54 protein-coding genes and 1 tRNA gene (2 of these 55 running past the window's edge) are annotated in these 57,671 nt (G+C 38.2%); 33 read left to right on the top strand and 22 right to left on the bottom strand.

Going from position 1 to position 57,671, the window contains the following annotated elements:
* Positions 1–610: the 5' portion of a YagK/YfjJ domain-containing protein gene (locus AC1M84_RS00810; protein WP_481594204.1), read on the bottom strand. Its footprint begins 269 nt before the window's first position; the window shows 610 of its 879 coding nt (coding positions 1–610); its start codon is at positions 608–610; its stop codon lies off the left edge, out of view.
* Positions 611–1,078: 468 nt separating this feature from the next.
* Here AC1M84_RS00810 and AC1M84_RS00805 point away from each other — a divergent pair, with 468 nt between their 5' ends.
* Complete coding sequence (locus AC1M84_RS00805) at positions 1,079–1,975, top strand: hypothetical protein (RefSeq protein WP_481594203.1); 897 nt, start codon at positions 1,079–1,081, stop codon at positions 1,973–1,975.
* Here AC1M84_RS00805 and AC1M84_RS00800 read toward each other — a convergent pair.
* The 3 genes from AC1M84_RS00800 to AC1M84_RS00790 all read right to left on the bottom strand — a co-directional run bounded on the left by AC1M84_RS00800 (position 1,969) and on the right by AC1M84_RS00790 (position 4,815).
* Entirely contained in the window at positions 1,969–3,108 is a 1,140-nt protein-coding gene (locus AC1M84_RS00800; RefSeq protein WP_481594202.1) for a tyrosine-type recombinase/integrase, read from the bottom strand. The two genes, AC1M84_RS00805 and AC1M84_RS00800, sit on opposite strands and share 7 nt — an antisense overlap.
* A gap of 235 nt (positions 3,109–3,343) precedes the next feature.
* On the bottom strand, positions 3,344–4,576 hold the full coding sequence (locus AC1M84_RS00795) for a tyrosine-type recombinase/integrase (protein ID WP_481594346.1): 1,233 nt from the start codon (positions 4,574–4,576) through the stop codon (positions 3,344–3,346).
* Between the two features lie 163 nt (positions 4,577–4,739).
* Positions 4,740–4,815 (bottom strand) — tRNA-Arg (locus AC1M84_RS00790).
* A 187-nt stretch (positions 4,816–5,002) separates the two neighbouring features.
* Here AC1M84_RS00790 and AC1M84_RS00785 point away from each other — a divergent pair.
* The 7 genes from AC1M84_RS00785 to AC1M84_RS00755 all read left to right on the top strand — a co-directional run bounded on the left by AC1M84_RS00785 (position 5,003) and on the right by AC1M84_RS00755 (position 10,967).
* On the top strand, positions 5,003–5,938 hold the full coding sequence (locus tag AC1M84_RS00785) for an ABC transporter ATP-binding protein (protein ID WP_481594201.1): 936 nt from the start codon (positions 5,003–5,005) through the stop codon (positions 5,936–5,938).
* A complete protein-coding gene (locus AC1M84_RS00780; RefSeq protein WP_035265695.1) occupies positions 5,935–6,708 on the top strand; it encodes an ABC transporter permease in 774 nt (257 codons plus the stop codon). The genes AC1M84_RS00785 and AC1M84_RS00780 overlap by 4 nt, the downstream gene beginning before the upstream one ends.
* Positions 6,708–7,526, top strand: a complete 819-nt coding sequence (gene queF / locus AC1M84_RS00775) for an NADPH-dependent 7-cyano-7-deazaguanine reductase QueF (RefSeq protein ID WP_035265693.1) — start codon at positions 6,708–6,710, stop codon at positions 7,524–7,526. The genes AC1M84_RS00780 and queF overlap by 1 nt, the downstream gene beginning before the upstream one ends.
* Before the next feature lie 25 nt (positions 7,527–7,551).
* Positions 7,552–8,205, top strand: coding sequence for a hypothetical protein (locus tag AC1M84_RS00770; RefSeq protein WP_035265692.1), 654 nt, complete (start codon positions 7,552–7,554; stop codon positions 8,203–8,205).
* 309 nt (positions 8,206–8,514) lie between these two features.
* Positions 8,515–9,456, top strand: coding sequence for a lytic murein transglycosylase B (gene mltB / locus AC1M84_RS00765; protein WP_481594345.1), 942 nt, complete (start codon positions 8,515–8,517; stop codon positions 9,454–9,456).
* A 283-nt stretch (positions 9,457–9,739) separates the two neighbouring features.
* Positions 9,740–10,351 (top strand): septal ring lytic transglycosylase RlpA family protein, encoded by a 612-nt coding sequence (locus AC1M84_RS00760; protein WP_035265690.1) that lies wholly within the window; start codon positions 9,740–9,742, stop codon positions 10,349–10,351.
* A 172-nt stretch (positions 10,352–10,523) separates the two neighbouring features.
* On the top strand, positions 10,524–10,967 hold the full coding sequence (locus tag AC1M84_RS00755) for an Mpo1 family 2-hydroxy fatty acid dioxygenase (RefSeq protein WP_481594200.1): 444 nt from the start codon (positions 10,524–10,526) through the stop codon (positions 10,965–10,967).
* A 66-nt stretch (positions 10,968–11,033) separates the two neighbouring features.
* Here AC1M84_RS00755 and AC1M84_RS00750 read toward each other — a convergent pair whose 3' ends face one another.
* From AC1M84_RS00750 to rpsB, 3 genes are all read right to left on the bottom strand, one after another.
* Positions 11,034–11,534, bottom strand: a complete 501-nt coding sequence (locus AC1M84_RS00750; RefSeq protein ID WP_481594199.1) for a DUF3465 domain-containing protein — start codon at positions 11,532–11,534, stop codon at positions 11,034–11,036.
* A gap of 113 nt (positions 11,535–11,647) precedes the next feature.
* Positions 11,648–12,523, bottom strand: coding sequence for a translation elongation factor Ts (gene tsf / locus AC1M84_RS00745; RefSeq protein WP_035265686.1), 876 nt, complete (start codon positions 12,521–12,523; stop codon positions 11,648–11,650).
* Between the two features lie 140 nt (positions 12,524–12,663).
* Positions 12,664–13,416: a 30S ribosomal protein S2 gene (gene rpsB / locus AC1M84_RS00740; RefSeq protein ID WP_035265684.1), complete on the bottom strand. Its 753-nt coding sequence runs from the start codon at positions 13,414–13,416 to the stop codon at positions 12,664–12,666.
* Positions 13,417–13,625: 209 nt separating this feature from the next.
* Here rpsB and map point away from each other — a divergent pair, with 209 nt between their 5' ends.
* From map to AC1M84_RS00715, 5 genes are all read left to right on the top strand, one after another.
* Complete coding sequence (map, locus tag AC1M84_RS00735; RefSeq protein WP_481594198.1) at positions 13,626–14,450, top strand: type I methionyl aminopeptidase; 825 nt, start codon at positions 13,626–13,628, stop codon at positions 14,448–14,450.
* Positions 14,451–14,713: 263 nt separating this feature from the next.
* Entirely contained in the window at positions 14,714–15,802 is a 1,089-nt protein-coding gene (locus AC1M84_RS00730; RefSeq protein ID WP_481593124.1) for an OmpW/AlkL family protein, read from the top strand.
* A gap of 233 nt (positions 15,803–16,035) precedes the next feature.
* Positions 16,036–17,106 (top strand): OmpW/AlkL family protein, encoded by a 1,071-nt coding sequence (locus AC1M84_RS00725; RefSeq protein WP_481594197.1) that lies wholly within the window; start codon positions 16,036–16,038, stop codon positions 17,104–17,106.
* Positions 17,107–17,266: 160 nt separating this feature from the next.
* A complete protein-coding gene (locus AC1M84_RS00720) occupies positions 17,267–18,367 on the top strand; it encodes an OmpW/AlkL family protein (protein WP_481594344.1) in 1,101 nt (366 codons plus the stop codon).
* A 140-nt stretch (positions 18,368–18,507) separates the two neighbouring features.
* On the top strand, positions 18,508–19,722 hold the full coding sequence (locus tag AC1M84_RS00715; protein WP_481594196.1) for an MFS transporter: 1,215 nt from the start codon (positions 18,508–18,510) through the stop codon (positions 19,720–19,722).
* Positions 19,723–19,850: 128 nt separating this feature from the next.
* On the opposite strand, the gene AC1M84_RS00710 is transcribed toward AC1M84_RS00715, so the two are convergent.
* On the bottom strand, positions 19,851–20,777 hold the full coding sequence (locus tag AC1M84_RS00710; RefSeq protein WP_481594195.1) for a LysR substrate-binding domain-containing protein: 927 nt from the start codon (positions 20,775–20,777) through the stop codon (positions 19,851–19,853).
* A gap of 100 nt (positions 20,778–20,877) precedes the next feature.
* On the opposite strand from AC1M84_RS00710, the gene AC1M84_RS00705 reads away from it, so the two are divergent.
* Positions 20,878–21,741 carry a pirin family protein gene (locus AC1M84_RS00705; RefSeq protein ID WP_481594194.1) on the top strand — a complete coding sequence of 288 codons (864 nt, stop codon included), beginning with the start codon at positions 20,878–20,880 and terminating at the stop codon, positions 21,739–21,741.
* A 123-nt stretch (positions 21,742–21,864) separates the two neighbouring features.
* Positions 21,865–23,070 (top strand): chromate efflux transporter, encoded by a 1,206-nt coding sequence (gene chrA / locus AC1M84_RS00700; RefSeq protein WP_481594193.1) that lies wholly within the window; start codon positions 21,865–21,867, stop codon positions 23,068–23,070.
* A 72-nt stretch (positions 23,071–23,142) separates the two neighbouring features.
* Here chrA and sthA read toward each other — a convergent pair whose 3' ends face one another.
* The gene (gene sthA, locus AC1M84_RS00695; protein ID WP_035265673.1) at positions 23,143–24,558 is read right to left on the bottom strand and encodes a Si-specific NAD(P)(+) transhydrogenase; all 1,416 of its coding nucleotides are present in this window, start codon (positions 24,556–24,558) and stop codon (positions 23,143–23,145) included.
* Positions 24,559–24,768: 210 nt separating this feature from the next.
* Here sthA and lipA point away from each other — a divergent pair, with 210 nt between their 5' ends.
* From lipA to AC1M84_RS00675, 4 genes are all read left to right on the top strand, one after another.
* Complete coding sequence (gene lipA, locus AC1M84_RS00690) at positions 24,769–25,782, top strand: lipoyl synthase (protein WP_035265671.1); 1,014 nt, start codon at positions 24,769–24,771, stop codon at positions 25,780–25,782.
* Between the two features lie 282 nt (positions 25,783–26,064).
* On the top strand, positions 26,065–28,539 hold the full coding sequence (locus tag AC1M84_RS00685; RefSeq protein WP_481594192.1) for an acyl-CoA dehydrogenase: 2,475 nt from the start codon (positions 26,065–26,067) through the stop codon (positions 28,537–28,539).
* A 259-nt stretch (positions 28,540–28,798) separates the two neighbouring features.
* On the top strand, positions 28,799–29,980 hold the full coding sequence (locus AC1M84_RS00680; RefSeq protein WP_481594191.1) for a thiolase family protein: 1,182 nt from the start codon (positions 28,799–28,801) through the stop codon (positions 29,978–29,980).
* Positions 29,981–30,030: 50 nt separating this feature from the next.
* Entirely contained in the window at positions 30,031–30,414 is a 384-nt protein-coding gene (locus tag AC1M84_RS00675) for a carboxymuconolactone decarboxylase family protein (protein ID WP_179998434.1), read from the top strand.
* A 71-nt stretch (positions 30,415–30,485) separates the two neighbouring features.
* Here the strand turns inward: AC1M84_RS00675 and AC1M84_RS00670 are convergent, their stop codons facing one another.
* From AC1M84_RS00670 to rutD, 7 genes are all read right to left on the bottom strand, one after another.
* Positions 30,486–31,352 carry an NAD(P)-dependent oxidoreductase gene (locus AC1M84_RS00670; protein ID WP_481594190.1) on the bottom strand — a complete coding sequence of 289 codons (867 nt, stop codon included), beginning with the start codon at positions 31,350–31,352 and terminating at the stop codon, positions 30,486–30,488.
* Between the two features lie 13 nt (positions 31,353–31,365).
* Positions 31,366–32,736, bottom strand: a complete 1,371-nt coding sequence (gene rutG, locus AC1M84_RS00665) for a pyrimidine utilization transport protein G (RefSeq protein WP_481594189.1) — start codon at positions 32,734–32,736, stop codon at positions 31,366–31,368.
* Between the two features lie 28 nt (positions 32,737–32,764).
* The gene (gene rutF, locus AC1M84_RS00660) at positions 32,765–33,304 is read right to left on the bottom strand and encodes an NADH-dependent FMN reductase RutF (protein WP_481594188.1); all 540 of its coding nucleotides are present in this window, start codon (positions 33,302–33,304) and stop codon (positions 32,765–32,767) included.
* A 70-nt stretch (positions 33,305–33,374) separates the two neighbouring features.
* Positions 33,375–33,755, bottom strand: coding sequence for a pyrimidine utilization protein C (gene rutC, locus AC1M84_RS00655; protein WP_035265663.1), 381 nt, complete (start codon positions 33,753–33,755; stop codon positions 33,375–33,377).
* A gap of 33 nt (positions 33,756–33,788) precedes the next feature.
* Positions 33,789–34,538, bottom strand: a complete 750-nt coding sequence (gene rutB / locus AC1M84_RS00650; protein WP_481594187.1) for a pyrimidine utilization protein B — start codon at positions 34,536–34,538, stop codon at positions 33,789–33,791.
* Complete coding sequence (gene rutA / locus AC1M84_RS00645; protein ID WP_481594186.1) at positions 34,535–35,647, bottom strand: pyrimidine utilization protein A; 1,113 nt, start codon at positions 35,645–35,647, stop codon at positions 34,535–34,537. The genes rutB and rutA overlap by 4 nt, the downstream gene beginning before the upstream one ends.
* A 299-nt stretch (positions 35,648–35,946) precedes the next feature.
* A complete protein-coding gene (gene rutD, locus AC1M84_RS00640; protein WP_481594185.1) occupies positions 35,947–36,741 on the bottom strand; it encodes a pyrimidine utilization protein D in 795 nt (264 codons plus the stop codon).
* A 163-nt stretch (positions 36,742–36,904) separates the two neighbouring features.
* Between rutD and AC1M84_RS00635 the strand changes: the two genes are divergently transcribed.
* The 4 genes from AC1M84_RS00635 to AC1M84_RS00620 all read left to right on the top strand — a co-directional run bounded on the left by AC1M84_RS00635 (position 36,905) and on the right by AC1M84_RS00620 (position 40,434).
* Positions 36,905–37,258, top strand: coding sequence for a hypothetical protein (locus AC1M84_RS00635; protein WP_481594184.1), 354 nt, complete (start codon positions 36,905–36,907; stop codon positions 37,256–37,258).
* Between the two features lie 3 nt (positions 37,259–37,261).
* On the top strand, positions 37,262–39,040 hold the full coding sequence (locus tag AC1M84_RS00630; protein ID WP_481594183.1) for a PepSY-associated TM helix domain-containing protein: 1,779 nt from the start codon (positions 37,262–37,264) through the stop codon (positions 39,038–39,040).
* 5 nt (positions 39,041–39,045) lie between these two features.
* Positions 39,046–39,384, top strand: a complete 339-nt coding sequence (locus AC1M84_RS00625; protein WP_481594182.1) for a DUF3325 domain-containing protein — start codon at positions 39,046–39,048, stop codon at positions 39,382–39,384.
* Positions 39,385–39,540: 156 nt separating this feature from the next.
* On the top strand, positions 39,541–40,434 hold the full coding sequence (locus AC1M84_RS00620) for a LysR substrate-binding domain-containing protein (RefSeq protein WP_481594181.1): 894 nt from the start codon (positions 39,541–39,543) through the stop codon (positions 40,432–40,434).
* 77 nt (positions 40,435–40,511) lie between these two features.
* On the opposite strand, the gene AC1M84_RS00615 is transcribed toward AC1M84_RS00620, so the two are convergent.
* Positions 40,512–42,110 carry a bifunctional 3-(3-hydroxy-phenyl)propionate/3-hydroxycinnamic acid hydroxylase gene (locus AC1M84_RS00615; RefSeq protein WP_035265649.1) on the bottom strand — a complete coding sequence of 533 codons (1,599 nt, stop codon included), beginning with the start codon at positions 42,108–42,110 and terminating at the stop codon, positions 40,512–40,514.
* 291 nt (positions 42,111–42,401) lie between these two features.
* Here AC1M84_RS00615 and AC1M84_RS00610 point away from each other — a divergent pair, with 291 nt between their 5' ends.
* Positions 42,402–42,914 (top strand): tetratricopeptide repeat protein, encoded by a 513-nt coding sequence (locus AC1M84_RS00610; RefSeq protein WP_481594180.1) that lies wholly within the window; start codon positions 42,402–42,404, stop codon positions 42,912–42,914.
* 134 nt (positions 42,915–43,048) lie between these two features.
* On the opposite strand, the gene AC1M84_RS00605 is transcribed toward AC1M84_RS00610, so the two are convergent.
* Both AC1M84_RS00605 and AC1M84_RS00600 read right to left on the bottom strand, forming a co-directional pair.
* Positions 43,049–43,552, bottom strand: a complete 504-nt coding sequence (locus AC1M84_RS00605) for a cysteine peptidase family C39 domain-containing protein (RefSeq protein ID WP_481591310.1) — start codon at positions 43,550–43,552, stop codon at positions 43,049–43,051.
* Positions 43,553–43,636: 84 nt separating this feature from the next.
* A complete protein-coding gene (locus AC1M84_RS00600; RefSeq protein WP_092766006.1) occupies positions 43,637–44,014 on the bottom strand; it encodes a MerR family transcriptional regulator in 378 nt (125 codons plus the stop codon).
* 71 nt (positions 44,015–44,085) lie between these two features.
* On the opposite strand from AC1M84_RS00600, the gene AC1M84_RS00595 reads away from it, so the two are divergent.
* The 8 genes from AC1M84_RS00595 to AC1M84_RS00560 all read left to right on the top strand — a co-directional run bounded on the left by AC1M84_RS00595 (position 44,086) and on the right by AC1M84_RS00560 (position 54,956).
* Positions 44,086–44,580 (top strand): DUF2938 family protein, encoded by a 495-nt coding sequence (locus AC1M84_RS00595; RefSeq protein WP_481591309.1) that lies wholly within the window; start codon positions 44,086–44,088, stop codon positions 44,578–44,580.
* 60 nt (positions 44,581–44,640) lie between these two features.
* The gene (locus tag AC1M84_RS00590; RefSeq protein ID WP_481589728.1) at positions 44,641–44,874 is read left to right on the top strand and encodes a DUF6500 family protein; all 234 of its coding nucleotides are present in this window, start codon (positions 44,641–44,643) and stop codon (positions 44,872–44,874) included.
* Between the two features lie 212 nt (positions 44,875–45,086).
* On the top strand, positions 45,087–46,469 hold the full coding sequence (gene ahcY / locus AC1M84_RS00585; RefSeq protein WP_481588499.1) for an adenosylhomocysteinase: 1,383 nt from the start codon (positions 45,087–45,089) through the stop codon (positions 46,467–46,469).
* Positions 46,470–46,545: 76 nt separating this feature from the next.
* Positions 46,546–47,382, top strand: coding sequence for a methylenetetrahydrofolate reductase [NAD(P)H] (metF, locus tag AC1M84_RS00580; RefSeq protein ID WP_035266512.1), 837 nt, complete (start codon positions 46,546–46,548; stop codon positions 47,380–47,382).
* A 99-nt stretch (positions 47,383–47,481) separates the two neighbouring features.
* Positions 47,482–48,192: a 16S rRNA (uracil(1498)-N(3))-methyltransferase gene (locus AC1M84_RS00575; RefSeq protein WP_481594179.1), complete on the top strand. Its 711-nt coding sequence runs from the start codon at positions 47,482–47,484 to the stop codon at positions 48,190–48,192.
* Between the two features lie 169 nt (positions 48,193–48,361).
* Positions 48,362–51,226: an EAL domain-containing protein gene (locus AC1M84_RS00570; RefSeq protein ID WP_481594178.1), complete on the top strand. Its 2,865-nt coding sequence runs from the start codon at positions 48,362–48,364 to the stop codon at positions 51,224–51,226.
* Positions 51,227–51,358: 132 nt separating this feature from the next.
* Positions 51,359–53,638: an NADP-dependent malic enzyme gene (locus AC1M84_RS00565; RefSeq protein ID WP_481594177.1), complete on the top strand. Its 2,280-nt coding sequence runs from the start codon at positions 51,359–51,361 to the stop codon at positions 53,636–53,638.
* 79 nt (positions 53,639–53,717) lie between these two features.
* A complete protein-coding gene (locus AC1M84_RS00560; protein ID WP_035266499.1) occupies positions 53,718–54,956 on the top strand; it encodes a multifunctional CCA addition/repair protein in 1,239 nt (412 codons plus the stop codon).
* Positions 54,957–54,991: 35 nt separating this feature from the next.
* On the opposite strand, the gene AC1M84_RS00555 is transcribed toward AC1M84_RS00560, so the two are convergent.
* Positions 54,992–55,618 carry a LysE family translocator gene (locus AC1M84_RS00555; protein WP_481594176.1) on the bottom strand — a complete coding sequence of 209 codons (627 nt, stop codon included), beginning with the start codon at positions 55,616–55,618 and terminating at the stop codon, positions 54,992–54,994.
* Between the two features lie 168 nt (positions 55,619–55,786).
* Between AC1M84_RS00555 and AC1M84_RS00550 the strand changes: the two genes are divergently transcribed.
* Complete coding sequence (locus tag AC1M84_RS00550; RefSeq protein ID WP_481594175.1) at positions 55,787–56,242, top strand: GNAT family N-acetyltransferase; 456 nt, start codon at positions 55,787–55,789, stop codon at positions 56,240–56,242.
* A 12-nt stretch (positions 56,243–56,254) separates the two neighbouring features.
* Here the strand turns inward: AC1M84_RS00550 and epmA are convergent, their stop codons facing one another.
* Positions 56,255–57,235 carry an EF-P lysine aminoacylase EpmA gene (gene epmA / locus AC1M84_RS00545; protein ID WP_481594174.1) on the bottom strand — a complete coding sequence of 327 codons (981 nt, stop codon included), beginning with the start codon at positions 57,233–57,235 and terminating at the stop codon, positions 56,255–56,257.
* On the bottom strand, positions 57,232–57,671 hold the final stretch of the coding sequence (locus AC1M84_RS00540; RefSeq protein ID WP_481594173.1) for a 4-phosphoerythronate dehydrogenase. 628 nt of this gene lie beyond the right edge of the window; the window shows 440 of its 1,068 coding nt (coding positions 629–1,068); the start codon falls outside the window, past its right edge; the stop codon is at positions 57,232–57,234. Before AC1M84_RS00540 ends, epmA begins: the two co-directional genes overlap by 4 nt.

The raw sequence follows: 57,671 nt of genomic DNA, 5'->3' as shown, positions 1-57,671 counted from the left end.
TGGTTCGTTTACGCTCATCAAAAACTAATGCAATATGGCAGTGGTAACCTTTCCTCTCTCCCTGCTCTATTGCCCATACAAGAAGTAATAAGTCATCTCCATAAATAGATCGATTGATTCTTCTGCGCAGTACTTCTAAATCATGATCAACCTGCTCGATATCTGGACTCATCGTATAAGCTAAATCCACACGAACCACCAATAAAGCAGAATAATCTTCTTGCAGCTCAATCAATCGAGCATCTAACTTATCTGCATTTAATCTTTCGTTATAACGGTGTTGACGCATTTCATTTAAGTGGCTAGCTCTTGCCTGTTTGAAATAGTTTTGCCATTCATTAAATGACCTTTGTTTTAACCGACTGTAAAGGGAATGTTCTGTTTCGCACATCAAATCATAATCGTACAATAAACAACAAAAGAGATCGATTAAGCGTGAATAGCTAAAATCAGGATTGTAAACTTGATGAAAATCTAAGAGGAGATCTGTAAAGTTTTCATAGAATGATCTTGGTTGTCTTCTTGACTCCATGATTGATAGAACAAACCTCTCTATTTCTATCAATAGTGATGCTTCTTTAATTCTATTTTGGTTAAGGATTACATTCATGTTCACTTACCTTTAGTTTGGGACTATAGGAAGTGACTAATTTGTATTTTTTAAAATATAAGTGAATAAGTCATTAGCTTAATGTTACTTATTAAACAAATAACCAAATAAATAACAAAGTCATTACACCAACTTTTAGATTTTTTTTATATCAGTAAAAAGGCTTTTCTATTTGACCTAGTCATGAATTTATTAAGATTCAAACATAATCAATTTCAATTTTAAAAGATCAAGTTATCCGACGTTTGAATAACTCTGCTACTAACTTTAATTTAGCCAATTCTACTATAGATGATAAAAACTATAAGATTTGATTCTAAATCATTAGCTTTAAAGTTAGTTAACTCAACATATATATAAGATAAGCTATCGTAGTAAGGATATTGAGTTCATTTTTAACTTGATATAACCCACATAAATTTATTAGTATATTCTTCTAAAATACTACGACAACTCTACAATAACATCATGCTTAATAAATTCAACAATGATAGATTAGTTCTAGATTTTTTCAAAGAATTTAAAGATGAAGACTTAATTTGGATTGCATATGACTGGTGCTATGAGCGCCTGGATATGAGAGAAAATCAGTTTTTGTCTTTTTTAAACAATCATCAGGATTTCAGATCAATATTAGACTTTATTACTCTAAGTTTAAGTAGATCCTCGCAAGAAACTTGCACTCATTTCATTAAAAAATGGCAAATGATTAGTACGTTGATGATCCCTCGGCATCAGTTAAAATTTTTATCAAATGATCATCGATTGTGCTGGTTTATTATTAATGTTTTGTGTGGAAAAAATGCAATTTTAGACATTGTGCAACCAAGTAATGTCATCATCACCAACCCTTATCTTTTAGTAGTGTTTTATATCCATACAAGTAAGATAAATGAAAGGATTACTATCGAAGAAATAACTAATTATAGAAATATAATGTATCAAACTTCAAATCCAACAAAGTTGCTGAATAAGTACGTAGACGATGAATATTTTTTTAAATGGGCTCTAGACTATACAAAAAAAAATTATCGATGGAATGTTAAACCTAGAAATTTTAATCCATCTAGCATTAGAGAGACTCGTGATTTATTTTTGATTTTTTGGGATTACTACTATTATCAAAATCCTGATAGATACATGTTAAACATTCAAAAATTAAAAAAAGCTTGGCAACAAAAACAATTTAGAGATAAGGGTGGTCTTAAAAAACCATACCATCTCCCTTTAACTAGAAAGACAAAATCACAATTAGTAGCACTAGCTGAAAAAATGAATATTTCTGAAACCAAAGTTCTAGAAAAACTAATTGAAGATGCTTACCAAAATGAAATGCTAGATGAAAAAGGAAAGGCTCTTTATTGAGCCATCCATTCTTTAACCTTATCTCCGTACCACTCCATGATCTTCACACGCTCATCCCAATACTGTGCTCGGTTATATGCAGAGCGAATACGGTTCTGTGGTACATGTGCAAGCTGGCGTTCAATGGCATCAGGATTAAATAAATTTGACTCATTGAGGACTGTGCTAAATAGTGATCTAAAGCCATGTGTTGTCATACGACCTGTATAACCTGAGCGCTTAATTACAGCCAAAATGGATTCGCTACGCATAGGCTCTTTGTTATTTAAACGATGTGGAAAGAGTAAGTCTTGATTATGTGTCAAACGTAGTCCCTGAAGTTCATCGATCATCATATCTGTTAGGGGTACACGATGGGGCAATCCATTTTTCATACGATCTGCAGGAATATCCCATTTACGCTCTTCTAGATCAAATTCTTCCCAACAAGCCTGTAATAACTCGCTCACTCGAACGCCTGTGAGCATAATTAGAATAATAGCATGATGCGTTTGCGGGTCGGCAGGGTAGGCTTTAATGCATCTAAGAAATTCAGGCATTTCATTTTCTGATAAAGAAGCTAAGTTCTTTACTTTTCTATTCTTAAGAGCATAAACCAGATCACTTGCAGGATTGTCATATCGATAACCATGGGCTATGGCATATTTCATGACCATACCGCAACGTGACAATGTACGCTTAGCCACCTCTAATGAACCTCTAGCTTCGATTTTTTTAATCACTTTCAGAATCTCTGGGGCTTGGATTTGATTAATACGTTTATTCGCTAGAGAAATGTAAAGTTCATCTAAAGACGCTCTTACATTACTAATATGTTTAGTTGACCAAGTCTCTCTTTGATTCTCAAACCAATCCTCAGCTACCTCTTTGAAGAATGGTTTAATGTCTTCGTACAAAACTGATTTTGAGTGTTTATATTTAAGCTCAAGCGCAAGTTCTCTAGCCTTCTTCAAGCATATATCAGGATAAGGGCCAAGAGACTCTGACTTACGTTCACCATTAACGGTATAACGTACATTCCAGTATTTTTGACCTGCAGTAGTCACGATTAATGACAATCCATTTTCATCTGAAAGACGATATCTTTTTTCTTTAGGTTGAGCTTTTTTACATGCTACATCGCTAAGTTTCATCTGTGTTTACCCATTATCTAGATTGAAAAATAATTGGGTTAATTTTCCCAATAATTACCCAAATAAGGCAAAAATTGGGTCACACAGCTTAGGACAGGATCGGACAAAACAGCCAATAAAAAAGCCTTTAAACATTGAGTTTAAAGGCTTTTTTACATTCAGTCGAACTTCTCTGAATTGAATTTTGGTGGAGATGGCGGAAACTGAATTCGCTTGCTACATTTAAGCTTACTGATCAGTCCACAGTCTTATACATTAACTTATCTAAATAATCAGACCATGCTTGCATCATAACCGTACGTTCTTCTAAGTATTTTGTACGGTTGTATGCTCTTCCATGCATATCACGAACCTGATGAGCAAGTTGCTGTTCAATCCGTTCGATAGGAAACTTTAATACTTCATCTAATAGAGTTCTGGCAGTCGCTCTAAAGCCATGACCTGTCGTTTCACCATTTTCAAAACCATATTGCTTTAATCGTTTGTTAATAGTTGACTCGCTAATTGTTTTAGACTGATCTCGCATCGATACAAAACAATACTCCGTATAACCTGTTATCTGGTGCAATTCTTTGAACAAGGTCATAACTTGATCTGACAAAGGAACAATATGCTGTAATGCCGTTTGATTCTTTGTCTTTGGAGGGGTGTATTTCCAAACTCGATTTTCAAAATCAATGTCTGCCCACTTCGCTCCTCTTAATTCTCCTGGACGCACAAAAACATGAGGTAATATTTTCACGGCATAATCTATCGCGATATCACCACGGCCAACACTATTATTAATATTCCTCAATAACTGTCCTAGCTTTTGCTCATCTGTGATCGCTGATCTATGCTTGGTTTTACCAACTTTTAAGATCCCACTAATTTGATCTGCCACGTTAAATTGACACAAGCCTAAAGCAATCGCATAACGGAAGACTTGGGATGCTTTGCTTCTCATGCGCTTTGCTGAATCTGTCTTACCCTGCTTTTCGTAAATACGACAAACTTCTAAAATTTGTGATGGAGTAATACTATCTATTGGATAATCCCCAATTGCAGAATACAACTTACCCCAAACAAATTGATTCCGTCGTTGAGTACTAGGCTCTAACTCCTCTGTCTCTCTAAATTCATCTGCGATTAAAGCGAAAGTATTTTGGCCTAATTTAGCTTTTTCTTCATTTTTCTTCACATCCGCTGGATCTATATTTTGGGCGAGTAATTCTCGACATTCAGTTCTTTTTGCTCGTGCCTTTAGCAACGATACCTCTGGGTATGTTCCAAAAGAAATGCTATTACGTTTTTTAGTGATAGGACGAGCATAGTCCCACCTCCAATATGAGTTACCATTCTTATCAATGATAAAAAACAATCCTTTACCATCGGCTAGTTTGATTTGAATATTGGTTGATAACTTTTTATGTGCATTTACAGCTGAACGAATCTGTGTATCTGTCAGATTTACAATTATTTTTGGCATTTTTACGGTAAGCCTTTGCAATAATTTTGAAATTACCGCAAAAATTACCGCAAAAAACTTAAATAACCTAAAACATGCTCGGACTGTATCGGACAAGATAAAGACATAAGTTGTTTATTTTTAATGATTTTCGTATTTATTCGGATGAGGTAAAACAGTGAAATGGTGCGCTCAGCGGGACTCGAACCCACGCCACAGGCTTCGGAGACCTGTACTCTATCCAGTTGAGCTATGAGCGCATTTTAGGAAGTGCGCACATCATAACAAAAAAAACTCTAAGGTAAAGCAACTATATATCTTTCCAATTTTTAGTGCTCATGCTTTATACAGCGTTTCAACATCAAAACAGAGAATTCTGATTACAGAGCTTGGTTTATTTTTCAAGATCACTCACAATATCTCAACTTTTCACCATTCGAGATATTCATGACTGATGCATTGACCTTAAGGGATTTGTCGAAGACCTATCGAAATGGTTTTCAAGCATTAAAAGGAATCAACTTAGATGTTCCAGAAGGTGAATTTTATGCACTTCTAGGCCCTAATGGTGCAGGTAAATCAACCACTATTGGCATCATCAGCTCTCTTACAAAAAAAACTGCAGGAACTGTCGAGATTTTTGGTCATAATCTCGATACACATCCTTCACAAGCTAAACAATGCTTGGGTGTAGTCCCCCAAGAATTTAACTTTGCGCAATTTGAAAAGACTTTCGATATTTTAGTCACTCAGGCAGGTTATTACGGCATTCCAAAAAAAGTTGCTGAAACTCGTGCAGAGGAGTATCTGACCAAATTAGGTTTATGGGAAAAACGTTCTACTCAAGCACGTATGCTATCTGGGGGAATGAAACGCCGCCTTATGATTGCCCGGGCAATGATGCATGATCCGAAACTGTTAATTCTCGATGAACCGACTGCTGGTGTTGATATTGAACTACGTCGCTCGATGTGGGACTTCTTAACAGAAATGAATCAGAAAGGTACATCTATCATTCTCACAACACATTATTTAGAAGAAGCAGAAGTACTGTGTCGCAAAATTGCAATTATTGATCGTGGCGTCATTAAAGAAGACACCACCATGAAGAACTTCTTAAATCAATTAAATGAAGAATCTTTCATTTTTGATTTGGCTGAACCTATAGAACCGATACAACTTGACATTATTGGTGTGAAATTTAATTTGGTTGATCCAGTGACCTTAGAAATTACGCTTGATAAAGCACATAGCATGAATGATCTTTTCCAACTTCTAGCATCACAGAACATTCAAGTTCGAAGTATGCGTAATAAATCAAATCGTTTAGAAGAGTTATTCGTCAAAATGGTCGAAAAGAATCTTGATGGAGCTGCGCAATGAATTTTAACCAACTCGCTGTAGCTTTATATACGATTATCCATAAGGAAATTCGTAGATTTATGCGCATCTGGCCACAAACATTGTTACCACCAGCAATTACCATGTCACTGTATTTTGTGATTTTTGGAAATCTAGTCGGTTCAAGAATTGGGGAAATGGGTGGCTTTACCTACATGCAGTTCATTGTACCTGGTCTAATTATGATGGCTGTCATTACTAATAGTTATGCCAACGTTTCATCAAGCTTTTTTAGTTCTAAATTTCAAAAAAGTATTGAAGAATTGATCATGAGTCCAGTGCCTTTACATGCCGTACTTTGGGGTTATGTGCTCGGTGGTGTTGCTCGAGGCTTATTGGTTGCTATCATTGTGACTGCGATGAGTTTATTTTTTACTGACTTATATATTACCAACTGGTTCGTAACAATTTATACCGTCCTGATTACATCATTACTGTTTGCATTAGGTGGATTTATCAATGCGGTCTATGCAAAGTCATTTGATGATATTTCGATTATTCCCACTTTTGTTTTAACACCGTTGACCTATTTAGGTGGGGTGTTCTATGCAATTTCTGCATTAAGCCCATTTTGGCAAAATCTATCTTTAATTAACCCTGTCGTATATATGGTCAATGCATTCCGTTATGGGATCCTTGGTCATAGCGATGTAAATGTATCTATCTCTTTATTAGTAATCACAGCGTGTTGCGCCGCGCTATATGCGGTCGCTTATCACTTACTCTCCCGTGGTTCAGGAATGCGTGAATAATGAGCGTTGAACAATCTCTTTTAGGCAAAGACACCAACTATCCAACTGAATATCAACCTGAGGTGCTATTTCCAATTGCTCGCGCAGAAGCACGAGCGAAGTACGCACATGTAGACGGTATTCAACAAGGAATAGATTGGTGGCATATTTTTGAAATTTCTTGGTTGAATCTGTCAGGGATTCCTCAAGTTGCGATTGGTCGAATGCATCTACCTGCTTCATCACCTTATCTCATCGAGTCAAAATCTCTTAAGCTATATTTCAATAGTCTGAATTTTGCTCAATTTGAATCTCAAAATCAGTTTATTGAGACAGTCGAGCGTGATCTATCTAAAGCTGCTAATGCAGAAGTCAGACTTGAATTATTCGATGTTGATCAGTTGAATATTGCCCAGCCTGAAGGAATATGCATCGACCATTATGAGCCTGAACGTCTTGAAAACCACCCTAATGCGAGCTTACTTAAACTCGATGCAGCGTCTTCCGAAGAAATCGTTGAAATTCAATTATATTCGCATTTATTAAGAAGTAACTGCCCCGTCACAGGACAGCCTGATTGGGGCACAGTTTTTTTAAGATATCGTGGCAAAAAACCTTGTTATCGTTCAATTTTAGCTTATATTATCTCCTATCGTCAGCATAATGGCTTTCACGAACAATGCGTTGAACAAATCTACGCAGACATTTGGGAAAACTTTAATCCTGAAAAGTTGATGGTATATGCGACTTATACACGCCGTGGTGGTTTAGACATTAACCCTTGTCGTGTATCGGACTTTGCATGGATGCCAAGCCCAATTCGATTGGCGCGACAATAAATTGAAGAATAGTTGAGGTTATACGATGTCATATTTTGGTTTTATTCCATCTGAATCTTTGTTAAAGAATATTCAAACTGGAATTGAGAAAAAAAATTCAAATGAACCACTTTACCCTTTGCGTGATCAAACTGCACTCGCTATTAATGATGAAATTATCGATGCAATTTTAGTTGAACTTGTACGTCGTTTCCCTGCAAGTGACAAAAGAGAAACAGCTGAAAAACTTGCTGGTTATATTAAATCAACAGTATCGGTACTACTTAAACAGTTATTGGGTAAAGCACCAAATGACGTCGTGAGACAATCGATTGAATTCTCTGAAAAAAGTTTATTCAAAGATCCAGAAGGTAATTATCGTGTCGGTGCTCCATTACCCGCTGATTTAGTAACAAACTTAAAAAATAGCTTTGCAGAAGTACGTGCAGGCAATGATGTCAATCGTGCAGTTCTGTCTGAACAATACAAACAATTCGGTGAAGCTGCAGTTCGTCACTTTATGAATGATTTTAATAAGACCCTAGATTTGGGTATGATTAAACGTAAGGCGTCTGATATCGCTTCTTCAGCGGTTATCAAAGCTGTTCATATTGCGATCGATAAGCTCATTCCTAACTTCACTAAAGAAGAATTGTTGGCTGCAGCTGAATATCATGACACGCTATTTATTCAGGAATAAATCAGATTAATCAAAAACCTAGCTAAAGCTAGGTTTTTTTATGTTTTAAAGATGGTTCAACAATATTGAATAAATAAAAGACATAATTCATCCATTTTTACACTTTTTATGTAGGTTTTTGTGAATCCATCACGACCTAATGTTATCTTAATAAACATTGCGATTAATCAAATGATGCTGAACTTTTAATCCTTATCAACACTTATACCTTTGCATCTATCACCGATAATAATTGGATCTGCTGCTGTTATGTTATTTGAAAATTTTAATGTTAAATTACAACGTATTGGTTTAGCAATCAGTGCGTTTATGATCACAAGTTTTGTTCAAGCCAATGACTTCGCTCAACACCCTCAATATCAAAATTTTAAATTAAAAACGATGCAGACCTATGGTTTGAGTGCTGATCAGGTTGACTGGGCCATGAATGGGTCAAAAAACCTACCAAATATTATCAATATTATGAATCGCCCAGGAGAAAGTAAGCCTTGGTACGAATATAAAAAGAATTTTTTAGCAGAAAGTACAATTCAACGTGGTGTGCGTTTTAAAAATCAATATGCAGACACTTTAAATCGAGCAGAACAGCAGTTCGGTGTTCCTCAGTCCATCATTCTTGGTATTCTCGGCGTAGAGACTGGTTTTGGGGCAAATAAAGGCTCATTCATCACACGTGATGCCCTAGCCACATTAGGGTTTGGATATGAACGACGTGCACAATACTTTCAAGACGAATTAAGCGCTTTGATTGCATGGTCTTATAAGGACGGCATTCCAGCTAATTCAGTCGTTGGCTCTTATGCTGGTGCTGTGGGCTATCCTCAATTTATGCCAAGTAATATTCCGAAATTTGGTGTGGATTATGACGGTAATGGTCATATCGATCTCAGAAACTCTGCTGTAGATGCAATTGGTTCAATTGCAAATTATCTTGCTCAACATGGTTGGCAACGAGATCAACCGATTGCTTTTGCCGCACGCTACCAAGGAAATAATGCGGATGCCATCATAGTCAAAGACTTAACACAACCTACCCCATATGGTGCATTAAAAGTTCAAGGCATTAGCCCACTCAATCCTATTGTTAAAATAGATGACTTAGACATGGTCAATGTGATTCAACTACAAGAAAATTATGGACCAGCTTATTACCTTACATATCCTAATTTTCAAGTCATTACGACCTATAACCGTAGTCGAATGTATGCAACTGCACTGTGGCTTTTAGGGACTGAAATCGCGAGCAGATAAATATAAATCTACTTGTTTTCACAAAAGTCAATAAATATTTTTGTGATTAAGTTCACTATTTGCACATTTTACATATTTTGTTACATTATTGATTAATTATTAATCATATTTTGTGATAATTTGTCGTTTTTGTAACTAAAGTGAAAATAAAGCTAGACACTTTTGTATCAGGATGAATATCATCCACTACCGTTAAATGCAGTTGCACAAGTAAATTTACAGACCATTTAGGTTAATTATCAGTAACTTAGATAATTAACTTAGGGTTCCAAGGAGTTAAACGATGCATGCTTCGCTGAAAATGTTATCAATATTAGGTATTAGTTTGGCTTTGTCTCAAACTCATGCCGAGCTGGTTCAATCATCTTATCTAAATAATGATGTTGACCAATCAAGTCTTGCTTCACGCGTGATTAGCAAAGACTCTACGAGTTTCAATTCGCACTTCTCGAATTTAAACAGTTTAGCAATTACTGAAAGTTCAGGTGATAAAATTCGTCGCGAAACAATCGCAGCGAAAATTCAAGTACCTGTTGAAGAGCCTTCAGTGATTGATAAACTTAATAATGTTGCTTCAAACACTGTTCGTCGTTTTAGTCAAACAGGCGTTGCTTCTTGGTACGGTCGTCAATTTCACGGTCGTAAAACCGCAAGTGGCGAAACATTTGATATGAATGCACTTACTGCAGCGCATCGTAGCCTACCGCTTAATTGCTATATTCGTGTAACGAATAAATCTAATGGTAAAAGCGTCGTTGTTAAAGTAAATGATCGCGGCCCATTTCATGGTAATCGTGTTGTAGATTTATCTTACGGTGCTGCGAAATCTCTTGGTATTACCAATGCTGGTACTGCGCGTGTAAGCATCGAACGTGTGGATGGTCCAAATTCTTAGGTTCTCATGATTCAGCGAAGCATTTAACGAAAAGCCACTCATCGAGTGGCTTTATTATTTTTAATTTTTTTTGATGTGACCAATATACAAAAAAGAATCTTGATTTATCATCTTATGTCATACTGTCGTTTATAGAATAAATAAAATTCAAATAATCAGTGAAGGAAATAGGATGAAGACAATTACAGAATGGTTAGATGAATATAGTGATAGCCATCAAAACCCAACCAATAAAACATTACACTGGATTTGCGTACCCACGATTCTATTCTCGATCATTGGCATACTCGCTCATTTCAGCGCATTACTGACTACCCTTTTACTGGTGTTAACACTCATCTTTTATGCAAGATTAGATCTTGTACTCGCGGTTGCACTGGCAGCGTTATTATTGGTCATGTCTTGGCTTATTATTATTCTTCCATTCGGGAAAGGATTCTATATTGCTCTGTTCGTTTTGGCTTGGATAGGTCAATTTTACGGGCACAAAATTGAAGGGAAAAAGCCTTCTTTCTTTAAAGACCTCCAATTCCTTCTGATTGGCCCTCTATGGTGTATGGATGCTTACCTAGATAAGATACTACCTAATTGGAAATCACGCCAAATCAGCGCTTAAATTAGCAAATACGGCACTGGTTAAATTAGAATTTAATTTAGCCCGTTTTTACATTGATTAACTAATTCATTGATAACTTCGACCTTGATGCTTTAACCAACCATCAATATGCCGTTTATTAGGGTCATGGTGAGTCCAATGAATTACACCACCCTTGTCAGTATATTCATATTCACCATAGAACTCGACGATATCCCCTTTTTGAATATTCTCAACACGTGGTGCCAAGTCTATATTATGAGCTACCAAAACCGTCTGACCATGATTAAGTTTTAAAATAAATTTCTGATGTCTAGATCCTTCATTATCATCTTTTAATATTGCAACAACTTCTCCAGAAGCCCTAACTTGCACATCACTGATCTTTTTTTGAAAAAGTGTCGCTATTTTTGCGGCATCATCATTATCCGCAGAGGATAGTTCTCGTTGGTTAGCATCATTATAGTGAGTACTTTCATCTGTAGGATTTAGTACGTGCTCATTACTCTGTTTTAAATCGATACCTAAATATGCTGCGATCACAACCACAATTAACGCAACAATACTCATTTTTGATTTCTGAGACATATTGATCTCTAAGTTATATTTTTATTTCATCCTAAAGTTTATATCATTTAGACCCATCAAAAAAAAGAAAAAGCCCTTAAAGGGCTTTTTCTTTTTCAAAATAATTGAATCAATTATTTTGCAGCAGCTTGAGCAGCAGCAACTTCTTCAGCGAAAGAAAGTTCAGCTTTTTTCTCAATACCTTCACCCACTTCGAAACGTACGAATTGAGCAACAGTTGTACCTGTAGATTTAAGAACATCAGCAACTTTCTTGTCGTTGTCGATAACGTACATTTGACGCTCAAGAACAACTTCATTTAAGTATTTTTCAACTGAACCAGTTACCATTTTTTCAACGATATTCGCTGGTTTACCAGATTCAATTGCTTTTGCTTCAGCAATTTCTTTCTCTTTAGCGATTAACTCAGCAGAAACACCTTCAGCATTTACAGCAACTGGGTTGAACGCAGCAACGTGCATTGCGATACCTTTACCAGTAGCAGCATCACCAGCAAATGAAACTACAACACCGATTTTTAAACCGTGTTTGTAAACTGCAAGGTTTTCACCTTCAACGATTTGAGCACGACGAACTTGAATGTTTTCACCGATTTTTTGAACAAGCGCAATACGAGCTTCTTCTACAGTTGCACCATCTTCAAGTTTCAATTCAGCAATTTGAGCAGCATCAGTTACATTCGCAGCAAGCGCAGCAGCAGCAACTTTCGCAGAGAAACCAGCAAAGTTTTCGTCTTTAGCAACGAAGTCAGTTTGACAGTTTACTTCTAAAAGAATTGCTTTATTGCCTTCTTGAGCAATTGTAATCGCGCCATCAGCAGCAATGTTACCTGCTTTTTTAGCAGCTTTTGCTTGACCAGATTTACGAAGGTTGTCGATCGCTAACTCGATATCGCCACCAGCTTCTGTCAACGCTTTTTTACATTCCATCATTGCTAGACCAGTACGATCACGCAACTCTTTAACCATGCTTGCAGTAATAGCAGTCATGTTATTCTCCTAAATTCGGTCGAGATATGTATCTGTTAACAAAAACGGCCCAAATTAATCATCTGGGCCGTTTTGCTTGATTGATGCTTAAGATGCCACGATTACGTGTCGCAAAAATGACAAATCCGCATCAAATCGCATTAAGCCTCAGGAGCTTCTTTAGCAGCTTCTTCGCCTTTAGCTTGCGCATTAGCTTGAGTTTGAGCGTATTCTTTACCAGCAATAATCGCATCAGCCATCGCAGTAGCGTAAAGAGTTACAGCGCGGATCGCATCATCGTTACCAGGAATAACGAAATCAACGTTATCTGGGTTAGAGTTAGTATCAACGATACCGATTACTGGAATACCAAGGTTCTTAGCTTCTTTGATTGCAATCGCTTCGTGGTCAACGTCGATGATGAACAATGCGTCAGGTAAACCACCCATGTTCTTAACACCGCCAAGAGCACGTTCAAGTTTTTCCATTTCACGAGTACGCTCTAAAGCTTCACGTTTAGTAAGCTTAGCGAAAGTACCGTCAGTAGACTGAGTTTGAAGATCTTTAAGACGGTTGATTGATTGACGAAGAGTTTTCCAGTTCGTCAACATACCACCTAACCAACGGTGATCTACATATGGTTGACCAGCACGTTGAGCTTGTTCACGGATGATGTTAGAAGCAGCACGTTTAGTACCAACGAACAATACTTTGTTCTTTTTGCTTGCTAGATTGTTAACAAAGTTCAATGCATCATTTAACGCAGGAACAGTGTGCTCAAGGTTGATGATGTGAATTTTGTTACGCGCACCAAAAATGTATTGACGCATTTTTGGGTTCCAGAAGCGAGTTTGGTGACCGAAGTGCGCACCAGCTTGAAGAAGGTCGCGCATGCTTACGTTGTAATCTGCCATTTTCTTTACCTTAAAAGTTTGGGTTAGGCCTCCATATGTCCGCATTCTCCACCCTTACGGGCACCCAGAGTAATGTGTCGACATATGTGCGGATTTTATTAACCAACATATCATCCGATTAAGTGAATCTATTCACGAAAAGCATTTGATAAATTGGGCGGCTATTTATACCATAGTCACACACAAATTTCCAAAAGTTTTTAAAGATCATGAACAGTACTTATGAAGCACCACGTCGTTTAATTAAATCTGCTGAAGATATCGAAAAGATGCGTGTGGCGGGACGACTAGCGGCAGAAGTTTTGGATATGATCAAACCGCATATCAAGCCTGGTGTGAGTACACTAGAATTGGATACGATTTGTCATGATTATATTGTGCATAAACAAGATGCCATTCCTGCTTGCCTAGGCTATGGTGCTGCGCCTGGTCGTCCTGCATTCCAGCATACGATTTGCACATCAGTAAACCATGTGGTTTGCCACGGTATTCCCTCTGAAAACAAAATCTTAAAGAAAGGTGACATCTTGAATATTGATGTCACAGTGATTAAAGATGGATTTCATGGTGATACCAACATGATGTACATCGTGGGTGGCGAGACTTCTATTCTTGCAGATCGCTTATGCAAAGTTGCACAAGAAGCAATGTATCGTGGTATTGCTACGGTAAAACCTGGTTCGACGATCGGTGATATTGGTCATGCGATTCAAAAATATGTTGAGTCAGAGCGTTTCAGTGTCGTTCGTGAATATTGTGGTCATGGTATTGGCACTGTTTTCCATGATGAACCTCAAGTGCTTCATTACGGTCAACCAAATTCAGGCATGGTTTTAGAAGAAGGTATGACATTTACAATTGAACCAATGGTCAATGCTGGTGTATGGCAAACTAAACTTCTTGGTGATAAATGGACAGTTGTAACGAAAGATCATAAATTATCTGCGCAATATGAACATACTGTTTTAGTCACTAAAACAGGTGTCGAGGTATTAACTGCTCGCCCTGAAGAGGATTTATCCCGATTTCAATAATTTTAGTTAATTAATAAAGTTAAAAAAGTCAGACCAATTTAAATTGATCTGACTTTTTATTTTGCTAAGTCACTCAATAAGAAATAAATTCACAAACAAACCTAACAAATGTTGGATTTTTAAGATTTAAATTCATGATTTTTAAAATTTTTTTATCACAAAAATGAGTAAAAATGCTTTTCAAACTGATTCATTTTATGTTTATATAACGCTTAAAGAATGTAAAACAACAACTAGCAACAAAATCGGACAGGGAGTCCAAAATGACGAAAAAAGCATTCTGGTGCATGGTCGTACCTATTGTTTTTGCATCTACAACCATTTATGCAGAATCATCATTTTTTAATCTGGATGAAACTGAAGGGTTTAAACGATATTCAATTTCAGTCGGACCATTACATGTTATGCCTCAAGGTAAAGCCAAGGCACCTAAAATTCGTACAGCAGTAAAAAATGGTGAAGTTGCAAAAAATGGTGATATTACACTTTCTACAGTTTTTGAGAACTTAGATCCTGATAAACAAAAAGAAAATCAAAGTATGCAAGCGCTTTTGAAGATCGTTGATGCTTTTAGTGATACTTATCCAGCCAGTCAAAGTGGAACTTCAACTGTAAGCGGCATTGAAAGTTGGAGTATGGATGGTTCTGGAATGACTGCAGATGATGTCACAACACTTGGCATCATGATCAATTACCATTTCAACGATAAGATCTCATTCGAGAGTAAAGCTGGGTTCCCCCCAAAAGTAGATATTCAAGGTAAAGGTAAGATTACAGCACCATTCACAGCCGAAGCAAATTCAACACTTTTAGGTATACCTTTACCAACAATCTATCTTAAGAATGATCTGCCAATTACAGATCTTGAAAGTCATGGAAATTCTATTGCGACAGCACGTGCATGGACTCCAATGTGGGAATTGCAGTACCATTTTGGACAGACTGGGATCAATAAATTTAGACCCTATGTTGGGCTTGGACTTATGGTCGCATACTTTAATGAATTAGAATTGAATCCAAGCCTTGAAAAAGACCTAATTGATTCAGGTCACATGATTGCCAATATGAAAAATGGACGCGGTGGCGATGCATTAATTAAAGGTAAAAAAAGTACAGCAAATCCCAAGGTTAAACTTGAGTCCGAATTGAGTTTTGCGCCAATAGCCACGCTTGGGTTTACTTACGACTTCAATCAGAACTGGTTTGCAGTTGCATCTATTAGTTATGCACATCTAACAGGTAAAACCACAATTGAAGTCAACGATGATAAACTCGGAACATTATTTTCATCGGAAGTTGATTTAGAAGTAAATCCTATCATTGGTTATGCTGGTGTAGGCTATCGCTTCTAAAACACTTGAGGCATATTGAAGCCACACCACAATATGCCCAACCCATCACAAATAAATAAAAAATAAGACAATTAGAACACACTTTAAAATCCAACTTATATCATATTTTTCAATAATTTAAAAATTGTAAATTAGGATAATAAATTTGATTTCAAGTGAACAAACTGCTTTGCATTTAGATGATTTAATGAATATAAAATGAACTAAAAATTGGACATGGAGTCCTTCAAACAATGAAGAAGTTTTTAGTTCCTACATTATTCGCAAGTTCATTCTTATCTTCTCTGAGTTATGCGGAGTCAGGATATTTCAGCCTTTCTGATGAGGGGTTTAAGCGCTTTTCAATTTCAGTGGGTGCATTACACGTAATGCCACAAGGTAAGGCCCAACCTTTTAATGTAAAAACAGTCATAAATGACAATTATGAATCAAAAGTTGGGGACATTAATGCTTCCACGGTAATCGATAACCTTGACCCAGATCGTAAACCAAATTATTTAGTAGAAGGTATTGTTAAATTAATTTCTGCTTTTCAAGGCAATGTCTCAGGGGCTATTAGTGGAAAATCCTATATTAATGGATTAGCTGAATGGGATAATCCGAATACTGGCTTGGAGGCTGATAAAGTTACAACAGTTGGCATCATGAGCAGTTATCACTTTACAGATAATTTGTCTGTGGAAATAAAAGGTGGAATTCCACCTAAAGTGGATATCAAAGGTATTGGAAATATTAAAGCCCCCTTCTCAGCTACTGCAGCACCCTTAGGTGGAATTGCGGGGAACTTAGACCTCAAAAATAATATTCATATTACTAATCTAGAACAATCTTCAAAAGCTGCTGAAGCTAGAGCATGGACCCCTGCTTTTGAATTACAATATCGTTTTGGTGAGACCGGGATTAATAAATTCCGCCCTTATGTTGGCGTTGGATTAATGTACGCTTATTTTAATGAGCTAAAAATGGATCCAGGTATTGAAAAAGATTTAGTCGCCGCTGGGCATATGATCCAAAATATTATTAATCAAAATGCTGGTGCAGCACTCGATAAGAAAGATACCAATGGAAAAATGAAAGTTAATTTAGAAGCAACTGATGTTTTTGCACCTATAGCTACAGTTGGATTCACCTACGACTTTAATGATACATGGTATGCAGTAGCATCTATTAGTTACGCCCACTTGCAGAATGAAACGAAGATCACAGTCGTCAATGAAAATACTGGACAAGAGTTAATCAACTCAAAAGCTGATATCGAGATTAACCCGATATTAGGCTATGCTGGGGTTGGCATGCGTTTCTAACGCATAGAGTAAGAAAAGAGGCAATTGCCTCTTTTTTTTGTAATCAAACAAAAACCAAACATAATTGGCAAATTATTACTACAATGTGTCTAAAAATAAATTTGATAATAAAAATACAAAAATAATCACTCTTTATTTACAGTTTTGGACATGGAGTTCCATAATGAAAAAAAAACTAGCTTACTTAGTTGCATCTATCAGTGCGTTAAGTTTTCCAGTCTTCAGTTATGCAGATTCACCTTATTTTAGTTTGAAAGATGGCGACGGCTTTAAACGTTTTTCTGTGTCAGTGGGTGCATTACATGTAATGCCTCAGGGTAAAGCTCAACCAATTAATATTAACACTGCTGTAGCCGAGGGTGAAAATACTCGCGTAGGTGATATCTCTATGAATTCAGTTATTGATAATTTAACTGAAGAAAATACAGGTTTAGCTGATTTAGTTAAATTTCTTGACAACTTAGGACTTAATCAATTACCTAGCCAGCTAAGCGGTACTGCTGATATCTATAATTTGTCACAGTGGAAAGCTGAAGGTACGGGTTTAGAAGCAGACGACGTCACAACACTTGGTATTATGACTAACTATTTTTTCACTGATAACATTTCTTTTGAAGTGAAAGCTGGCATTCCACCCAAAGTTGATATCCAAGGTAAAGGTCAAATTTATGCACCTTTTAAAGCTACTGCAAAACCAGAATTAGATCTTATTGATTCAATCCCTGGTGGTATTGCGCTTGGGGAAATGTACTTACAAAAAGATCTACCAATCACTGATTTATCAGCCCATGGTAAAGTTGCAGAAGCTCGTGCATGGACTCCAGCATTCGAATTCCAATACCATTTTGGTAAAACAGGCGTAAATAAATTTAGACCTTATGTAGGGCTTGGTTTGATGTATGCATACTTCAATGAATTGGAAATGAACTCCAACCTTGAAGCTGATCTAGTCGCTGCAGGTCATAAAATTGCGAACATCAAATTAGGTGAAGCTGGGAAAGCACTTGATGGAATTGAAAGTACTGCGAATCCTAAAGTTAAACTCGAAGCTAAAGATGCTTTCGCCCCTGTAGCTACTGCCGGTTTTACTTATGATTTCAACGATCGTTGGTTTGCAGTCGGGTCAATTTCCTATGCGCATCTTAAAGGTGAAACCACAATTACAGTAAACGATGCTGAACTTGGTGAATTAATCAATGCAAAATCAGATATCGAAATTAATCCGATTCTGGGATATGCCGGTATTGGTTATCGATTCTAATTTCCATCAGTCTTCATAAAGCGGCCAAGTGCCGCTTTATTCATTCTAATAACTAAATTTTATTGATTGATAAATTTTTATTCTGTCGTCATGATGCTACTGATCTTTTAAAATTACAAAAAATGCTAAGCGGATTGACCATGTCAGAAACCAAATTTTCAAAACCCCTCATCTTTATGCTCATTGGGAGTGCTTTTATTTTGGCACTCTCCTTAGGTGTCAGACATGGATTTGGCTTGTATTTAGTTCCAATGAGTCATGAGTTTAATTGGAATCATCAAGTTTTTAGTTTAGCAATTGCCTTTCAAAATTTATTATGGGGTGCTGTTCAACCCTTTACTGGAGCGCTAGCAGATAAATATGGGAGTAAAAAAGTCGTTGCCGTAGGCGGCGCTTTATATGCGATTGGACTTGTGATGATGGCATTTAGCTCAACAGGGCTTCTCATCAATCTTAGTCTAGGTTTAATCATTGGTTTGGCTTTATCAGCTACTTCATTTTCTGTTTTGCTCTCTGCTGTCGGACGTGCAGCGCACCCAAGTCGACGTAGTATGGCTATGGGTATTGCCAGCGCAGCAGGCTCTTTTGGGCAATTTATTATGTTGCCAACCACACTTTTACTCTTACAAAATTTTGGTTGGTCATCGGCGCTACTCATCACAGCGATTTTAATTGCATTAATTGTACCCTTGGCTTGGATGCTAAAAGCTCCAATGTATCAAGCGCCTCAAACAGTTGATGCGATCACTAAACCTTCTTTAAGTTTTAAACAAATACTCATAGTTGCCAAAAACCACAAACCTTTTATCTGGTTGGCATTAGGATTTTTAGTTTGTGGATTTCAGGTCGTATTTTTGGGCATTCATTTGCCGGGTTATTTAACTGACCATGGTTTTAGCACCACAACTGGTACTATGTTTTTAGCCTTGGTTGGGCTATTTAATATTGTTGGAACTTACACTGCTGGTTGGCTGGGTGATAAATATTCCAAACCTAAATTGCTCATGTGGTTATATGGACTACGTGGCATCGCCATCATTTTATTCCTTGCATTGCCACTCTCGATCTTTACGATTTATAGTTTTGCCATCATTATGGGGTTGTTATGGTTATCAACCGTTCCCCTTACCAATGGTATTGTTGCTAATATGTTTGGGGTTAAGTATCTCACCATGCTAAGTGGAATTGTATTTTTTACTCACCAAGTCGGTTCATTTTTTGGAGGATGGTTGGGTGGCTTAAATCATGATATGACAGGCAATTACAATATTATTTGGATGATGTGTATTGCGCTCAGTATCTTCGGTGTATTCATTCATTTATTTGTTAATGAGGAGAATGTCGTCAATGACTAATCGCTTCAATTTGCTCAACATCATCATATTTATCGGAGTCATCCTTCTGCTTAGTCTGTCGATTACTCTGTGGATGAACACTCCTGATTTATTTGCATATTTTAATCAAGCTTTTTGCGCACATTAATTCATATAATTTCATGGTTTTGACAGCTCAGTTTTTTAAATTCCTCAATCAAATAATCTAATAAACATCTCACGGCAGGCATCATGCCTTGTCGTGATGTATAGGCAACATGAATAACGCCACGAGGCAACTCCCATTCAGGGACTAATTCTACAAGAGTGCCTTGATTAAGCTCTTCATAAACAAACACTCTAGGTAATGATGCTATTCCAACACTGTTCAACACTGCAGATTTTATGGCAGCAAAATTATCAGTTTTGAGTCTTGGAAAGAATTCTATTTCTTGAAACTGATTAACTGTGTCAAATTTGGATTGAAATCTCCAAATCGATTTTGGGACATGAAAACCTATACTCGGAAGTTGTGCAAGGTTATCCAAATGGATAGGTTCATGAATCTGTTGAATTAATTCAGGCGTTGCCACTAACACATGTTGCCAAGCATCAAGCTCTCGTACAATCAAGTCGCTATCTTCAAGTGGTAAATTTCTCACCCTAACAGCCAAATCAATCCCCTCTTCTATGAGATCAATTTTACGATTTGTTGCGACCAGATGAACTTGAACACGTGGGTAATGTTGCATGAATTTAGCAATCATATTCCCCAATGGAAACTCAACCAAACCAATTGGGCACGAGATTCGAATTAAACCTGAAGGCTCGCTCGACAAACTTTGCTCTACAAAATTTTCTGCCGCCTCCACTTGATCCAAAATCTTAATACAATATTCAAAAAATTCTTGACCAACTGCGGTTACGGCAAACTTTCGTGTATTTCGTTGCAATAATCTTACGTGTAAACGGTTTTCTAAATCTGAAATATGACGAGATAACTTAGATTTTGTAATACCTAAAGCTTCACTCGCTTTAGTAAAACCTTGATATTTAACGACCTGCACAAAATAGTAGTAATCATTTAAATTTTGCATAATTGTTTCATTTTTGGAATTATCTGTTGAGAGAATCGCCCTGTAATCTCATCAATATACCTCAATATCATGATTAGAACGATATATAGAGGAATACAAAATGACACACGTTCAGAAAGTTTATACCAGCGATCGAAGCACGTGGGTGGGTGATGGTTTTCCAACAAACTCTATGTTACCCATGCATGAAATAGGAAATCATACCAGCCCATTCCTTGTAATGGGTTATACAGGTCAATATCGATTTTCTCCAAGTCACCACCAACGCGGTGTTGGTTTACACCCCCACCGTGGCTTTGAAACGGTGACGATTGTCTATGACGGCGAATTAGAGCATCGTGACTCAAAAGGCAATCATGGAAAAATTGGTCCAAACGAAGTGCAATGGATGACCGCAGGTAAAGGTATTCTGCATGAAGAACACCATTCAGAAGCTTTTGCAACAACTGGCGGAGTTTTGGATATGGTTCAACTTTGGGTAAATCTACCACAGCATGCAAAGATGACTGAGCCGAGATATCAGGAGTTGACTGAGCAAAACATTCCTGAAGTTTTATCTCACGATGAGCAAACCAAGATTCGTGTTATTGCTGGTCAATATCAAATCGGCTCAACTGTTTATCAAGGCCCAGCTCAAACATTTAGCAACATGAATGTTTATGACATTAGACTTAATCATAGAGCACACCTTCCATTAAATCTTATGCCAAACTGGAATCAACTGATTTTCATCCTTGATGGAGAAGTTGAGATTGATGGTCAGATCTATACAGCCATGCAAACGCTTTATCTTGATCCAACATCAACAGGGGTAGAAATATTTGCTCATCGTACGGCGAAAATTCTTTGCTTAAGTGGTGAACCATTGAATGAACCCATTGTTGCCCACGGTCCTTTCGTCATGAATACTCAGGAAGAAATCGTGCAAGCATTTGATGATTTCAGAAATGGAAATTTTGCTTAATTTAACACCCACAAGCCTTATCGTTTGATGATAAGGCTTACTTCTCATCACTCCTTCATTCATTTCAAATACTTGTCATAATCGCCTATTAGACTTAGTTCAAAAACATCGTACGATTACTAAATGAAATCAGATAATTTTCCTAAAGTTAGCTTATCAGCACTATTTTTTATTTTTCTTAAATTAGGATGTATTTCATTTGGTGGTCCTGCAGCGCATTTGGTGTTATTTCATCGCACTTTTGTTGATCGGCTCAAATGGCTAAGCTCTCATGAATATGGACAATTGGTCGCATTAACACAATTGTTGCCAGGTCCGACCAGTAGTCAAGTGGGGCTATCGATAGGATATTTATCCAAAGGATATTGGGGGGGCTTTATTGCTTGGTTAGGATTTACATTACCTGCCTTCATTCTAATGACTTCATTTGCTATTTTTGGTCAATATTTTTTTTCTGATGTACCTCTTGAACTCTTTCACGTCATCCATTTGATTGTAATAGCCGTCGTCATTTGGGCTTTTTTACAAATGTTCAAAAGCTTCTGTACTGAAATTTGGCAGTATGTCCTGATGCTGAGTTCTGCTTTTTTTATTTATTTTACACAGTGGAGCTATAGTCAAATTTTCTTAATTTTAGTGTCTGGATTCATTGGCTTAGCTTTTACGAAAAAAGGAAAATCTCAGCCATCACCGCACATCAAAACCACTCAGGCATATCAAAAGTATCATTATCTCTGGCTCATCCTGTTTATAGCTTTATTTATTATTTTTCCTGCGCTGCAATTTATCTATTCATCAAGCTTGCTTAGCAATCTAGAAAGCTTTTATCACACTGCTTCAATGGTTTTTGGGGGCGGTCATATCATCCTGCCACTCATGTATGAAGATTTTGTGCTTACTCAACACATCACTGCGGAACAATTTGACTTAGGCTATGCATTTGCTCAACTTATTCCAGGCCCTTTATTTAGCTTTGCAGGATACGTTGGCACATATTTAGGATTTACCGCATCGCCTTTACTTAACGCTGCGATTGCAACCAGTATAATTTTCCTGCCCTCATTTCTGCTTATTTTCGGCACGCTCCCTTATTGGTCAAAATGGGTCAAAAACAAAAAGATTGCAGCAGCCGTCGCTGCTATTAATGCAGCGGTCATCGGATTATTACTCTGTTTAATTGCTCAAATGGCTGAAAAACATCTACACTCAATTTATGATTTTATTTTTATCGGCATTGTCATTCTTTTACTGAGATCAAAAATCCCTGTCATCATCTCTTTATTAGCGAGCTTTGTTAGCTATGGAGCTTTATTGTATTTTGTGATTTAAAGATCAACCTTAAATGCAAAAAATAAAAAAACTCGCAAGCCTGAACTTGCGAGTTTTTATCATCAAGTCGCCTTAGAACAAACGATTCATCCCGTTTAACGTTGCTACACGATAAGCTTCAGCCATCGTTGGGTAGTTAAACGTTGTCTCAACAAAATACTTGATGGTGTTGTTCGGACTATTCATCACGGCTTGACCAATATGGATAATTTCAGAAGCATTATTACCGAAGCAATGCACACCTAAAATTTCTAAGGTTTCGCGATGGAATAAAATCTTTAACTCACCCACTGTATCACCCGTGATTTGTGCACGAGCGAGGTGACGGAAAGACGCCTGACCAACTTCATAAGGAATTTTTTCTTCAGTTAATTCCTGCTCAGTTTTACCAATTGATGAAATCTCTGGAATGGTATAAATACCAGTAGGGATATCAACCACGGGTTGGATACCTTGTTCACCGCTCATAATCGCGCCAGCACAACGACCTTGGTCATATGCAGCTGAAGCTAGAGACGGCCAACCAATCACATCACCCGCAGCATAAATGTTTTCAACTTCAGTTTGATACTGCTCGTTCACTGATAGTTGTCCACGGCTGTTTGGTTTGATACCAACATTTTCCAAGCCAAGACCATCTGTATTACCAGATCGACCATTACACCATAGAATTGCATCAGCTTTAATTTTCTTGCCGCTTTCAAGATGCAACACCACATGATCATCAAATGTTTCTAAGTGATCAATCTGCTCATTGTGGCGAATCAATACACCTTGTTCACGTAAGTGATATGACAATGCATCAGCAATTTCGTCATCTAAATAGCTCAGTAATTTATGCTGTGTATTAATCAAATCAACTTTGTGATCTAAGCCAATAAAGATAGATGCATATTCACAGCCAATGACACCAGCGCCATAAATAATGATTTTTTGAATTGAAAAATCTAGATCTAAGATTTTGTCAGAATCAAACACACGTGGGTGATTGAAATCTAGAATTGAAGGACGATATGGACGACTACCTGTGGCAATCACCAACTGTTTAAAAATAATCGTTTCTTTCACACCTTCAGGCGTGAAAATCACAACTGTATTCTGATCTTGGATATAAGCACGACCGTGGAAAATATCAATGCGGTTGCGGTCGTAAAAACGCGAGTGTGTATCTACTTGCTGTTGGATCACTTTATGCGCATTACGAAGCACTTGCTTCATGGTGAATTGTTTCCAATCACCCACTTTTTGGAACATTGGATCACGTTGATAACGGATAATGCTAGAAACCGTTTGACGTAAAGCTTTACTTGGAATAGTTCCTACATGAGTACAGTTACCACCAAGTTGTTCACGCATATCAACTACTGCAACGCGCTTGCCTGATTTGGCAAGTTTCATTGCCGCACCTTCACCAGCAGGGCCTGAACCTAAAACGACTGCATCATATTTGACAAAGGTTCCACTCACGACCTCTTTCTTACGCGGCATTCAATGCTCCTATACAATTATCTCTTCATTTATCTAACTTATATTATGACTGAAAATGCGCACATTTGCTGTATTTCAATACCATATATTGCTTGATAGCCACATTTATTTTATGAATATCGTTTTTGCCCAATTTATGCATAAATTCGCTATAATAAGAGACCTATTTTTAATATTTCCTCCCGTCACACATTAGTGGAATCGTTGAATATGTCAGAAAACCGTAAACCAGTACAGGGTGAAAAACTTCGTGGCGCTGAGAAAGTTGCACGTATTCCTGTAAAAGTGATTCCTACGGTTGAAGCACCTCGTAAACCAGACTGGATTCGCGTCAAAATGGCTGCACCAGAAGAGGTTCAACGCATTAAATCAACTTTACGTGAACAAAAATTACATACAGTGTGTGAAGAAGCTGCATGTCCAAACCTTCCTGAATGTTTTGGTGGTGGTACAGCAACTTTCATGATTATGGGTGACATTTGTACACGTCGTTGCCCATTTTGTGATGTGGCACATGGTCGTCCGAATGCATTAGACCCAGATGAACCGCGCCACATGGCTGAGACAATTGCAAACTTAGGTTTGAAATACGCTGTTATAACATCTGTAGACCGTGATGATCTACTCGATGGTGGAGCGCAACACTTTGTTGATTGTATTAAAGAAGCGCGTGCTTTAAGTCCTAATACATTATTGGAAATTTTAGTACCTGATTTCCGTGGTCGTATGGATGTTGCATTACGCATCATGACGGAATGTCCTCCAGATGTGTTTAACCACAACATTGAAACCGTACCACGCTTATACAAAGCAATGCGTCCGGGTTCAGACTATCAACACTCCTTAAATCTTCTTAAAATGTTTAAAGAATACTGCCCAGATATTCCAACTAAATGTGGCTTGATGGTGGGTATTGGTGAAACTGAAGAAGAAGTTCTCGCACTTCTTGATGACCTCAAAGCACACGATGTTGACTACGTAACGATTGGTCAATATTTACAACCATCGAAAGAACATGCACCAATTGATCGCTTCGTCACACCTGAAGAGTTCGAACGCTATACAGCACATGGGCAAAAATTAGGCTTTAAAAATATTTGGGCTGCACCTATGGTACGTTCAAGTTATTTTGCTGATCGTCAATACTATGGCGAACCAGTACCAGCAGTTCGTCGTAAAGCTGATCCTGCAAAGAAAATTACTGTTCAAACAATCGAAGCATAATTCTTCTTACTTTAAAGCCCTCGTATGAGGGCTTTTTTGTTTGTGGTTTTTATAATTCTCAATTACTTATTGACACATTTCTTATCTCTCTTCAGCTTGAATTTTGAATATTTTTCAAACAATCTTATCCAATATAAGTATTAATATGCGTCCGTTTTAGAACTCAACGCTTTCGTTTCACATTTCATGATCCAATATCGCTGTAGATCTGATGTTTGTGCTTTGATTAAATTTACTGTGGGTATTGGCTCCATGACCAAATCATAAATGGAGCAGTTCATAATGTTTTTTATACTCAGTTTAATTATTCTATTTATAACACTCTGGGCTATTTTTTATTTCGAATTCTCAAGAACTTCTGGGGCTATCACACTCACAGTCGTATCTATTTTAGTTGCGTTGATCAGCCCTTGGTCGCTGATACTCGGTATTCCTTTTATCCTAATTTCATTGATTGTCAGTATTGATACGTTAAGGATGAAATTTATTACACAACCTGCCTATAAAGCTCTAGCCAATGCAATGCCAACAATGAGTAGTACCGAGCGTGAAGCATTAGATGCAGGAACCAGTTGGTGGGAAAAAGAATTGTTTATGGGGGCACCAGACTGGAAGAAATTTGATCAGTATCCGTACCCCACACTGTCTGAAGAAGAACAATCATTTATCGATCATGAAGTCGAACAGCTCTGCCAGATGCTGGATGAATGGGATATTCACCATCATCGTAAAGACCTCCCTGAAGAAGTCTGGTCATTTATTAAATCCAAAGGTTTTCTGGGTTTAATTATCCCTAAAGAATACGGCGGTAAACAATTCAGCTCATTTGCGCAAAGCCGTATCATGAGTAAGATTGCCTCGCGCTCACTTACCACTGCTGTCAGTTGTATGGTGCCTAACTCTTTAGGTCCAGGAGAATTACTCTTACACTACGGTACTGAAGATCAAAAGAATCGTTATTTACCAGGTTTAGCAAAAGGTGAAGAAATTCCATGTTTTGGTTTAACAAGCCCTGAAGCAGGTTCAGATGCAGGTGCAATTCCTGACACAGGTGTGGTTTGTTATGGTCAATTTGAAGGACAAGAAGTTCTTGGCCTAAAAATGAATTTTTCCAAACGTTGGATTACACTTGCCCCTGTTGCTACGGTGGTCGGTTTAGCTTTCAAATTATATGACCCTGAAGGTTTACTAGGTGATAAAAACAAAACTGAATACGGAATCACATGTGCCCTATTACCAGCTGATCATGAAGGTGTGATTGTAGGAGCACGCCATAATCCAGGTTCGCCATTTATGAATGGTACCGTGGATGGTAAAGATGTCTTCATTCCGCTGGATTGGATTATTGGTGGTGTAGAAAATGCAGGTAAAGGCTGGCGTATGCTGATGGAATGTCTGGCAGTTGGCCGCGGTATTTCTCTTCCAGCACTATCAACAGCTGCAGGTGAAATGTGTTATTTAAATGTCGGCGCCTTTGCTCGTGTCCGTCAACAATTCAAAATTTCAGTCGGTAAATTCGAAGGTGTTCAAGAGGTTTCAAGTGATATCGCTAGCGATACCTATATGCTTGAAGCATTCCGTTACCTAGTGACTTGTGGCCTAAACCAAGGGGGTAAACCTGCAGTCATGACTGCAATGGCAAAATACTACGCAACTGAGACCATGCGTAAGATTGTTAATCATAGTATGGACATTGTGGGCGGGCGTGCTATCCAAATGGGTCCTCGTAACTTCTTGGCGCTCATGTACCAAGCGATCCCTGTTTCGATTACTGTTGAGGGTGCCAATATTCTGAGTCGTTCACTGATGATTTTTGGTCAAGGTTCGATGCGTTGTCATCCCTATTTATTTGAAGAATTACAACTTTTACAAGCCGAAAATAAAGATGCAGCCTTAAAAGAGTTTAATGACATTCTTTATAAGCATTTGGGTTATACATTTAATCGAACCGCTAAATCATTTGCTTATGGTTTTATAGGCGGATCAACAGAAGGTTCAGTAAAGGCTGATGATTTCAGTCGCCCTTACTACAAAACCATTAATCGTTTGAGTGCTAATTTTGCCTTAGTCGCAGACATGTGCTTAGGCCTCCTTGCAGGTGATATCAAACGCAAAGAAATGCTGTCTGGACGATTAGCAGATATGCATTCACACTTATTTATTGCGACTGCTATTCTTAAATTTTATGAAAATGGTCAACGTACTGAAGCTGAACAACTGCACGCTAAACTCGCACTTGAGAAAGCATTATATGCATCTCAAGAAGCGTTCTATGGTCTGTTTGATAACTTCCCTGTAAAAATTGCCGCAAGTTTAGTCAAACTTATTTGTTTCCCTTTTGGTCGTCCTATTACTCAACCATCAGATGCCTTGAAACTTAAATTAGGTGAACTAATTCTTCAGGAAAATGCTTTCCGCGATGAATTAAAAAAACATGTCTTCTATAGCACTGATTCCGATGATGTCAATGGACGCATGGAGTCTACATTCCAAATGTTGCTTCAAATTGAGGATTTATGGAATAAGTTTAAAAAGGCTGAATCTAAAGGCCAATTTACAGGTCTGACTTTCGAAGAGCATATTGAATCTGCTCTTAAGGAGAATTTCATCACTCAAGCTGAAGCAGATCAGTTGCTTACGTATAACGCTAAACGTTTTGACAGTATGTTGACTGATGTTTTCGATACTGAACTTAATCAAAGTTTAGAACTTGAGAACCCTCACGCTCAGGCGTTGTCACACTCTACACAACACTAGTCACTCAATTGCTTCTGAAAAAACGATCCTAAAGGGTCGTTTTTTATTTTTTATTCCACTTTTTATATTTCATTCCACTATGGTGTTATAGAAAACAACATCAAAATAAGCGAAATTAAATGAAAACAAAATAATGAATCTTTATTCATTTTTTTATGATAATGTGATTACAACTCATAAAATAGCTGTCATTAAATTTTAAACATATGAAATTGACACGCATTTGAATCATATAAACTACAGGACAAGGATCAACGCTATGAGTCAAGAAATCGTATTAGTTGCAGGTAGCCGTACCGCTATGGGTAGCTTTCAGGGAGGACTTTCAAGCTTAACAGCCCCGCAACTTGGTGCTGAAGTCATTAAAGCCGTACTTGACCAATCTAAGCTTGCTGCAGACCAACTAGATGAAGTGATTATGGGCTGTGTTTTACCTGCGGGATTAAAACAAGGCCCTGCTCGTCAAGCGATGCGAATTGCAGGTGTACCAGATCATGTAGGTGCAACAACGATCAATAAAATCTGTGGGTCTGGCATGAAAGCCGTGATGCAAGCTGCAGATGCCATTAAAGCTGGCTCGGCAAATATTATTGTCGCTGGCGGAATGGAATCCATGTCGAATGCACCTTATCTCATGGACAAAGCACGTTCTGGTTTCCGTATGGGACATGGCAAAGTGATTGATCACATGTTCCAAGAAGGTTTGGAAGATGCTGAAACTGGCTATTCAATGGGTATTCTTGCTCAAGAAATGGCAGATAAGAAAAACTACACACGTGAACAACAAGACGATTTCGCGATTCGCTCCTTAACTCGTGCTCAGAATGCGATTCAAAATAATTATTTCAAAAATGAAATCACCCCCGTTACAGTAAGTTCACGTAAAGGCGATGTCATCGTTGCCCAAGATGAAAATCCATTTACAGCAAAAATTGATAAAATTCCTACGCTACGCCCAGCATTTGCTAAAGACGGTACAATTACTGCAGCCAATGCCAGTTCAATTAGTGATGGTGCATCAGCATTTTTAGTGACTTCTGCTGAACTCGCAACAGCAAAGGGACTTTCAACTTTAGCAACGATTAAAGCTTACGCAACGCACTCTCAACACCCATCAGAATTTACCATCGCACCTGTTGGTGCAATAGAAAAAGTATTAAACAAAGCGGGCTGGACTGTTGAAGACGTGGATTTGTGGGAAATTAATGAAGCGTTTGCGATGGTGACCATGGCAGCGATCGATGCTTTTCATTTAGATCCTGAAAAAGTGAATATCCACGGTGGAGCTTGTGCACTCGGACATCCATTGGGGTCATCAGGTTCACGAATTATTTTGACTCTCATCCATGCATTAAAACGCTTAGGTAAAACAAAAGGTGTTGCCGCACTTTGCATTGGTGGTGGAGAAGCAACTGCGATTGCGATTGAAATCCCAGCTTAATATTTATGCTATAGCGCATCTCAGGATGCGCTTTTTTTATGAGGAAAAAAATGTCAAAACAAGATTATGAAAATGGTTTAAAAGTTCGTACCGAAGTGATGGGAGAAACTTTTGTCAAACGTGCACAAGACAATACTGTTCCATTTACTCAACCACTTCAAGATTGGATTAATGAGCATGCATGGGGTTCAACTTGGCAACGTGAAGGCGTTTTACCACGCAAGTATCGTTCGTTAATCACGATTGCATTTTTAACAGCCCAAAAAAGCCCAACAGAACTTAAAGGTCATGTACGTGGTGCTTTAAATAACGGCGCAACTGTTGAGGAAATCCAAGAGGTTCTTTTGCACAGCTTGCCGTACTGTGGTGCTCCAGCTACACAAGAAGCATTTAGAGCCGCGTTAGAAGTCATTAATGAATATCAACAAAGCTAATCTCATTGAGCATTCATAGATAAACCGCTTAATCTACATTAAGCGGTATTTAAGGTATTTGGACGCTAGATTTAACTTAATTCAATTTTAGATTGATGTTCAAGCACCTGAACCACAGCTGAAAAATCAGAATCTTGAGCTTTCACTTTTTCAATTTGCATATACTGATTTTGTATAAGTTGCATCGTTGGCAAATCCAAAGCTTGCTCTTGAATTAGATCGGTCGCAATTCCAATATCCTTTTGTAAAAGATCTAAGGCGAAGGTTTTTGGAAATGCACGACTCAAGACACGTTGCGCCATAATATTTTCAGACATTGAACTTTTACCACTAGAATGATTAATACAATTTAATGCACTATTCAAATCTACTCCTTTTGATTTTAATACCGTCAATCCTTCTGCAAGTGCCCATAGATGGGTTGCCATCAACGTATTATTCACCGCTTTAACAGCAAATCCAGAACCACTCTCCCCGACATATTCAATTAATCCTGCAAATGCCTGAATAATCGGTTTTGCACGCTTATAAGCATCGAAATCACCCCCAACCATTACCGTCAGTGTCCCTTTTTCAGCACCTATAGTTTGCCCAGAAACGGGGGCATCTAAATATTCAACACCATTAAATTTCAACTGATTTGCAAGTTTTAAAGCACTTATAGGTACACCACTGGTACAGTCGATCCATACGCTCCCCTTGACCGGAGGATTTTGAGCAATAAGCTGTTCGACATCTGCACTGGTGGGTAAGCAAGTGAAAATAAAATCTGCTTTCACTGCTTGATCGACAGAGGTCGCTTTAGTACCAAATGTTTGTGCATGTGCTTCTGCTTTTTCAAAATTACGGTTCCAAACTAAAACTTCAAATCCTAGTTTTGGTAAATGGCTCGCCATGTGCCATCCCATAGCACCTAAACCGATAAATGCAATTTTCATTTTTAATTTCACCTTAAATTTGAGTATTAGGGAGTGCCGTTGCTTCTGCTGAATGCGGTTTGTTTTCGAGCTCTACTGTTTGCGCATTTTTATCTTCGCGATTTAAGAAAAGATTCAATAAAATAGCCGCTAATGTTGCAGTCCCTATTCCACCCAAATCAAAATTGCCAATTTGTAAACTATAATTGCCTGTCCCCATAATTAAGGTGACAGCAGCAATCAACAGAGTACTGTTTTTGGTAAAATCTACGCGGTTGTCCACCCAAATTTTAGCACCGGCCACTGTAATCAGACCGAAAACAACAATCGAAGCTCCCCCTAATAATGCGACAGGAATCGTACTAATAACCGCGCCAAATTTTGGTGATAGTCCTAGCAAGATTGCAAATACGCCAGCAAATAAAAATATAGTGGTCGCATAAATTTTGGTTACCGCCATAACACCAATGTTCTCAGCATATGTTGTCATTCCTGTTCCACCGACTGATGCAGACAAGGTCGTACATACACCATCTGCAAAGAAACCTCGTCCCATATATGGTGAAAGATTACGTCCAGTCATTGCAGATACCGCTTTGAAATGTCCTAGATTCTCTGCAACTAAGATGATCGCTACGGGAGCAATAAGCAGCATGGCATTAAATTCAAACACTGGCGCATGAAAAGTAGGTAAACCGAACCAAGCTGCCTCACTGACTTTAGTAAAATCGATCGCTGTACCAAAACCCAAAACATTGGTGAGTAAAAAATAAATAAAGTAAGAAGCCACTAAGCCAATGAGCAATAACAATCTACGGATCATGCCCTTAGTAAATACGGCGATTACACTAATACAAATAATCGTGATTAGAGCCATCCATGAATCAAACTGATTAGCAGAGACACTTTTGATCGCCACTGGCGCTAAATGCAAACCAATGATCATCACAATTGCTCCAGTCACAATTGGTGGCATCAATTTTTCAATCCATGCTGTGCCAGTTTTCATCACGATCAAACCGATCAAGGCGTACAAAATACCGCATGCAATGGTACCGCCAAGTGCTAAGCCTAAGTTTGGATTTAAGCCAACACCGGTATAACCAGTGACTGCAATGACTGCTCCAATGAAAGCGAAGCTCGAACCTATATAGCTCGGCATACGCCCCCCAGTCATTAGGAAAAATAATATTGTCCCAATACCCGTAATAAACATTGTAAGATTCGGATCGAAACCCATCAGTAAAGGGGCAAGTACTGTTGCTCCAAACATTGCAAATGCATGCTGCAGCCCCAATACCATATTTTTACCTGGCGGCAAGTACTCATCTACTTGAACTGCGGTCGTGTCTAGATTTCCTTGGAAAGGTTTAAATTTTGGAAACCATGTTTCTTTTGTGCTCATCGACCTTCTCCTGATCAAGCATGCTGTTTTAGACCATTGGAACTGGCTCGCAATATGCGCGGTTAAAATACATGAGGGCTTTTTCACCCGCTTGCTGTTTCATCCCCTTTACATGGCAGAACAAAACATCATGACTGCCTACCGATAAACTTTGTACGACTTCACAATCAAAACTCACTAGCGCACCTTCTAAAATAGGTGCACCTGTGACTAATGTTGACCAGTCCCCCTTTTCGAAACGTTCTGCCATTGGAGTTTTACCCCCAAACACATTCGATAAATGCTTTTGACTACTGCTTAAAGTATTGACACACAAAACCTGATTACTTTTAAATGTTTCAAATACTGATGCTGAGCGATTTAGACATACCAGCAATGTTGGTGGCGTATCTGTCACACTACATACAGCTGAAGCTGTGAATCCAGCTTTTCCTGCTAGACCAGCTGTAGTAATGACATTGACAGCTGCACCTAAATTCGACATTCCTTGTCTAAAAACCTGTTGGTCAATGTTGAGTGTGGCACTCACTGCCTCGGGTAAATTGATTGATTTCACATTTGCACTCATAGTGTTCTCCATCCCTCATCGCCTAAGCAGTCAGTGAGGGACTCATAATAGGGTGATGAAAGCTTTCAAATTAAACATGAGCAATCGAAGCAATTTCGATGAGTGCATCAGGTTTGACTAATCCTGTTTGAACACAGTAACGAGCTGGTTCTGCATTCGGAAAATATTCGGCATATACTTCATTCATTGCAGCGTAGTTTGCCCAATCTGTCAGAAAAATATGGTTGAAAGTAATGTCCGACATTGTTCCGCCAGCAGTTTCGATGACCTTCTTTATTGTTTCAAGGACATGGCGTGTCTGTGCTGCTACGTCTCCAACATGAACTACATTGTTGTTTTCATCAAAAGGCAAAGTGCCTGAAACATAGACAATGTTGTCTGCTTTAGTTGCTGGCGAATACGGTGCGAGTGGCTTACCTGAACCCACTGGAATAATGACTTCTTTTGACATGACTTATTTCCTAATTTTAAAATTTATAAATATCTATGCGCTTTCAGCGAGTGTTGGTTGATCAGCAAAACTACTGACAAAACTTTCTGTATCCGACACCCATCCAAAGAAGGTTTTTATGTTGTACATACTTGCGACATGGGCTTCTTTTGGCCCTGCTTGATGACAGGCATCGTCTAAAGCCACGCCAAAATATTCTAGAAAGAAGCCATCTCTGAGCGTCGATTCAACACATACATTGGTCGCGATACCGACAAAAACCAAATTACGAATTCCACGAACTCTAAGCATGCTGTCTAGCGCTGTGTTAAAGAATCCACTATAACGAGGCTTTTCAATCACAATATCTTGAGGAGCTGGCACCAACTCATCAATCAACTCAAAATCCCAATCCCCTTTTGCTAACAATTTGCCTTGTAGCTCAGGACGCTTCCGCATGGTCTTCAGTGCATTTGATTTGTGAAAGTTTGGTGAATCAATACCACCTGCTTCACGATATTGATTATCCCAACCGTTTTTGAAATAGATCACTTGAATACCAGCATCATGTGCTACAGAAACTGCCTTTTTAATATTTTCAACCACAGGTTTTGTCGTCGACACATCAAACCCAGCAAGATCTAAATAACCACCTTTTGACGTATACGCATTTTGCATATCAATCACGATTAATGCTGTTTGCTCTGGTGCAAGCACAATATTTTCCGGTTCGGCTTTGAGTTTTACACCCGTACCCGCTTGTGCAGTAAATCCAGCTTCAACGGTATTTTCTAAATGACTCATGCGATTTTCTCCAACACAGGTTCTGAACTCATTCCTTCAACCACAACATGTTCACGACATTTCATAAGCGGCTGAATCCGCTGTCCAAAACTTTCAACACCTTCAACAAAATCATCAAATGTCAGTAATATGCCTTCAGTTCCTTTTACCTCACTAATCTCATCTAGCATTTTTGCGATAGTTTCGTAAGAACCAACCAACGTCCCCATATTGATGTTGACTGGTGATACTGATGAAGCCATTTGACGAATATTAGTATCTGCACCAGATTTAGTATCTTTTCCGCCTTGATTCATTAACCAGTTGATCGCTTCAATATCAGCGCCATCGTTGTAATGTTGCCACTTCGCCATCGCTTCTTCGTCTGTTTCAGCAGCGATAATCATGAACAAAACGTAGGTTTGAACATCACGACCCGTAATATCTGTTTTTGTTTTTAAACGATCGTTGATTTCTGCATATGCTATTGGTGTATTAAGCCCTTTACCAAAAACAAAATTGTAATCAGCGTGTTGAGCAGAAAATTCCAAACCTGTATCCGATTGACCAGCACAGATAATTTTCATCTCTGCTTGCGGGCGTGGGCTAACTCGGCAATCATCCATTTGGAAATGGTCACCTTTAAAATCAGATTTACCTGTTGCCCATAATTCACGCAGAATTTGTACGTATTCAGATAAGTATTCGTAACGCTTTCCGAAATATTCATCACCGGGCCACATGCCCATTTGGGTATATTCTGGCGCTTGCCAACCTGTGACGACATTTAGGCCGAAACGACCATTCGAAATTGAATCAATCGTAGATGCCATGCGTGCAACTATGGCAGGCGGCATCACTAACGTCGCAGCTGTTGCATAAATTTTTATTTTGCTAGTGACTGCAGCAAGACCCGCCATAAGCGTAAAAGTTTCTAAGTTGTGATCCCAAAACTCAGTTTTACCGCCGAAACCACGCAGCTTGATCATAGACAATGCAAAGTCAAAACCGTAATGCTCTGCGCGTTGGACAATTTTTTTATTTAACTCAAAACTTGGTTTGTATTGAGGAGCATTTTCTGAGAGTAACCAGCCATTATTTCCGATCGGACAAAAGACACCAATTTTCATATCTAACACTCCTAATTTAACGATCAGTTAAATTTGATTTAGTAGGATTAAGCTTTCGAGCTTGTATTAGATATTTAGCAAATGATGTGCCAATTATTATTTTATTATATATTACAACAACTTAATAATTTTATATTTTACCTTATGATAAATTAATCACATAATCCTAATACCCATTACTCCTACACAACGTCATAAAAAAGTGCATAAGATGTTCCAAAAAATACCATTTGGTAAAATAATTAAAAAACCACGATCTCAATCGTGGTTTTTTATAAGCAATTGAAAAGTTTCAAATGCTAGAGTGTTCGAAGAAATTGAAAAAGTGCCTGATTAGTGATATTTGGCTCAGTCACAGTAGAAGCATGTGCACCTACATCAAAAATTGAGCATTTTGCATGTACAAAATTTTTCTGAAGATCAAGAGTCTTATGTACTGGAACCAAGAAATCATCACGATTTGCAATCAAGTGAATTGGAGTTCGTTGAAGTGCGGTGATATGTTCATTCGTTATTTTAAATTCCTTTAAAGCCTTCAGACGTCTCAGTACATTCTCTTTTGGTGGAAAGTTTCGGAGTTGATTATTTTCTGCTTGTTGTATTTGATCGATATTAACAGAGATCCATACAGGTGGATAAAGAAATAATGCTTGAGCTCTAACATATGCCTCTGCACCAGCATTTTGTAATAACGATTCTCGAGCTTCAAAACATTTGAGCGTATGTGGATCTAGTGAGTCCCACGCATTAATACTAGTCAAACTCAACATTTCCAATTTTGTATTTTGAATTAAAACGGCTAACTCCGCTCCAATATGCCCACCTAAAGCATGACCGATAAAATGGAATTCATCGATCTTTAGATCCTCTAAAATCTGTATCACTTGTATTGCCATATCGGTCATTGAATAAGTTGGTGCTAGTAATGCAGCATCTGCATGACATCCTTCTTGATCATATGTAATAACATGAAAAAATCGAGTCAATATATCTAATTGTGGATGCCAAAAATGTCCATGTCCTCCTAACCCTGAAGATAACAACACAAATTGAGCATCAGGATTAGCTTTGCAGTAAAAAACTTGATACGTCATAAATTTTACCTATCGATAAAAAATAACTACAACGCTGCAATTAACATGCCCAAGCTAATTCAATTAAAAATTTATTTCTAAAATGCTAAATTTATAATTCTAAAGATAAACAATAATTGTTATCATTTACAATAATTACATACACTCACACTTTCTTACTTTTATGAACAGTACAGAATTCGAACTACCAGGCGAGTTAACACTTGGGAATCAAGTAAAAAAAACTTGTAAGACTACTAAATCAGTTTCTATCAGTTATCGCCTGATGGTGCTCTATCGTTTTTTATTGGCGGGTATTGGAGGTTATTTGCTTGCATCCCTCTCTGCTATCGTGATTGCACAAACATTTAGCACATATCAATCTAGCGCAGCGATGTCAGCAACGCTCATTGCTTTCTGTTTACAGTGTGCAGCGTTTATTTGGGTTTTTATGGTTCACAAAACCAGAAAAGCTACATTGGGCATCGTCTTACCTAGCCTTGCTTTATTTCTCATCTATAAAATCATGGGGAACTAATTCATGAGAAGTGATGCCAAAGCTGAAGGCCCACGCCAGTCTATGTCATGGTTACATACTTGGGCTAGTTTGATACTAGGATGGTTGCTGTATGCCATCTTTGTAACTGGTACTTTGAGTTTTTTCCAAGCAGAAATCAGTACATGGATGAAGCCCGAGTATCACCAATCGATTCCAAGCCAATCTCAACTCGAGCAGACGCAAGTGGCTCTGCAATATTTGCAGAATAATCATGCTGATGCAGGGAGCTGGGGAATTCAATTACCCAATGCTCGTCAAAATTACACCACACTGAATATCCGGAGTGTCGGAGAAGATCCCAATGCTCGTCGCGGTGGTAAACGTGTGACGATTGACAGTGCCACAGGTGAAGTATTAGAAGCCCGTGAAACCCGTGGGGGTAGTTTTCTGTATCGTTTCCATTTTGAATTATACGGAATGCCACGTATATGGTCACGTTGGATTGTGGGCATAGCAACCATGTTTATGCTTGTTGCAATTATTAGTGGCATCATCACCCATAAGAAAATCCTTAAAGATTTCTTTACCTTTAGAACAGGTAAAGGACAGCGTTCTTGGTTAGACGCACATAATGCAACAGCTGTATTCGCACTTCCCTTTCATATCATGATCACTTTTAGTGGTTTACTTTTATTATTGTTTACCATCATGCCGTGGGGGGTACAGCAAATTTATGACAATCGTGGCGCCTTTCTACAAGACCAACGAAAATCCTTAATTCAAAAACCAGCAGAACCACAAGGGCAGACTCGTACTGATCAACCGCAAGGAAATCAGCGCTCGATGATGAATGCGCGTACAGAAATTGAGGCTCGTGGTACGCAGTCAGCATCAAATGAACATACTAACAAAATGGATGGTGAGAGAAAGAATCGAGGTGAAAGTCGACGTACGCGCAACCAAGATCGAAAAGCTGAACCTGCACCACTTACAGATATTGCTCCGATCCTCACTCAAGCTGAAGCGAAGTGGAAAAACAATCCGATTGGTTCGATCACAATTAAAGCACCAAATACATCGAAGGCGACCATTGAGTTACGTGCTTTACACGGCGCAAGTATCGCTCATCGTGGCGTATATGAAACTTTAGACTTCAATGGTGTGACAGGTCAAAACATTACAGATGATTCCACTCAACTCAAAAATCCTTCTATTCCCAATGGCATTTACAATGTTGCCACTGTTCTACATGAAGCACGAGGAGTTGATTTAGCCTTACGTTGGATACTCTTTTTTTCCGGTATCGTTGGCTCGCTAATGGTCGCAACAGGATTAATTTTATGGTGCGTCAAACGTGCACCTCAACAAGCGAAACAAGGTTATAAATCCTTTGGGTATCGTACGGTCGAGATTACCAACATCGCTGCGATTATCGGCTTACCTATTGCTTGTGCAGCTTATTTTTATGCAAACCGTTTTATCCCTGCCAACATGGAAATGCGTTTAAACTGGGAAATCCGTACATTCTTTATTGTGTGGCTCTTCACACTTGTTTATGCTGTTTTTCGCACCCATCGCCAAGCTTGGCTTGAATTACTGGGTCTCGCTACCCTGCTTTTCGCTTTACTTCCGCTTGTAAACTTTATCACAGGTGGTCAACCTTTATGGCGTTCTATAGCTCACGGTCAATGGGTTATCGCTTCGTTCGATCTGGCGATGCTAGTTTTAGCAGTGGTTTTTTATTTTGCACTTTACAAAGTTCAAAATCATCAAGGAACTCCATTAAAAAAGAGTCAAGTTTTACCTAAGGTAGAGGGGTAATCACCATGAGCTTTTTTCTCCTCATTTGGGCAGTTTGTACTTTAGGTTTTATAGGTTTAGCCAGTGCAATGCAAAAGCATCAAAAACAAATTTATGGTCAAACATTGAGTGCTAAACACCAGAAAATAGCCTCAATGGTTGGATGGGGATTCCTGTCGTTAGGGCTTATCCTCTGCATGAGCAAAGGACAAGTCAGTAATATGATGAGTTATTGGATTGGTGTACTGACATTCGCTGCGCTTTTTGTTGCACTTTGTCTGACCTATTTTGAGTCACAAATGAAAAAAATCATTTTGGGCGTATCCTTTATTGGATTCATCAGCTTGATCTTCCTCATCATTTAAATACTCTACTTGATAAAAAAACCGACCCATATTTCATTTCAATATGGGTCGGTTTTATTCTTCTTAGATTAGCTTTAAACGTGAATCACGCTGAAGTTCTAGCAAATCAAACGTATAATGAGCCTCATTTATTATGGCGGTTAAGGATCGGTACGCATGGAACTTCGACATTTGAAATATTTCGTCTCAGTTGCCGAAGAACTTAATTTTACGCGTGCTGCAGAAAAACTTTTTATAGCGCAGCCCTCTTTAAGTCAGCAAATTAAAGATCTTGAAGCGGAATTAGGTACATCCCTGCTGATTCGTAAAAGCAGAAGCTTATCGCTCACAGAGGAAGGAAAAACTTTTTTAAAAGATGCTCGACATATATTGAAACTTGCTCAAGACGCCAAACACAAGATTCAAATTATGGCGAATACCAAGAAAAACAAATTAAATATTGGCTTTTTACCTGTGGCAGAAATGAAAATTTTTCCCTATGTCATGCCTATTATTCGTGCACAACAGCCTGATTTAGATATTCAATTTCATAGTTTGAGCTGTGTACATCAAATCCAAGCACTTCGTGATCAAAAAATTGATGTCGCATTCACTCGCCAATGTATCGATGATGAGCATATTGCCTCTATCGAATTGTTCAGTGAGCCTCTGATCTTGCTGATTCCTCGTCATTCAGCCCATGCGCATTTAGACTGTATTTCAAAACAGGATTTAATTGCCCAAAAATTTATCATGAGCGAGGAAACTGCCTCACCGATCTTATTCCAAAAAATTCAGAAAATTTTTGAAACCCTGAATACATCTATTCAAGTTGCTCAATACTCGAGTAACATTTTAATGAATATTAATCTTGTAGCGATGCAAGTCGGTTGGACCATTGTTCCAAAATATGTTGAAAGCTTGCTCAGTGAAAATGTCTTAATTAAGTCAACTGAAATCGATTTACCGAATATCAGCTTATATTTGAGTTTCAGAAAACAAGATCAAAGTAAGCATTTGCAAACTGTGAAAAATATTCTAAGCCAACACTTTCATTGTCATATTTTTTAAAACTTTGAACGCTATTTTAAAAATAAAAAACCTGCAAATTTGCAGGTTTTCTTTTAGATTAGTCTTAAACTTTTTGATTAAACGCCAAGTTTATCAAACAGTTTTTGACTGAGCTCTTCGCTCGTCTGAGGAATACTTAAGCCCGCGACAAATTTATCTGGTCTTAAAAATGCCATCGAGTATTGAGTACGACCAAACCATGCTCGAATCGCATGCTCCGTATCCCCAAGTGTCAATATTTCATCATCATGAGCATCAGTATTCAATTGTTCAGGTGGAACGACTTTAATAAATTTCACACCCAATGCTTTCCATTTTTGAATACTTGTTGGTGTGAGTCCCCAAGTCGGATCTACTCCCCAAGCAATAATAGCAAAGCCTTGACCAATAAAATCATCCAGTAATTTCACCTGACCTGTGCTGTCTTGCATTTTAGGTTGAATAAACATTTTACCGATTGGTGATGTCTTATTGACCTGTCCAACCAAAATACCAGATTTATATTGTGGCATTGGCTTAAAGCGCATTTCCAACAAATATTGTTTAACTGGTTTAATGTAATTTAGAACATATGAAATAGCATCACGCGCAGTACCTTGCCATTTTTTAGGCGGAGCTAGCACATGGCCTGCTGTAACAGATAAATCAATCATCGCTTTGGCATGATCATGACGCTCTTCTTGATAAGAATCTAGAACTTTAGCATCTACTTTACCTTGTACGACCATAGCCAGTTTCCAAGATAAATTGAACGCATCACGCATTCCACTGTTATAACCCTGTCCCTGCCATACTGGCATAATGTGCGCTGCATCTCCCGCAAGTAAGATACGCCCTTCTTTAAATCTACTGGCAATACGTGCATTATGGGTATAAACACGATTTCGGATCACATCGATATTTTCAGTGTTTGGTAATACTTTGGATAAAAGTTTAGCCATGTTTTCAGGTTGACTCAGTTGCTCTTGCGTCTCCCCTGGCATCACCATAAATTCAAAACGACGGATACCATGTGGTAAAGCCGCTGACACATATGGACGTACTGGATCGCAACATAAGTAAATATGTGGTGTCGCCAATGGATCGTTTGCAATATCGACAACAATCCATTGGTTTGGTGCAGTTTTACCTTCAAAAGGAATATTCAACATACGGCGAACGTAGCTATTACCGCCATCACATGCCACTAGATACTTTGCAGTTATATATTCAATTGTTTTATCTTTATTTTGGATTTGAACTTCAACTTGATCTTCAGTCTGCTTAAAACTTTGAAGTTGACGAGAAAAAAGTACTTCCACATCATCAAAACGTTCTAAACCTTCCAATAATTCTGCATCAACATAAGGTTGTACGAATGCGTTACGACGAGGGAAACCAAACTCACGTGTTTTAGGTTGAATATCTGCAAAACAACGGCCTGAAGGCGTAAGAAAACGCATCGCATGATCGGGAGTGGTATGCGGCAATACTTTGTTGATCAAGCCAATCGATTGCATTGTTCTTAGAGATTCATCATCAATACCAATTGCACGAGGATAATCAATCAATTGATCGAGCTGTTCAATCACTTTTACTTTTAAGCCCGCAAGGCCAAGGCCGTTCGCCATCGTTAAACCGACTGGGCCTGCACCAAGTACGATCACATCTGCTGAATAAGTGTTGGTCTGTGACATGGTCAATCTCCTCTAATATTCGCATTAGAGAGGATTTTCAGCATAGGAAAAAGTTATGCTAAGGTCTTATGAAATTTAAGAAATTGTCACTTTTACTTCAATTCCATCAAAAAACCTTAATTTATGTCGCTCATCTATAGCTTTTACCTATGGTTGAATTTGTAATTCATCTACAAAATATCTCAGTAAATCTGTTCAAACCATACTACTCAAGCTTTGAATCAGTTTTACAGTATAATAAGGGAACAACTTTAATATTTTTGCTTCGCTTTGAAGCCATGGAATCCCACTATGACTAAACGTGTTACCGTCCCGATTGCTCTCGAAAATCGTGCTCATGCAGGTAATGCCGCTGCTCAATTTGAACTTGCTGAACTTTATATGACGAGTGAACACGATGAAGACATTGCGCTTGCAGAAGAATGGGCTTTACGTGCTGGTCAATTGGGTCATGTCGAAGCGATGTACTGGTTAGGGGAAGGTTATACCCATTATGCAAAAGAAGTTTTAGAAGAAGATCCTGAAGATGCAAAACTAAACTTTGAGTACGGTTTTAACTGGCTCACGCAAGCTAGTAAACATCAACATGCTGCTGCGATTTTAGAGCTCGCAGGTTATTACCGTCGTGGTAATGTGGTCGAAAAAGATGTAGAAAAATCTGTTGAATTGGTGACTCAAGCCGCTGAACTTGGTGATACTCAAGCAATGCGTGATTTATCTGCCATCTATGCACATGGTTTAGGTGTGGATATAAACGAGGAAAAAGCTGATTATTGGCAGGAAAAGGCTCAATCAAGCACTTAAGAGAAATCACGTTTTCTTTGCATCAAAAAGCCTTCATGATTGAAGGCTTTTTATTGAGCTACTTTAGATCTTTTTAAACTATAACATACCTTAAAATAGCAACATACTTTAAGATAGTGACATACTTTAAGATATTAATTAACTTCAGCGATGATGGCTTGTCTACAAATCCCATCTACTGCCCTTTGCTGTTCAAATACTTTTTTCGGCATTGCTTCAAAGCTATCAAAAAAGCAGATTTCTTCTTCATTGATGTCATATACCAATGAATGATTACCAATGCCTTCTAAAGTATCGTAATACACGATCACAAACTTATTGGCATCAAATGCGATTTGAATATCTTGATAGCTGATTGCGGGGGATATTTTTAGCGCAAGTTTTTCAGCTTCTAAATAACTTAGCTTTTCTTGCTCTTGAAGTGCATTGTCTTCATCTGTGGTAAATTCCACATCTAAGCCAAATTTTTTAAGTCCCACCGCTAGACCGATCGTGGTCGTTCCATCACCCTCTACATAACCACACACTTCTTTAAGTTGTTCAATATCTGGGTCTAACCCAAGATGTTGAAAGAGCATCCATACGGCATAAATACCAGCATTGGCTTCTAGATTGGCGAGTTCTTCGGGAATTTCCATCAAAAATATATATTATTTATTGAGCTATCAATTATAACAAATAATCTTCTTCAAAATTTAAGAAATTAAATACAAAATTCAAGCTCACTCATCTAAAAGTTTCAAAAAGTCTGGACATTGTAAATGGTCATCGTATGGACATTTTTCAACGTGTGTCAAAATTAAGAGTAAGTTATTTAAAGTCTCAATTTTATCTTTGATTTCGTTTTTTGCTTCCCTAACTTGATCTCTTTTAATTTTAATTTTTTCATGATCAATTGCCATATTTTTAATTTGGCTCAGCGTCATACCACCATTTTGGAAGATCTTGATTAATGAGATATTCTGTATTGCTCGGGATGAATACTGTCTTCTAAGCCCTTTCCTTCCAATAGATCGAATAAGTCCTTTTGATTCATAAAACCTAATCGTGGCAGTTGAAGTATTTGTCCGATCAGCTAGATCACCTATATCTATTTCCATTAATGCACCTTGACTTCAAGTTAGCTTTAAGTTGCACACTAGCATGACTTAAATTAGAGAGTCATCCTTTCATGAATATTTTAATTTACATTTTAGCCTTAGGCCTAAGCGCTACTTTAATTATGGATTTTTTAGGTTGGGCAAGAGCGATGATTTTTAAAATCCCCTCATTTAACTATGCTTATTTGGGTAGGTTTTTCTTTTTAGTTAAAAATAAAAAATACGTATACAGAAATATTACCGAAGCCCCTGTACACAAATTTGAATACATTACGGGTTGGGTATTTCATTATATAACCGGTATTTTTTTCGCTTTAATTTATACTTATATCGATAATTCACATACTACTTTGGAAGCTTTTATATCTTCTATTTTATTTGGACTTTCAACTGCTATTATCCCATTTTTGGTGATGCAACCTATTCTTGGATTTGGTTTCTTTGCGAGTAAAACGCCCAATCAATGGATCAGCATAAAAAATAGCTTAGTGGCACACTTAAACTTCGGAATCGGTTTATTTATAGCCCAAATTATTCAATCCTACATTTTCTCAACATTACACTAATGAAAGCTTGATAGATTGAATGATAAAAATTTTAAATTAAATTTCTAATACGTTGCCAAAATGAATAAATCAATCAAAGACAAAATTATTCGAATTTGTGATGAAAAAATCGATCGGAAGGGAGAATCTGTAGGTTTGTCATTTTATGCTTTCTTTTCAAATAAAGATAATGACCCCGATGCACTCATGGAAGTAGCTCATTGGTGGATCATGAAACATAAACTTGACCACTTTGAAAAAGCACAGAAAATAAAATCTCTAATATCATCGGAATCTGAAGTTGACGCGATTTAATTGAAATACTTTGAATCACCAATAACCAACTTAACATTGGAAATTCGCAAGTTTAGAAGTACAATACTCCGCTAGTCGAGGGATGCTGCGACGTTTTACAAGTACAAAATGTAAAAGCGCCAGGCTCGACGATCGGTCAATCTGCTCAGATCGACCAACAACGGCATCCGCGAACATAATGATCAATTTTTGTTTTTTATAAGGAGATCGTGATGAACGCGGTTAATGCTTCATTTACAGATTACAAAGTTGCCGATATTTCACTTGCTGACTACGGCCGTAAAGAAATCAAACTTGCAGAAGCTGAAATGCCAGCCCTTATGGGTCTACGTAAGCGTTACTCTGCGGCTAAACCACTTGCTGGTGCTAAAATTTTGGGTTGTATTCACATGACAATCCAAACAGCTGTTCTTATCGAAACTTTGGTAGAGCTTGGTGCTGAAGTTCGTTGGACATCTTGCAACATTTTCTCTACTCAAGACCACGCTGCGGCAGCTATTGCAGCTTCAGGTGTTCCTGTATTTGCTTGGAAAGGCGAAACTGAAGAAGAATACATGTGGTGTCTTGAGCAACAAATTAATGTAAATGGTACGCCTTGGGATGCCAACATGATTTTGGACGACGGCGGTGACTTAACTGCGCTTGTTCATGAAAAATACCCAGAAGTACTCGCAAAAATCCACGGTATTACTGAAGAAACAACAACAGGTGTTCAACGTCTTCTCGAAATGTGGAAAGACGGTTCATTGAAAGTACCTGCGATCAACGTAAATGACTCAGTAACTAAATCTAAAAATGACAACAAATACGGTTGCCGTCACTCTCTAAACGATGCCATCAAACGTGCAACTGACATGCTGTTATCTGGTCGTCGTGCGCTTGTAATTGGTTACGGTGACGTAGGTAAAGGCTCTGCACAATCACTTCGTCAAGAAGGCATGATCGTACGTGTTTCTGAAATCGATCCAATCTGTGCAATGCAAGCATGTATGGACGGTTACGAAGTAGTTTCTCCATACAAAAATGGCGTACAAACAGGTAAAAAAGAAGACGTTAACGCTGACCTTCTTCAAAATACTGACTTAATCGTAACAACAACTGGTAACTACCACGTTTGTGACGCTGCAATGCTTGATACATTAAAAGCAGGTGCAGTAGTTTGTAACATCGGTCACTTCGACACTGAAATCGATACCAACTACTTACGTGGTTATAAGTGGGTTGAAGTTAAACCACAAGTTCACCAAGTATATCGTTCAGAAAATGAAAATGATTACTTGATTCTTCTTTCTGAAGGTCGCTTAGTGAACCTTGGTAACGCAACTGGTCACCCATCACGCGTGATGGACGGTTCTTTTGCGAATCAAGTTTTAGGTCAAATGCACTTATTCGCAGAGAAATTTGCTGATCTTCCTGAAGACCAAAAACAAGCTGCGATCCGTGTTGAACTTCTTCCTAAGAAATTAGATGAAGAAGTTGCAGCAGCGATGGTTGCAGGTTTCGGTGGTGTTCTGACTCAATTAACTCAAGAACAAGCGGACTACCTTGGGGTTGCTGTTGAAGGTCCATTCAAATCTGACGCTTATAAATACTAATCTTTGAACAAGCAGGCTGAACAGCCTGCTTTTCTTTGAATTCTATTTTGCTGAAATAAGTACAAAGGATTTGAACATGTCTAAACAGATTCCAATTTCTTTTGAGTTTTTCCCAACCAAAACTGATGCAGGTGCGGAAAAACTTAAAGTTGTTCACCAAGAACTTCAGCTGCTTAATCCAGAGTTTTTCTCTGTGACTTATGGTGCAGGTGGTTCTACACGTGAACGTACACTTTCGACTTTAGCTGATTTTAATGGTAAAGGTACGCCTGTTGCTCCTCACCTCTCTTGTATTGGTGATAGCAAAGAACGGATCGCTGAACTTTTAGATTTATACAAATCTCAAGGGATTGACCGTATTGTTGCACTACGTGGTGACTTACCTTCCGGTCAAGTTGGCTTAGGTGAATTACCGTATGCTCAGGATTTAGTACGCTTTATCCGTGAACATTCGGGTGACCACTTCCAAATTGAAGTTGCGGCTTACCCTGAAATGCACCCACAAGCAGATAGCTTTGATTTAGACATCAAACGCTTTTGTGAGAAAGCCAATGCAGGTGCAAATGCAGCCTTAACTCAATTCTTCTTTAATCCAGATGCGTATTTTTACTTTGTAGAGCGCATTCAAAAAGAAGGTGTGAATATTCCTGTTGCTCCAGGCATTATGCCTATTACCAATGCAAGCAATCTCATTCGTTTTGCGGATGGTACCGGTGCCGAAATCCCTCGTTGGATTCGTAAGCAACTTGCGGCTTATGGTGATGACACTGCTTCAATTAAAGCCTTTGGTCATGAAGTGATTGTGAAGCTCTGCGAGCGCTTAATTGCAGGTGGTGCACCAAGTCTGCATTTTTATACGATGAATACAACTGATCCAACTCGTCAACTTGTGAAAGACCTCGGTCTCGCATAAGCTAGCTGACTTCATCAATTTACGCTTAAATGTTCATAAAATTGACCTTTGAGATGTCTATTGATGAAGTCTAATTTTTTTCTTTAGAGTAAGCCTGACATGCCACGTTTTTTTATCGAAGCTGACTTAAATGTTGAAACTTCAGTTGATTTGACTGAAACGGTATTTCATCATTGGGTTAAAGTCCTCCGTGCGCAAGTCGGTGATACGGCAATATTCTTTAATGGTCAAGGTGGCGAATACGCCGTTGAGTTGACCGAAATTTCTAAAAAATCTGCAACGGTCTGGGTTAATTCATTCCATCCAGAAAATCGCACTCCAAAATTCAAAGCTTTACTTGGTCAAGTGATGAGTAAAGGGGATCGCATGGATTATGCTATTCAGAAAGCGGTCGAGTTAGGCGTATCTGAGATTCAACTTCTCACCTCTGAACGTTGCGAAATGCGTTTAAAGTACGACCGCGATCAGAAAAAACTAGATCATTGGCAAGGTGTAGCAATTGCCGCTTGCGAGCAGTGTGGATTGAATATTGTTCCAAAAATATTAGCTCCACTCCCTTTGGCACAATGGTTAAATAGCACACTCCCTGAAACAAAATTAGTCTTAGCCCCCAATAAAGATGAGGTCGATGTGTTAAATGATGCCTCCTCAAATATAGCGCTACTAATTGGTCCAGAAGGTGGATTAAGTGAAGCTGAAATCCAATCTGCAAATCAGCATGGATTTATCAATTGGTGTATTGGTGAACGTGTTTTACGTACAGAAACTGCACCAGTGGTTGCTTTATCGATCTTAAATTACAAATTTTAATAAATATTTTCTCAAAATTCCGTGATTTAACTCACAATAGAATTGATTTTCATCCAATTAGACAGTACTTTAATGAGAAAAGAGTTGTCGCGCTAAATTTATATTTTTTTAAGTTCGTACTCAAAAATAATTCAAATAAAGTAGAAAGAAAATTAAGGTATTGCCAGTTATGAGTGAAGTTCAGGGAGAGCATGTTTCCAACTCTGTACTCGATAGCCAGATCAAAAGTGCGACTTCTAATTTGCATTTTTTTTTAGCGTGGGTGCTCTTTGCCTGTATCTATAATCAACTTATTTACTTCTTTTATTTCAAAAGCTTTTCAATACCCTATACCATTTGGCTCATTATATTCACCACCATTCTTTTAATCTGTTTTTGCTTTACCCTCTTTTTTAAAAAATCTAATCAAATTAGTATTTTTAACTTAGACATGTGGGCACAATTGGTTTGCTTAATTACTGGAGCTGGTCTAGCTATTGGTATTTATACCGTATTACAGCTTATCCCCGAACATAATCCAGAAGTCAAAGATATACATATGTTGACTTTAGCTGGGTTAATGTTATCTATTGTTTATACTTTTGCTATTGTATTTCTATCGCAGCGTTTACGATACTTCCTTTATGTTTTTTTGCCTTCAGCTTCGGCCATAGTCCTCTCCAATTTCCTTTTTTTAGATAATACTCCTGATGTTTTTAGTTTAATCTTTAATATTTGGTTTGGTGTATTACTTATTTGCGCTCTCCTTACCCATAAGATGTACCGCCGTCTTGGAATATTAAATAGTCACAATAAATTCTATTTATCTGAATCTAGAAAACATCTTATGGAGTCATCACTTCTCCAAGAAAAGCTAAAAAATGAGATTGAAAAATCCAAAGAAATTGAAAGCCAATTACAAATGCATAATCAATTACTCGAACAAAAAGTAATTGAACGAACCTACGATATTAATAAGATCAACGATCGACTGCAGCACCATCAAGCTAACCTCGATTTTGCGCATGAAACTGCTGGAATTTCATCTTGGCTATGGAATATTGAGAAAAGAACCATTGAAATTTCAGGAATTAAATATGGTAATCAGGTTTTACACTACCAAAGTGCTACTGATCAAATTAACGATTTTATTCACCCAGAAGATCAAGAAAATTATCGTAAAGAGCTCCGTAGACATTTAAGAGGAAATACTGAACGTTTTGAAGCACATTATAGAACTAAAGTAAAAGATCAGTGGTTCTGGATTAAAGATATTGGTCGAGTTATTACACGTGATCCTAAAAATAATAAACCTCTTAAAATGGTGGGTATTTTCCAAGACATTGAGAGTGAAAAAAAAGCACAAGAAAAATTGAAATTAGCTTCGAATGTATTTAATCAAGTGGCCCAAGGAGTTTTCGTTTTAGACAATAACTTGTGTTTTTTAGAAGTTAATCCTTATTTTAGTGAATTGGTCAACATCCCACCGCAGGATATTATCTCAAAACACATCTTTGATATTACCAAATCTTCCACATCCCAACTCAGCCAACATCACGCCGATATAACTCAAACGGTGTTACTCACCGGACAATATGATGCTGAGGTCACAGAAGAATTTATTTCAGGAAAGATATTAACCTTGTGGCTGCATATCAATGCAGTTCGTGATGATAAAAATAGAATTTTAAATTATGTAGGCATCATTTCAGATTTGACTGAACGGAAACAAAATCTTGAAAGAATGGCCTACTTAGAGAATTACGATCTACTTACAGATTTACCTAACCGTGTTTATTTTAATTTACAGTTACACCAGTATCTAATTAGTAAATCTAAAATTCTGAGCCATTTTTCTATTATTCGTCTTAACATTGATCGATTTAGACATTTTAATGAGTTTATTAATCATCAAACTGGAGATGAAGTTCTCAAAGAAGTTTCCCGAAGACTGAAATATACCTGTTCTAAAGCTGTTCTGATTTCATATTTAAATAATGATGACTTTGCTATGATTTACAACTTAAATCATAGTCATTACACGATCCAACAAGTCGTCGATCAGATCCTTGAGGCCTTTGAAATACCCTTTATCATCGATGGGCAAGAACACATGATTCATGTCTCACTGGGTATCGCAATTTACCCCAATCATGGTAGACAAATTGGTAGCTTAAATAGTCACGCGGAAAGCGCTTTAACAGAAGCAAAAAAACTAGGGGGCAGCACAGCCTATTATTATGACAACAAGCCTGAATCCATTTTTGGCAGTGACATTGAGCTTGAAAGAGATTTACGACTTGCTATAAAAAATCAGGACTTAGAAATTTACTATCAACCTAAGATCGAAAGTAAAACGATGCAAGTGAGCGGCTTTGAAGCATTAATCCGCTGGAATCATCCAAAGTATGGCATCATCATGCCAGATCGTTTTATACCGATTGCTGAAATGACTAGTCTGATCTCAGATATCGGAAAATTTGTTATTTTCCAGACATGTAAGCAACTTAAAATATGGCATGAATTAGGATTTGATAAGTTACAAATTTCTATTAATGTCGTGGCGCAACAGATCCATCGTGGGGAATTTCTCAATTTTATTGATCAAGCCATTCTGAAATATGCACTTGAACCCCAATACATTGAGTTTGAATTGACGGAGTCGTCTTTACTGGACAAATCCTCACATGTTTTTGATCTCCTCAATCAAATTAAAAATAAAAAATTCTCAATCGCACTAGATGACTTTGGTACAGGCTATTCTTCCCTTGCTTATCTTGCCGACTATCCTATTGATACACTCAAGATTGATCGCGCCTTTATTTCAAAGATTGGCACTCGTAAAAATAATGCTATTGTCGATGCGATTATTTCCATGGGTAAAGCGATGGGTATGAAATTGGTTGCTGAAGGTGTAGAAGACCTTGAACAAATCGAATACTTAAGAAAACAGGGCTGTGATTATTTCCAAGGCTATTATTTTTCAAAGCCCCTAAATGCGATTGATAGCACTCAATATTTAAAAAATGAAGTGCAATTATCACAAACACCTTAATCTCAAGACCAAAGTCCTAAATATGTATGAAATTTCGACTTTTAACTGTGATCACTGCGCAACTAGTGGTATATTCCAAGTGATATAACCAAAAACCAGCAAAGCTGGAATATTGTAATTACTGGGATTCAGATGGACGATCAATCTTTAAAACAGCAAGCACTCTACTACCACGAATTTCCAACACCAGGAAAAATCAGCGTTACTCCGAGTAAGCAACTCGTCAACCAACATGATCTAGCATTAGCATATTCCCCAGGTGTTGCAGTGCCATGTTTGGAAATTGAAAAAGACCCTTCTAAAGCAGCGCTGTATACTGCGCGTGGTAACCTAGTTGCAGTCGTCAGTAATGGTACTGCAGTACTCGGTTTGGGTAATATTGGTCCCCTCGCTTCAAAACCAGTGATGGAAGGTAAAGGCGTCCTGTTCAAAAAGTTTGCAGGCGTTGACGTTTTCGATATCGAAATTGCAGAAAACGATCCAGATAAAATCGTAGATATCGTTGCTGCTCTTGAACCGACTTTCGGGGGGATTAACCTCGAAGATATCAAAGCTCCAGAATGTTTCTATATTGAACAGAAACTTCGTGAGCGCATGAATATTCCAGTCTTTCATGATGACCAACACGGTACGTCAATCATTGTAGGCTCAGCACTTTTAAATGCTTTGCAATTAAATGGCAAAAAGATTGAAGACATCAAAATCATTGCATCAGGTGCTGGTGCAGCTGCATTGTCATGTCTAGATCTTCTTTGTGCATTAGGTGCTAAAAAAGAAAATATCATTGTTGCTGACTCTCGCGGTTTGATCACCACTAAACGTGAAGGCTTAGACGACTCTAAAAAACGCTATGTTCAAGATATTGAAGGTTCTCAGCTTGTTGATGTGATTGCTGGTGCAGATATGTTCCTTGGTCTATCAGCTGCGGGTATTTTGACTAAAGAAATGGTCAAAGTCATGGCGAAGGATCCAATCATCTTCGCGCTTGCTAATCCAGATCCTGAAATTCTGCCTGAGCATGCACATGAAGTTCGTGATGATGTGATCATGGCGACGGGTCGTTCAGACTATCCGAACCAAGTGAATAATGCGCTTTGCTTCCCATATATCTTCCGTGGTGCACTTGATGTAGGTGCAACAACCATTAACGAAGAAATGAAGATTGCATGTGTACACGCAATTGCTCGTATGGCGCATGTAGAAGCTGACGCTGCATCTTATGGTGAAAAGTCTGCATCATTTGGACGTGATTACCTAATTCCACGCCCACTAGATCAACGCTTGATTCTTGAAATTGCTCCTGCTGTTGCAAAAGCTGCGATGGATTCTGGTGTAGCGACTCGACCAATCCAAGATTTCTCCGTGTATCATCAGCGTCTTTCTGAGTTCGTTTACAACTCAGCATTTATGATGAAACCAATTTTTGCTCAAGCGAAAACTGATCCTAAACGTATTGCTTATGCGGAAGGTGAAGATCTTCGTGTTCTTCGTGCTGTTCAAATTGCAGTAGACGAAGGCTTGGCAAAACCGATCTTGGTGGGTCGTACTGCTGTCATCGAAGCGAATATTAAGAAATTAGGTTTACGTTTAGAAAATGGTGTGAATATCACTATCGTTGATCAAGAAACAAATCCTGATTACGAAAAGTTTGCTGATGATTACTATAATCTGATGATGCGTAAAGGGGTAACACCTGAGTATGCACAACGTGAATCACGTCGTCGTTCGACCCTGATCGCAGCGATGTTAGTACGTCACGGCTTAGCAGATGGTATGCTATGTGGTACGTATTCTAGCTACGATATTCATTTAGATTTCGTGAGCAATGTCATTGGTTTAAAAGAAGGTCATAACACTTTCTTTACGTTAAATGCGTTGATGCTCGAAGATCGCAACTTGTTCATTGCAGATACATACATCAATCGTAACCCTACGGCTGAACAGCTTGCTGAAATGACTATATTAGCAGCAGATGAAGTCCGTCGTTTCGGTATTACTCCACGTGTCGCATTGTTGTCGCACTCAAGTTTTGGTTCTGATCAGACTGACCCTAGCGCTCAAAAAATGCGTAAAGTGTATGAAATCCTTTCTGAAATCGCACCTGAACTTGAAGTTGAAGGTGAAATGCATGCAGATGCAGCACTTGATGAAAATATCCGTAGCTTTGCATTCCCGAACTCGCGCTTCAAAGGTTCTGCGAATCTATTGATTATGCCGAATTTAGATGCTGCAAATATTTCATTCAACCTGTTGAAGTCAACTTCAGGAAATAATGTAACAATCGGTCCAATCTTATTAGGTGCGGCTAAGCCAGTTCATATCTTAACACCAACAGCTACTACGCGCCGTGTTGTGAATATGACTGCATTAACTGTTGCAGAAATTCAAGAAGAGGAAAAAAACGCGCTCTAATCCTTTATTTAGGGCACGTTTTGTGACTTGAGAAAACCTCTATTCTGATGCATGATGGTGCTAAGAATAGAGGTTTTTTATGCAAGTTTATTTAGTAGGCGGCGCAGTGCGAGATCAGTTGCTCGGACACCCCTATCACGAAAAAGATTATGTCGTTGTCGGTGCAACACCAGAACAACTTTTAAACCAAGGTTTCCAACCTGTTGGTAAAGATTTTCCTGTATTTCTACATCCCGAAACTAAAGATGAATACGCCCTCGCTCGTACTGAGCGTAAATCTGGGCATGGTTATCATGGCTTTGAATTTTTTACCGATCCCTCGGTAACCCTTGAAGATGATTTAATTCGTCGTGATTTGACCATCAATGCAATGGCCATGAATGAAGATGGTGAGTTGTTCGACCCTTATCATGGTCATCAAGATTTGAATCAACGCATTTTACGTCACGTTTCTGATGCCTTTGCAGAGGATCCACTACGAGTATTGCGTGTTGCCCGTTTTGCAGCTCGCTATCATCAGTATGGTTTTAAAGTAGCTGAAGAAACCATAGCCTTAATGAAAAATTTGGCTGATTCTGGTGAATTGCAAGCACTTACGCCTGAACGTGTTTGGAAAGAAACTTCTCGTGCTTTAATGGAACGTGATGCTGATATTTACTTCGAAGTCCTTCGTCAGTGTGATGCTCTCAAAATCCTCTTTCCAGAAATCGAAGCATTATTTGGTGTACCACAACGTCCTGAATACCATCCTGAAATTGACTGTGGTATTCATACCTTGATGTCATTACAACAAGCTTGTAAAGCAGACTACTCGATGGATGTACGCTTCGCAGTATTAGTGCATGATCTGGGTAAAGCACTCACGCCTAAAGATGAGTTACCTCGCCATATCATGCATGAGGAACGTGGTGTTCAGCCCGTGACTGATTTATGTGAACGTCTTAAAGTTCCGACCCAAACCAAACAATTGGCTATTGCGGTGTGCAAAGAACATCTTAAATGCCATCAGGCGTTTACATTAAAACCAGGAACACTTTGGCGTCTATTACAACGTTTAGATGTATTACGCCGTCCTGAACGTGTTGAGGCTTTTGTACAAGCATGTGAATGTGATGCCAAAGGTCGCTTAGGTCTCGAAGACCGTGAATATCCTCAAGCAAAATATGTATTAGATGCAGTACAGATTGTTCGTTCAATTAAAGCATCTGATTTACCGCCTGAGATCAAAGGCCCTGATATTGGTGAAATGCTGATCCAAAAAAGAATTGAAGCTTTGTCAATGCACCGAGAAAAATATCAATCCATTGTAAATACATAATATTTACCTCCTGAAGCTCAGGAGGTAATCGTATTTTAAAAGAATGATTGTTGAAAATATTTAAAAGAATCAATCATTGGTTTAATGATCGAAGCCACTAATAATAGCGCCATACTGTAATTGAAGATCTTTAGATGCTGTGGCGTACGCACCAAAGTTTGTAATTTTTCTCCGAGTATTCCCCAAGCTCCCGTGCATGGAATACAGACTAACCCAAACACAACACCCAAAATGATATACCAATAAAATTCACTGCCTGCAGCTAAATAAGTCGTCACCGCGCCCATTGCCATAATCCAAGCTTTTGGATTGACCCATTGAAATAATGCAGCTTGCAAAAAAGTAATGGGTTTCGCTTGAGTTTTATCTAATTCAACTGAGCCTGATTTAGCAATCTTAATCACTAAATAGATTAAATAAGCAATACCGATCAACTTTAGAATTTCGTAAACCAATTGATTTTGGCTCAGTAATGTACCAATTCCTAGACCAACCAAAATCACCATGACCCCAAAACCGATTGCTACACCTAAAATGTGTCCATAAGTCGCACGGAGTCCAAAGTTCACTCCTGAAGTTGCGACCATCAAATTGTTAGGTCCAGGTGTTATGGATGTCACAAATGAATATAGAACAAAGGATATAAATATAGAAAAAGACATATAGTCGCCTATGATTATTTTTTTTAAAACTTCACGTTGGAAAGATGAATTAAATCGAATATTAGAAGATAAAATATTAAATTTATCTAAACAAAATACATGAAAGATTAGATTATTTAAACATACTTCAATTCATACTTATAAATCATGTTTTTAAGAGCCACGACAATGCTGATTAGACCTGTAGATTCAAACCATGATGTTGCAGCGATCGCTGAATTGACTACCCAACTCGGCTATCCAACTCAAACAGAAGTTATGAAAGAACGTTTGATGAGGTTGCAAGCCCAGGAGCGTTATACAACCCTAGTATTTATCGATCATGGACAAGTTGTCGCATATATTGGTTTTGTTGAAGAAATATCATGTGAATGTGCTGATCCGTATTTTCGCATTCTAGTACTCATTGTAGATCAGGCGCATCGCGATAAAGGGATTGGTCAAAAACTGTTGGCTCACGTTGAACATATAGCCAGTCAACAAGGTATTCAAAAAATTGTGGTCAGTAGTGGTAATCGTGCTGGACGATTACCTGCACATCAGTTTTATTTAAATCACGGTTTTAAAGCGTATAGCACGACATTTGTCAAAATATTAGCTCCTCAAGATCGTCCATTATCCTGAGGATAAAAAATCTTATGAGCGATCAGCAGGAAATGTAATCACTTGCTCTAATTTCATTTTCTCTGTTGCCACCATCAGTAAACGATCGATTCCTAATGCGATACCTGAGCATTCTGGCATTTTAGGCAATGCGGCTAAGAGATTTTCATCTATTGGCATAACATCTAAGCCTAATTTTTCGCGTTCAGCATTATCAGCTTCAAAACGAGAACGCAATACATCTGCATCAATCAACTCATCATAAGCATTTGCTAACTCTAAGCCCTCAATGTAAAGCTCAAAACGTGCTGCAACCAATTCCCCATCTTCATCAACTCGAGTTTTTGCAAGAGATGCAAGTTCTGGTGGAAAATCCGTTAAAAATACAGGCGTATCAAAACCTAAGCTCGGTTCCACCATATGCGAAAATAACAGGTCGATATATCCTAGACGATCATCACCCAGATCTAGATTTAACCCAACACGATTACAACAATCCTTTAATTCCTCTAATGTGGATTTAAGTGGATTAAGATCTAAGCGATCTATAAATGCATGTTTATAACTTAAAATCGTAGGTCGCACTTCGCCAAAACGATGTGCCAAAGTGACATTGAGTAAATCTGTAACTTCAAACATCAAGTCTTTGAGACTAAAATCAGGTCTATACCACTCAAGCATGGTAAATTCACTGTTATGTTTACGGCCATGTTCATCATCACGAAAAACTTTACAGATTTGATAAATTGGCCCTACTCCTGCTGCTAACAGGCGTTTCATGGCAAATTCTGGTGAAGTTTGAAGATAGTGCTTTTTCAAATGACCATGCACATGACGGCTTGCCTCAACTGATGCCAAGTGGACATCGGTTACTCCAGCATGAGATAAAATTGGAGTTTCCACTTCCAAAACATCACGTTCTAAAAAAAATTGGCGAATCTGTTGATACATCTTCGCTCTGGCTTTCATGGCAGCAAAATCGCAAGTTGGTAAATAGCTCAGAGAGTCAGTCATGCTTGCGGCCCTCCATGAGCAGCCCATTCACGGCGTAATGGATAGGTTTTGCGTAATTGATCAAATGAGGCTTGATCTACTTTCCCATCTTTGAGGCATGCTCTTAAGTTCTGATCATCTCTAAAGATATCGTAGATATGGTTTAATTGAGTTTTCAGCGTGTGCTTGAGATCACTATTGTTAAAATATTGTTCACATGTAGGCAATTGGGTTTCGAACTGTTTTAAAGGTTGATGGCCGAAATGCTGACAGAAAGCATCATAAATCATCTGGGTACCACGCGCTTTACCCTCAAGACTATACCCCGCAATATGAGGTGTCACCAATTGCACAAGATCCAGTAACTCTTCCGTAATGACTGGTTCATGCTCAAAGACATCTAGTACAACTTTACGACCTGTTGCTCGAATATCTGCAATCAAAGCCTGTTCTTCAA

This window comes from Acinetobacter sp. 24-47-66, assembly GCF_056779755.1.
This window is presented reverse-complemented; position numbering and strand designations above follow the sequence as displayed.

What these genes read in the sequence shown, in the direction of transcription:
- AC1M84_RS00710 (WP_481594195.1), bottom strand. Translation starts at nt 20,777, where the DNA reads ATGCAAAATTTAAATGATTACTACTATTTTGTGCAGGTCGTTAAATAT.
- AC1M84_RS00635 (WP_481594184.1), top strand. Translation starts at nt 36,905, where the DNA reads ATGAACAGTACAGAATTCGAACTACCAGGCGAGTTAACACTTGGGAAT.
- AC1M84_RS00575 (WP_481594179.1), top strand. Translation starts at nt 47,482, where the DNA reads ATGCCACGTTTTTTTATCGAAGCTGACTTAAATGTTGAAACTTCAGTT.
- AC1M84_RS00670 (WP_481594190.1), bottom strand. Translation starts at nt 31,352, where the DNA reads ATGAAAATTGCATTTATCGGTTTAGGTGCTATGGGATGGCACATGGCG.
- metF (WP_035266512.1), top strand. Translation starts at nt 46,546, where the DNA reads ATGTCTAAACAGATTCCAATTTCTTTTGAGTTTTTCCCAACCAAAACT.
- AC1M84_RS00805 (WP_481594203.1), top strand. Translation starts at nt 1,079, where the DNA reads ATGCTTAATAAATTCAACAATGATAGATTAGTTCTAGATTTTTTCAAA.
- AC1M84_RS00760 (WP_035265690.1), top strand. Translation starts at nt 9,740, where the DNA reads ATGCATGCTTCGCTGAAAATGTTATCAATATTAGGTATTAGTTTGGCT.
- AC1M84_RS00680 (WP_481594191.1), top strand. Translation starts at nt 28,799, where the DNA reads ATGAGTCAAGAAATCGTATTAGTTGCAGGTAGCCGTACCGCTATGGGT.
- rutF (WP_481594188.1), bottom strand. Translation starts at nt 33,304, where the DNA reads ATGAGTGCAAATGTGAAATCAATCAATTTACCCGAGGCAGTGAGTGCC.
- AC1M84_RS00725 (WP_481594197.1), top strand. Translation starts at nt 16,036, where the DNA reads ATGAAGAAGTTTTTAGTTCCTACATTATTCGCAAGTTCATTCTTATCT.
- rutC (WP_035265663.1), bottom strand. Translation starts at nt 33,755, where the DNA reads ATGTCAAAAGAAGTCATTATTCCAGTGGGTTCAGGTAAGCCACTCGCA.
- AC1M84_RS00605 (WP_481591310.1), bottom strand. Translation starts at nt 43,552, where the DNA reads ATGGAAATTCCCGAAGAACTCGCCAATCTAGAAGCCAATGCTGGTATT.
- AC1M84_RS00625 (WP_481594182.1), top strand. Translation starts at nt 39,046, where the DNA reads ATGAGCTTTTTTCTCCTCATTTGGGCAGTTTGTACTTTAGGTTTTATA.
- AC1M84_RS00615 (WP_035265649.1), bottom strand. Translation starts at nt 42,110, where the DNA reads ATGTCACAGACCAACACTTATTCAGCAGATGTGATCGTACTTGGTGCA.
- rpsB (WP_035265684.1), bottom strand. Translation starts at nt 13,416, where the DNA reads ATGGCAGATTACAACGTAAGCATGCGCGACCTTCTTCAAGCTGGTGCG.
- AC1M84_RS00715 (WP_481594196.1), top strand. Translation starts at nt 18,508, where the DNA reads ATGTCAGAAACCAAATTTTCAAAACCCCTCATCTTTATGCTCATTGGG.
- AC1M84_RS00780 (WP_035265695.1), top strand. Translation starts at nt 5,935, where the DNA reads ATGAATTTTAACCAACTCGCTGTAGCTTTATATACGATTATCCATAAG.
- AC1M84_RS00800 (WP_481594202.1), bottom strand. Translation starts at nt 3,108, where the DNA reads ATGAAACTTAGCGATGTAGCATGTAAAAAAGCTCAACCTAAAGAAAAA.
- AC1M84_RS00570 (WP_481594178.1), top strand. Translation starts at nt 48,362, where the DNA reads ATGAGTGAAGTTCAGGGAGAGCATGTTTCCAACTCTGTACTCGATAGC.
- lipA (WP_035265671.1), top strand. Translation starts at nt 24,769, where the DNA reads ATGTCAGAAAACCGTAAACCAGTACAGGGTGAAAAACTTCGTGGCGCT.
- AC1M84_RS00565 (WP_481594177.1), top strand. Translation starts at nt 51,359, where the DNA reads ATGGACGATCAATCTTTAAAACAGCAAGCACTCTACTACCACGAATTT.
- AC1M84_RS00755 (WP_481594200.1), top strand. Translation starts at nt 10,524, where the DNA reads ATGAAGACAATTACAGAATGGTTAGATGAATATAGTGATAGCCATCAA.
- AC1M84_RS00795 (WP_481594346.1), bottom strand. Translation starts at nt 4,576, where the DNA reads ATGCCAAAAATAATTGTAAATCTGACAGATACACAGATTCGTTCAGCT.
- tsf (WP_035265686.1), bottom strand. Translation starts at nt 12,523, where the DNA reads ATGACTGCTATTACTGCAAGCATGGTTAAAGAGTTGCGTGATCGTACT.
- AC1M84_RS00590 (WP_481589728.1), top strand. Translation starts at nt 44,641, where the DNA reads ATGAATAAATCAATCAAAGACAAAATTATTCGAATTTGTGATGAAAAA.
- queF (WP_035265693.1), top strand. Translation starts at nt 6,708, where the DNA reads ATGAGCGTTGAACAATCTCTTTTAGGCAAAGACACCAACTATCCAACT.
- AC1M84_RS00620 (WP_481594181.1), top strand. Translation starts at nt 39,541, where the DNA reads ATGGAACTTCGACATTTGAAATATTTCGTCTCAGTTGCCGAAGAACTT.
- AC1M84_RS00750 (WP_481594199.1), bottom strand. Translation starts at nt 11,534, where the DNA reads ATGTCTCAGAAATCAAAAATGAGTATTGTTGCGTTAATTGTGGTTGTG.
- rutA (WP_481594186.1), bottom strand. Translation starts at nt 35,647, where the DNA reads ATGAAAATTGGTGTCTTTTGTCCGATCGGAAATAATGGCTGGTTACTC.
- AC1M84_RS00675 (WP_179998434.1), top strand. Translation starts at nt 30,031, where the DNA reads ATGTCAAAACAAGATTATGAAAATGGTTTAAAAGTTCGTACCGAAGTG.
- epmA (WP_481594174.1), bottom strand. Translation starts at nt 57,235, where the DNA reads ATGACTGACTCTCTGAGCTATTTACCAACTTGCGATTTTGCTGCCATG.
- mltB (WP_481594345.1), top strand. Translation starts at nt 8,515, where the DNA reads ATGATCACAAGTTTTGTTCAAGCCAATGACTTCGCTCAACACCCTCAA.
- AC1M84_RS00610 (WP_481594180.1), top strand. Translation starts at nt 42,402, where the DNA reads ATGACTAAACGTGTTACCGTCCCGATTGCTCTCGAAAATCGTGCTCAT.
- chrA (WP_481594193.1), top strand. Translation starts at nt 21,865, where the DNA reads ATGAAATCAGATAATTTTCCTAAAGTTAGCTTATCAGCACTATTTTTT.
- ahcY (WP_481588499.1), top strand. Translation starts at nt 45,087, where the DNA reads ATGAACGCGGTTAATGCTTCATTTACAGATTACAAAGTTGCCGATATT.
- AC1M84_RS00770 (WP_035265692.1), top strand. Translation starts at nt 7,552, where the DNA reads ATGTCATATTTTGGTTTTATTCCATCTGAATCTTTGTTAAAGAATATT.
- AC1M84_RS00730 (WP_481593124.1), top strand. Translation starts at nt 14,714, where the DNA reads ATGACGAAAAAAGCATTCTGGTGCATGGTCGTACCTATTGTTTTTGCA.
- rutG (WP_481594189.1), bottom strand. Translation starts at nt 32,736, where the DNA reads ATGAGCACAAAAGAAACATGGTTTCCAAAATTTAAACCTTTCCAAGGA.
- AC1M84_RS00555 (WP_481594176.1), bottom strand. Translation starts at nt 55,618, where the DNA reads ATGTCTTTTTCTATATTTATATCCTTTGTTCTATATTCATTTGTGACA.
- AC1M84_RS00785 (WP_481594201.1), top strand. Translation starts at nt 5,003, where the DNA reads ATGACTGATGCATTGACCTTAAGGGATTTGTCGAAGACCTATCGAAAT.
- rutD (WP_481594185.1), bottom strand. Translation starts at nt 36,741, where the DNA reads ATGACGTATCAAGTTTTTTACTGCAAAGCTAATCCTGATGCTCAATTT.
- AC1M84_RS00630 (WP_481594183.1), top strand. Translation starts at nt 37,262, where the DNA reads ATGAGAAGTGATGCCAAAGCTGAAGGCCCACGCCAGTCTATGTCATGG.
- AC1M84_RS00705 (WP_481594194.1), top strand. Translation starts at nt 20,878, where the DNA reads ATGACACACGTTCAGAAAGTTTATACCAGCGATCGAAGCACGTGGGTG.
- AC1M84_RS00595 (WP_481591309.1), top strand. Translation starts at nt 44,086, where the DNA reads ATGAATATTTTAATTTACATTTTAGCCTTAGGCCTAAGCGCTACTTTA.
- rutB (WP_481594187.1), bottom strand. Translation starts at nt 34,538, where the DNA reads ATGAGTCATTTAGAAAATACCGTTGAAGCTGGATTTACTGCACAAGCG.
- AC1M84_RS00550 (WP_481594175.1), top strand. Translation starts at nt 55,787, where the DNA reads ATGCTGATTAGACCTGTAGATTCAAACCATGATGTTGCAGCGATCGCT.
- map (WP_481594198.1), top strand. Translation starts at nt 13,626, where the DNA reads ATGAACAGTACTTATGAAGCACCACGTCGTTTAATTAAATCTGCTGAA.
- AC1M84_RS00685 (WP_481594192.1), top strand. Translation starts at nt 26,065, where the DNA reads ATGTTTTTTATACTCAGTTTAATTATTCTATTTATAACACTCTGGGCT.
- sthA (WP_035265673.1), bottom strand. Translation starts at nt 24,558, where the DNA reads ATGCCGCGTAAGAAAGAGGTCGTGAGTGGAACCTTTGTCAAATATGAT.
- AC1M84_RS00560 (WP_035266499.1), top strand. Translation starts at nt 53,718, where the DNA reads ATGCAAGTTTATTTAGTAGGCGGCGCAGTGCGAGATCAGTTGCTCGGA.
- AC1M84_RS00600 (WP_092766006.1), bottom strand. Translation starts at nt 44,014, where the DNA reads ATGGAAATAGATATAGGTGATCTAGCTGATCGGACAAATACTTCAACT.